This is a genomic window from Loktanella salsilacus, from assembly GCF_024206795.1.
GTDB classification, from domain to species: Bacteria; Pseudomonadota; Alphaproteobacteria; order Rhodobacterales; family Rhodobacteraceae; genus Loktanella; species Loktanella salsilacus.
In genome coordinates this window covers 2922501-2979620 of record NZ_CP072994.1, presented here as the reverse complement: position 1 = coordinate 2979620, position 57120 = coordinate 2922501, and the positions used below count along the sequence as shown (strand labels likewise).

Sequence of the window (57120 nt, the reverse complement as noted above, 5' to 3'; positions counted from 1 at the left end):
CATCCCCGAGACAAACTGGATGTACCCCGCAACCGACGTCAGCTTGCCGGGTGGGTTTGACACGCTGACCGTGCCGTCCAAGGGCCTTTTGCTATCATCGCAAGACGCCGCCGACCTGCGTGATGATCTGGTCGAGACATGGCGCGCCGCGCTGTCGCAATAATCCGCAGCCTGCCAGCGTGGCTGACTGCCACGCTGGTGCTGGCGCTGACCCTTGGTACGCTGCTTGCCGTCGCCCTGCGGGCCGAGGTGGGGCGCGGGTTGTCCGCCGGGGATTGGTCCGCGATCCGGTTTACCGTCTTGCAGGCTGCTGCCTCGGCGATCGCCTCTGTCATTTTGGCGATCCCCGTCGCCCGTGCGCTGGCACGGCGGCAGTTTCGCGGACGTGGTGCGCTTGTGATGCTATTGGGGGCACCCTTTATTCTGCCGGTCATCATCGCGGTCCTCGGGCTGCTCGCGGTCTTTGGCCGTGGCGGCCTGCTGAACGCGGGGCTCTTGGCGCTGGGCGTTGCTCCAATCTCAATCTACGGCGCTGGCGGAGTCGTTCTGGCACACGTTTTCTTCAACCTGCCGCTCGCGGTTCGGCTGATCCTACAGGGCTGGCTGTCTATTCCGGCCGAACGGTTCCGTCTGGCCGCCCAGCTGAATGCGCCAATCTGGCGCGTGCTAGAGCTGCCAATGCTGGCGCGCCATGCGCCCGGCGCGCTGCTTGTTATTTTTCTGATCTGCCTGACCAGCTTTGCTGTGGCCCTCACCCTTGGCGGCGGACCGCGTGCGACAACGGTTGAATTGGCGATTTGGCAGGCAATCCGCTTTGATTTCGATCTGGGCAGGGCCGCCTTGCTGGCCTGTGTGCAGTTTGCGTTATGTGCGATGGCCGCGCTTGTCGCATGGCGTATCACACCGCTGAACGGGTTCGGCAGCGGGCTCGACCGGACCGTGGCCCGCTGGGATCAAAGCCGGTGGGACTGGGTCTGGCTGCTTTTGGTGACACTGTTTCTGGTTTTGCCGCTCGCGATGATCCTGTGGCGCGGCGTGCCGTCATTGCCGGACCTTGGGCCTGATATTTACCGGGCGGCGGGACGGTCAGTTCTGGTGGCGTTGGCCGCGACCACGCTGACGCTCGCCGGTGCACTCGCGTTGTCCTTGCGCGGCGGCGTGTTGATTGCGCTGGTTGGGTCCTTGCCCTTGGCGGCCAGTGCATTGGTGATGGGAACGGGGCTGTTCCTGCTGGTTTTCCCTTTCGTAAACCCTGTGACAGTTGCGTTGCCGGTGACGGTTAGCGTCAACGCCGTCATGGCGATGCCCTTTGCGTTGCGTCTGCTGTCGCCGGCCGTCGCCGACATCCGCAGCGACTATGGCCCGTTGGCCGCGAACCTTGCGCTGGGATCATGGGCGACCTTGCGGCTGGTGATCCTGCCGCGCCTGCGCAAACCGCTCAGCTTTGCCGCAGGCTTGACGATGGCGCTCTCGATCGGAGACCTCGGCGTCGTCGCGCTATTCGCCACACCCGCACAGGAAACGCTACCGCTAGCGATGTATCGGCTGATGGGAGCTTACCGGATGGACGCGGCCGCGGGGGCTGCGGTCCTGTTGTTGTTCATGGCGCTGGGCGCATTCTGGATCTGCGATTCAAGGGGGCAGGGTGATGCTGACGCTGGATGATGTGACCGTGTCCAAGGGCACGTTTCAATTGCGGGCAAACTTGCAGGTGCCGCCCGGCCTGACAGCGGTCATCGGCCCATCTGGCGGGGGGAAGTCTACGCTATTGGCAGCTATCGCGGGGTTCGAGCCTGCCGTGGCTGGTCGCGTTATCTGGGATGGAGACGATCTGTCAGGCAAAGAGCCGGGGCAGCGGCCCGTGACCATGTTGTTTCAGGACCACAATCTGTTCCCGCATCTGACGATTGCCCAAAATGTTGGGCTGGCACTGGCACCCCGCCTCAACTTGAGTGTGAAGCAAAGCGCGCAGGTGGATGCCGTTTTAACCGACGTCGGTTTGCCGGGCCTTGGTGGGCGCAAGCCTGCGGCCTTGTCCGGCGGCCAAATTGGACGGGCCGCGCTGGCGCGGTGCCTGTTGTCGGATCGGCCTGTCGTGTTGCTGGATGAAGCGTTTGCCGCGCTTGGTCCCGCGCTGCGGGCAGAGATGCTGACGCTTGTGCGTGACCGGATGGCGCAGCAGGGGCGCACTGTCATCATGGTGACCCACGATCCAAATGATGCGCGCAGCTTTGCGGATCAGGTGCTTTTTGTGGCCGAAGGTGTCGCGCATCCCCCGCAAAAGGCGGCGGCGTTTTTTGATGATCCATCGCCCGCTGCGCAATCCTACCTCGGGTAGTGCCACGCATAAAAAAGGCCCGCCCCTGATGATAGGGCGGGCCTGATGGCGTCGGACTTTGGCGGATGCCTTAGTCTTTCAGCTTGTTCTTATGCGGTGCCCAGATGCGCTTGTTCGTCAGGTACAGCAGCACCGACAGCAGCGACAAGAAGATCACGCCGGTCAAGCCAGCCTGCTTGCGCGCCGTCATCTTAGGCTCTGCCGCCCACATCAGGAAGGCAGCGACGTCCTGCGACTCGGACTCAAGTGTCGCTTCGTGGCCGTCGTCGAATTCGACATCGTCGCCATAAAGCGGCTGCGGCATGGCGATCCAGCTGCCGGGCACGGTGTGGTGGCCATGCTCGTCCTTGCAGGCATCAGGAAAGCCGCCGTTTGCGAAGGCGACGTTGTATGCACCTTCCATCGGGGTTTCCATTTCAGCCGCACATGCGGGCTCTTCCTCGTAGCCGTCCATCAGGGACGCGATGTATTCCGCGCCGCCCATGCCGTTGACGAACTGGCTGATACCCGTGCCGTAGGGGCCGTGGAAGCCAGCGCGCGACTTGGCCATCAAGGACAGGTCAGGCGCATTCGACAGCGACGATGCGGGATAGTAGTCCGCAGGTGTAGCTGCGCGGTAATCGCCTTCACCGTCTGCCAGCGCCTTGTCGAAGACTTCGAAGTTGGCCGCATAGGCCCGCATCTGGTCTTCTGGCAGGGCAGGGCCGGTTTCGTCGTGCAGGGTGCGGAACGCAACACGCTCCAACCCGTGACAAGCGGCACAGACCTCTGTGTAGATTTTCAGACCGCGCTGCAGCTGCATGGTGTCGTAGCTGCCGAATGGACCTTCGAAGGGGAAGTCGAAATCATGGATTTCGACTTCGGTTTCGGCGGTGGCGGCACCGGCGGAAATCGCCAGTGCTGCCATGGCCGTCAGTGTGAGTTTGCGAAGCATGGTCACTTGGTCCTTTCTCACTCGGCCGGGTTCACGATGGTTTTGGTCCCACCGGTCGGCGCGTAGTGCGCATTAAAGTCGTCTTCGATCGTGGCTGGCGGCGTCAGCGGCTTTTCCATCACGCCAAGCAGCGGCAGGATCACCAAGAAGTAGGCGAACCAGTAGGTCGCAGCGATCAGCGAAATCCAGTCGTAGGGGAATTCCGCAGGCTGTGCGCCAACCCAAGCCAGCACGACAAAGTCGACGACCAGCAGGGCAAAGTACCACTTGAACGTTGGGCGGAAGCGGCCCGAACGCACCGACGAGGTGTCCAGCCAAGGTGCCAGCGCCATGACAGCGATTGCACCGAACATGGCCAGCACACCAAAGAATTTGGCGTCGACGATGCCGAAGGTGACCCAGTTGACCAACTGCACAACCCAAACGTCAGCGGTAAAGGCCCGCAGGATCGCGTAGAATGGCAGGAAGTACCATTCGGGGACGATGTGCGACGGTGTCGCCAGCGGGTTTGCCGGGATGTAGTTGTCCGGGTGGCCCAAGTAGTTCGGCATGAAGCCAACGATTGCCATGAAGACGGCCAGGATGATCGCGAGTGCGAACAGGTCCTTGATCACGAAGTAGGGCCAGAAGGGCAGCGTGTCTTTGGCTGCATCTTCTTTCGACGTGCGGCGAACCTCAACACCCGTTGGGTTGTTGTTGCCAGTGGTGTGGAATGCCCAGATGTGAACGATCGTCAGGCCCAGCAGGATGAAGGGCATCAGATAGTGCAAAGAGAAGAAGCGGTTCAGCGCGGGCTGGCCGACGGCACCTGCACCAAGAAGCCATGTCTGGATCGATTCGCCGATGAACGGGATCGCGCCAAACAGACCGGTGATGACGGCAGTACCGTGGAACGACATTTGGCCCCAAGGCAAAACGTAGCCCATAAAGGCGGTGCCCATCATCAGCAGATACATCAGCATGCCGATGATCCACGTGACTTCACGAGGCGCCTTGTAGGAGCCGTAGTAGAGGCCGCGGAAGATGTGCAGATAAACAGCAACGAAGAACAGCGATGCACCGTTGGAGTGGAAATAACGGATCATGTGACCGCCGTTCACGTCGCGCATGATGTGTTCGACCGATGCAAAGGCCAGATCAACGTGCGGAGTGTAGTGCATAACCAGCACAACACCGGTCGCAATCTGCAGGATCAGCGTGAAGGCCAGGACAATGCCCCAGATCCACATCCAGTTCAGGTTCTTCGGCGTTGGGATGAACAGCGCGTCATGGATCAGGCCGACGATCGGCAGCCGATTGTTGAGCCACTTTTCACCGCCGGACTTCGGTTCGTAGTGGTCGTGGGGAATACCAGCCATGGGTGTCTCTCCTTAACCGAGTTGAATGGTGGTGGCGTCAACGAAAGACGCGATGGGAACGGGCAGGTTGCGTGGCGCAGGTCCTTTGCGGATGCGGCCAGCGGTGTCGTAGTGCGAACCATGGCACGGGCAGAACCAGCCGCCAAAGTCGCCCTGTTCGCCCAGCGGCACGCAGCCAAGGTGCGTACATACGCCCATCTGCACGAGCCATGCGCCAGGTGCCACTTCGGACCCTTCAGGGGTCGGCAAAGCGCGGTTTGCGTCGGTGGCTTCGCTGCCTGCGGGCAGGTTTGCGTTTTCAGCGCCCTGATCAGGCAGGTCTGTCACTGCGACGGCTTGCGACGCCTCAATTTCTGCCGGGGTGCGGTAGCGGATGAACACGGGCTTGCCCTGCCACAGCACGGTCAATTGGGTGCCTTCGGCGATGCCGCTCACGTCGACGCGGATCGAGGCAAGCGCCTGCACGTCGGCCGAGGGGTTCATCTGGTTGACCAGCGGCCATACGGCAGCGCCGCCGATCACGACGGCAGCACCGGCGGTCGCATAGTAAAGGAAATCGCGGCGTGTGCCCTGATGTTCGTCTGCATGTGACAAAGGGATGTCTCCGGTTAAGTTGGGCGCGCCGCGTGGCGGGCCTGCGAATAACAGCAAGGGCGGCTAATCATGCCACCCTCTATCAGGCGTTGTTTAGCCGCCATGCCCGCGCCAGTCCAGCGGACATTCCGGCGCAGGGCAGGCAAATGCGGCATGAAAGACGCATTTTTGGCACGTAATGCGCCCCTGTCTGCGCGTGCAGGTCACGCGATTCTGTTTAATATTACGCAAACGAGGCCTTGAGCGGCAAAGGGCGGAGCCCTAAGTTACAAAGATATTATGACTGTATAACCGAAAGAACGCCCTATGCTGCGTACTGCTGTCCTGACCGGAGCCCTTGCCATCCTATTGCCGGCGGCCGCTAGCGCGGAAGTCGAGCTGAGTTTTTACGGCGGCATTCAAAGTGCGCCGCATTCTGATGTTTTCACATCTGGTGCCGATGGTTACCCATCCAATACGCGGGTCAAGTGGGAGGGTAAATCCTTCGACGCCCCGCCTTACTATGGTATACGCGCGACGTATTGGGCGTCTGAAACCTTTGGTTACGGCCTCGATTTCACGCATACCAAAGTTTATTCCGACGACGAATCACGCGAAGGCACCCCTTACGAGGTGCTGGAATTCACGGATGGTCTGAACACGCTGACAGCCAACGCCTATCGCCGGTTCCAGCCGATGCGTGGCTTTACGCCCTACGTCGGTGCCGGTGTCGGTCTGGCTATTCCGCATGTCGAAGTGTCGAACGGCGCCACCTCGACCGCTGAATATCAGATCACGGGTCCGGCAGCGACGGTGCTGGCCGGTGCAAGCTATGACATCAGCGACCGTATGTCGGTGTTTGGTGAATACAAATTCACCTATTCCCAGAACGAAGCCGATCTGGACGGCGGCGGCACGCTAAGCACCGACATCATCACGAATGCGCTGAATGTCGGTGTTAGCTTTAGCTTTTAAGACCTAGGCGGGAACGACAGTCGCCTGCATCGAATCGCGTTGCATGAATGTTTTATGCCACGCGGCTAGATCGTCGTTCCCGCTGCGCCAACCGCGCGCATCATGGCGCAGGTCCAGATAGGACAGCGCGCAGGCGACCCCAATTTGCCCCAAATCAAGCGGACCATTCAGGTGTGACATCCAGCGATCATCGATGGATGCGACCGCGCGGCTGACCTTTGCCCACTGGGCGTCCATCCACTCTGGCATTTGACGATCTTCGGGACGCATCCGCGCCTCGTAGGTGATGGCAAGGGCGGCTTCCATAATCCCATCAGCGGTCGCCTCGAGCGTTAGAACCTCCCACAGGCGGGCGCTTGGGTAGAAAGCCGTGCCGGCATGATCATCCAAAAAGCGGGTAATGACGCGGCTGTCATAAATCGCGGGGGCATGTTCGCGCAAAAGCGCGGGAATTTTACCCAGCGGATTGGCGGCGGCAACGTCTTGGGCGGTGTCAAAGGGGGATGTGGTGACATTCACCTCGGCCACGGTGTCCATCAGCTGCGCCTCGCGCAGTAAGACACGGCATTTGCGGGCGAAAGGCGAGGCGGGGGACATCAGCAGTTTCATGGCGAGCGCTCCTTTGAGGTTGGAGCGAGCCAATCATAGGCCATGCGATCTGGCAAGCGGCGGAGGGGGCGCTGCCCCCGCTGCCCGTTGAGCAGCCCCCCGGAGTATTTCTTGCCAGGTGAAGCCTGTCAGGCGCGCAGCAGAGCCCCTTCTGCAGCTTTAATCGTCGCCGTGACGATATGGCTTTCGGGTTGGTCTGTGTCGAAATGGACTTCGGCGAATTGGGCGGTGCGGCCCATGCGGGGCGATTCCATCAAGATGTGATGGGTCTGGCCGATCTGCGCGGTCAGGTGGGCCTGAACGGCGGCGTCACCAGCTGCGCGCAGGCGGGCGGCGCGGTCCTTGATCGCAGGGCCACGGACTTGGGGCATACGCGCGGCAGGGGTGCCGGGGCGCGGCGAGTAGGGGAAGACGTGCAGCCACGTCAGGTGGCAGTCTTTTACGAGCGCGAGCGAGTTCGCGAAGCTTTCCTCAGTTTCTGTGGGAAAGCCTGCGATAATGTCGGCACCGAAGGTCATGTCAGGACGCAGTTTGCGCGCCTCTTCGGCGAAAGCGATGGCATCGTCGCGGGAATGGCGGCGCTTCATCCGTTTCAGGATCAGGTTGTCACCGTGCTGCAGTGACAGGTGCAGATGCGGCATCAGGCGCGGCTCTGTCGCAATGGCCTGCATCAGGGCGGGGTCGACTTCGATCGAATCGATCGAGGAGATTCGTAGGCGGGGCAGGTCGGGCACCAGTTTCAAGATGCGCAGGACCAGATCGCCAAGGCGCGGCGTCGCGGGCAGGTCGGCACCCCAGGATGTAAGGTCAACGCCAGTCAGCACGATCTCGGCAAAGCCGCGATCCACGAGGCGTTTGATTTGGTCCACCACCACGCCAGCAGGGACAGAGCGAGAATTGCCGCGGCCGAAGGGGATGATGCAAAACGTGCAACGATGATCGCAACCGTTCTGGACCTGAACATAGGCACGAGAGCGGGTGCCAAAGCCGTCGATCAGGTGGCCTGCGGTTTCGGTGACCGACATGATGTCGTCGACCTGCACAGGTTCCGTTGTGCCGGTGAAGTCGGGTGCCATCGCAGCCCAGGTTTCGGGATTCATCTTTTCGGTGTTGCCGATGACCATGTCGACCTCTTCCATCGCGGAAAAGGTGGCAGGTTCGGTCTGGGCGGCGCAGCCGGTGACGATCAGGCGGGCGTCCGGGTGCGCGCGGCGCAGCTTGCGGATGTCCTGGCGAGCCTTGCGCACGGCCTCTGCTGTGACGGCGCAGGTGTTGACGACGATGGCGTTCTGCACGCCTGCAGCCTCGGCCAATTCGGTCATGGCGGCGGTTTCATAGGCGTTCAGGCGACAGCCGTGGTTGGAAAAGATCGGTGCGTTAGACATGCCAGACACCGTCGAACACATGGGCGGTGGGGCCGGTCATCCAGACGCCATCATCGCGCCAATCGATGTGCAGTGTGCCGCCATCCAGATCAATGCGCACAGCGCGCCCTGTCAGGCCCCGGCGGGCCGCAGCGACAGCGGTTGCGCAAGACGAGGAGCCAGAGGCAAGGGTGACGCCGGCACCGCGTTCCCAAACGCGCATGCGCAGGTGATCGGTGCCAATCACTTGCACGAACTGTACGTTAGTGCGTTCGGGGAAAAGCGGGTGATGTTCCATCGCGCTGCCGCGTGCGGCTAGATCAACGGCGGCGACGTCGTCCACGAAAAAGGTGCAGTGCGGGTTGCCCATGCCGGTGGCCGTTGGCGCGCCGTCGATGGGGAGCGATAGCGTGTCCATCGCAGAGGCGAGGGGGACATCGGCCCAGTCCAGCAGCGGGGCCCCCATGTTGACGGACGTCAGGCCGTTCCCGGCATCGCGCGCCTGCAATGTGCCGCGGTCAGTTGTCATGGTCAGCGTGTCGGTGCCGCGGTTCGCCATTTCCCAAGCCGCAATGCAGCGGGTCGCGTTGCCGCAGGCGGCAGATTTGGAACCGTCGCTGTTCCAGAACGTCAAATGCAGATCGCCTGCCCGGCTATTGGTTATCTCGGCCAGTTGGTCGAACCCGACGCCGCGGTGGCGGTCAGCCATCGCGATCGCAAGGGTGCTGGTCACGCGCGGACCGGTCCGTGCGTCGATGACAACAAAGTCGTTGCCGAGGCCGTGCATTTTCATGAACGGAATGGGGGAAGTTTTGTTCTGCATGACGGGCCTATACGCGCCGCGCGAAACTTTATCCAGAGGAGGTGACATTTCGGGGTTGACCCCATCTGGCCCACAGCCTAATTCCCCCCTCGTGGCATGGGCCGGTAGCTCAGTTGGTAGAGCAACTGACTTTTAATCAGTAGGTCTCGGGTTCGGATCCCGACCGGCTCACCACACACTCTTACCTTCAGATATGATGATACAGAGTGTGCGGTGACATGCCACCGGGCGCGGTTGCGCTATTCTTTGTAAGCATTGTGAATAGTTTAGCTGTTATCCAGCTTTATAAGGCCCGTCTGGCGCGCAAAGCGGCTGTAATGGTGCCGTCGTCCAGATAATCCAACTCTCCACCCACAGGGACGCCCTGCGCGAGCGAGGTCACTGTCACGTCCGTTAGTTGGTCGGCAATGTAGTGGGCGGTGGTGTGGCCGTCGATTGTTGCGCCGAGCGCTAGAATCACTTCGGTTACATTTTCAGATGTGACGCGGTCCAGAAGCCGGGGGATTCGCAAATCTTCGGGGCCAACCGCATCCAGTGCAGAAAGAGTACCGCCCAGAACGTGATAGCGTCCTTTGAATTGCTGGCTGCGTTCCATCGCCCAGAGGTCGGCCACATCTTCGACAACGCAAATTTCGCCATTCGCGCGTCGGTCGTCGTTGCAGATATTGCAGATGTCACCTGCGGCGATGTTGCCGCAGTTCAGGCATTCACGCACATTCGCGCCGACGCGCTGCATAGCGTCAGCAAGCGGCACCAATAGTTGGCCGCGTTTTTTGATCAAATGTAGCACGGCACGGCGGGCAGAGCGCGGGCCGAGGCCCGGCAGCTTTGCCATCAGTGCGATAAGGTCTGTCAGGTCATCCGTGCCATCAGCCATCGCAAAGGATCGCCAAAGGCGCCTCCGGCGGGAGTTTGTTTAGCCAGACGAACAGGGGTCCGTTCCTCAAAAGGGCATCTTCATGCCGGGGGGCAGGCCAAGGCTTTCGGCGATTTTGCCCATCTCATCCTGCGCACGCTCTGATGCTTTGGACTGCGCGTCCTTGATGGCGGCAAGAATCAGGTCTTCGACAACTTCTTTGTCGGCACCGTTAAAGATGCTGGGATCGATATCGAGGCCGGTCAGCTCGCCTTTGGCGGTTGCTGTGGCCTTGACCAAACCTGCGCCGGCTTCACCAGTCACGGTGATCGTTTCTAGATCATCCTGCATCTGCGCCATCTTGGCCTGCATGTCCTGCGCAGATTTCATCATCTTGGCCATGTCGCCAAGTCCGCCCAAACCTTTGAACATTGTGCTGTCTCCGTCGTCGTGAATATTTTTACTCAGGTATGTGCCCTGCGAGGCGGAACAAGGGGCTTAGCCGTCCTCGAATGGATCCCATTCGTCTTCGACCTCTGCCAAGGCGTCGGTTTGCGCCTCTTGGGCGCGGTCGGCTTCGGTACGGATGTCGGTGATGCGGGCCTTGGGAAAGGTCAGCAGCACGGCCTGCACCAGCGGGTGGGCGGTGGCCTGTAGTTGTAGTGCTGTGGCGGCCGCGTCGCGGACTTCGGCAATTGTGGCCTCGCCTTCATCATTGCTGATAATCACGGCCCAGCGGTTGCCTGTCCAAGCTTGCAAGCGCGCGCCAAGACGCTGGGTCAGATCGGACGCGGCATCGCCTGTCGGATGCACTTCGATCCGGCCGGGCTGATAGCTGACAAGGCGCAGGCCGGTTTCGACCTCAACCAGTAATTTCACGTCGCGGTGGGCGCGGATCAGGTTCACCACATCCTCGAACCTAGCGTAGTGCTGCAAGGCCTCTGTCGCCAGTTGTGGCGCGGCAGAAGCAGAGGGACCGGATGGGCCGCTGTGCGTCGGCGTATGGGTCTGAGAGATCGCTTGCGCCGCGCCGCCTGCGGGGGCCATGCGCGCACCGCTGCCACCGCCACCGCCAGAGGGGGGAGGCGGGGTTGCGTCCTTGAGCTTGCGCACAAGTTCGTCCGGGGTGGGCAGGTCGGCGACGTGGGTCAGGCGAATCACGGCCATTTCGGCGGCCATCATCGCGTTGGGGGATGCGGCGACTTCTTCGAGCGATTTGAGCAGCATCTGCCATTGCCGCGACAGCACGCGCATCGGGACGGCCTGCGCCATGGCAAGGCCGCGCGTGCGTTCGTCCGGACCGATCGTGGGATCGTCCGCCGCGTCGGGCGTGATCTTGATCACGCTGACCCAGTGGGTGACTTCGGCCAGATCGCGCAGGATCGCCATGGGGTCGGCACCGTCGGCATATTGCGTCGACAGCTCGTTCAGGGCCTCTGCCGCGTCGCCGCGCAGGATCATGTCGAACAGGTCCAGCACCCGGCCGCGATCGGCAAGGCCCAGCATGGAACGCACTTGATCAGCGGTGGTTTCGCCAGCGCCGTGGCTGATCGCCTGATCCAGAAGAGAAGTCGCGTCGCGGGCAGAGCCTTCTGCAGCGCGGGTGATCAATGCGAGGGCGTCTTCGCTGATCTCGGCTGTTTCTGACTTGGCGATCTTTTGCAGCAGGCCAATCATCACTTCAGGCTCTATCCGGCGTAGATCGAAACGCTGGCAGCGCGACAGGACAGTGACGGGGACTTGGCGAATCTCGGTCGTGGCAAAGATGAACTTTACATGCGCTGGCGGTTCTTCCAGCGTTTTCAGCAGCGCGTTAAAGGCGCTTTTGGACAGCATGTGAACTTCGTCGATGATGAAGATCTTGAACCGCGCGGATACGGCACGATAGCTGACGGTTTCAATGATTGCGTCGCGGATGTTCTGCACGCCTGTGTTCGACGCAGCGTCCATTTCCATGACGTCGACGTGGCGCCCTTCCATGATGGCGACGCAGTGTTCGCATTTGCCGCAAGGGTCCGTCGTGGGGCCGCCGTTGCCGTCCGGCCCAATGCAGTTCATGCCCTTGGCAATAATCCGGGCCGTCGTGGTTTTGCCGGTGCCGCGAATACCCGTCATGATAAAGGCCTGCGCAATCCGGTCGGCGGCAAAGGCATTTTTCAGCGTGCGGACCATCGCGTCCTGACCAACAAGGTCAGCAAATGTCTCTGGCCGGTATTTGCGGGCGAGGACCTGATAGGCGGGTTTGTCGGACATGGGCGCTTTCTGCTTGCGGGTCGCGGGCAATCTATGCGCTGCGCGCCGCCGCGTCCACCGACGGTGTGGATTGCGCCAAGGTTTCGGCGGCAAGCATCAGATCGGCGACAAAGGCATCTTCTGCCGCGGGGCGATCTGCTGGTGGCATCCGCAGCAATGCGCTGGGGTGCAAGGTAATCAAAACAGGGCCGTGCGGCGTTTGTTCAATCGTTCCGCGCCGCGCCGTGACGCCTTTTGCGTTACCTGTCAGCGCACCCATTGCTGTCGCCCCAAGCGCCAGCGTCAGGCGCGGTTTCAGCAGGGTGCGTTCGCTGTCGAGCCAGAATTTGCAGTGGCTGACCTCTGACGTGTTTGGGTTCACATGCAGGCGACGTTTGGCTCCTTCTTTGAATTTAAAGTGCTTCACGGCGTTCGTCACATAGGCTTGCCCGCGATCAAGTCCCGCCCGCGCAGCAAGCTGGTCAAAGAGCTGCCCCGCAGGCCCGACAAACGGCGTGCCTGCCAGATCCTCTTGGTCACCGGGCTGTTCGCCAACGATCATCAACTGCGCGTCGTGGGGGCCATGGCCGGGCACGACCTGCGTCGCCGGCCCGTGCAGCGGGCAGCGGGTGCAGGCGGAAAGCCCCGCGTTCAACAGGTTCCACGATGCGGGCTGCGGCACGGCTTGCAGCTGTTCGCGAATGCGGGCGACACGGGCGGGTTCCAGCGTCGGCGCGGCAGCTGCCATTTCGCGCACGCGCGCCTCTGCGTTGGCGATCAGGCCGGGGATGAATTGCGCCTCTGGCAGGTTTTTCCAATATTTCTTAGGCATCTCTGACGTCATCGCCGATATCTTTAACCGTGCAGGGTTAAAGATATTCTGGAAATAGGTTCCCCAAAGCGCCTCTGCCGCGTCTTCGGGCAGGTCAGGTTTTTCGCGCCCCTCGTGGAATGTCAGGTCGCCGTTGGTGAACTTTGCGGTCACGTCGGGGGTCACGATCATCCAGTCCATGTCGGCAAAGCGGCGGGCAAAGAACGGCGCGCAGGGCTCTACTGAATGATGGGTCGGCTCGAACCACGCAGCAAAGCTGCGCCGTGCGCCGCCGGTGCGCAGATCGCGGAACCGCACAAAGGCGCGCATCTTGTGTTTGCAGCGATGGACGGCCTTTTCCATCTGGCGCAGGCGCGCAAGGTCCGCATCGGCGCGATCCGCCATAATCCCTTTTTCTAGCCGCAACCGCCATAGCAAGGCGTAAAGCCGGGCAAAGCGTTGGGGGTCTTTATGCCAAACCACCCATTGCGCCATTTCCACGAAATCGGCGGGCACTTTAATCGCCTGCCGCGTGGTCGGTGGCGGGATGTCAGTGGCGAAAAGCTCGCTCGCTGTGCCGTCCCAATCCCAGACGATCTGTTCGGGCGGAACGCGGGCCGCCAGCAATGCGCGTGCCGCATCGCGCCACGCCTCCCATGTGCCAATGCGGGTTAGGGGGACAGTAAACATTCAGAACAGCGACAATTGTTCAGGCGGCGGCGCAAAGCGCGCCCGCAGGTTTACACTGTCGGTCAAGCTGCCGGGGGTCCAGTCCAACGCGGTAACAAAGGCCTGCGCCTTTTTCAGCGATGCCCCAAGGCGCAGCAGGTCGTCATAGCGCAGAGTGCGATGGCGGCGTGTGGTCAGAATGCGGTTCACTGTCTTGGAGCCTAATCCCGGCACGCGCAGCAGCATGTCACGGCTGGCTTTGTTCACGTCCAGCGGAAACAGGTGACGATTCTGCAAGGCCCAAGCAAGCTTTGGATCAATCTCCAGGTCCAAGTTCCCTTGATGGGCGACAGAGGTGATTTCATCCACGCCAAATCCATAGAACCGCATCAGCCAATCTGCTTGATAGAGTCTATGTTCGCGCATCATCGGCGGTTTGATCAACGGTAGTTTCGCCGTGCTGTCAGGGATCGGAGAGAAGGCGGAATAGTAGACGCGCCGCAATTTGTAATCGCCGTAAAGCGAAGTCGAACGCGTCAAGATCGTCGCATCGGTGGCCCCGTCTGCGCCGACGATCATCTGCGTCGACTGTCCGGCGGGGGCAAATATCGGGGGGCGCTTGCCCGTATGGCTGCGATCCTTGGATGCAGTACGCAGGCCGCGCACATTGCCCATCGCTGCGCGAATCGTGGCGGGGTTCTTTTCCGGGGCAAAGGCCTGCACGGACCTGTCTGTCGGCAACTCGACGTTGATCGACAGGCGGTCTGCGTACAGACCGGCCTCTGCGATGATTTCGGGCGACGCATCCGGGATCGTCTTAAGGTGGATATAACCGCGAAAATTTTCGACCGTACGCAGGCGTTTCGCGATGCGCACCATGTCCGACATCGTGTCGTCCGGATTGCGGATCACGCCAGAGGACAAAAATAGCCCCTCGATATAATTGCGACGGTAGAATTCCAGTGTCAGGCTGACGACCTCGTCTACGTTAAACCGCGCACGGGGCACGTTGGACGACACCCGATTGACGCAGTAGGCGCAGTCATAGATGCAAAAGTTCGTCATCAGGATCTTAAGCAGGCTAATGCAGCGCCCGTCTGGGGCATAAGCGTGGCAGATGCCGGACCCTTCGGTGCTGCCAAGCCCCTTACCATCGCGGCTGTCACGCCGGGTCGTACCGCTGGACGCACAAGAGGCGTCGTAGCGGGCCGCATCGGACAGAATTGCAAGTTTTTCTTGAAGTGTTTGTGCCATGTTGTTCATGTTATGTTCTTGCTTGCGAAGTTTCAAGTTGAACAAGCGCCTCGGCCGCAACAAGTTCACATTCCGTTAAACTGAGTCATTTCTGGCGGTGACGTTAGGAAGGGCGACGCGTTGATAATTGCTGTCGCAGCTCAGCAGATCATAAGGGAAACAAGCTATTTAACCGGGATATGCGCGCGCGCCTATTTTTCGCTTGTTTCATTGGCGTGCCACACATAAAAGCGGCCTCGGAGACGTGGCCGAGTGGTCGAAGGCACGCCCCTGCTAAGGGCGCATACCGGAAACGGTATCGAGGGTTCGAATCCCTTCGTCTCCGCCAGACCCTTCTGAAATCAGACGAATTGATGCACTGACTGTTCCGGCGGTCTGCAGGCGATCAATTTGAGTCGTCGGTAAACCAGTTATGGCTTTCTTGCTTGAGCTGCGCGATCAGGGTTTCGATCCGCGTCAAATGTGCAGTCATGGCATGTGCTGCGCCATCGGGGTCGCGGGCGGTGATGGCGGCAAGGATAGCGATATGTTCATCCAATGCGCGATTTTGCGATGATGTATCAAGCGACAACATTCGCACGCGGTCCATATGCGCCTTGTGATCGCTGATAATGTCCCATGCAAAACCGACGTCGGCTGATACGCAGATCTGGCGGTGAAACTGGTCGTCCAGAATGTGAAATTTTTGCCGGTCGCCGTTGGTGATAGCCTGGCGTTGCTGGCTGATCAGGCTGGCCAATACGGCCAGACCGTCGTCTGCTATATCACGGCAGGCGGCGCGGCATGTTTGTGTTTCCAGCGCGATCCGAATGAAGCGCGATTTTAGGACAGCTTCCTCGGAAATTAAGGTGACAGTCGTGCCGCTTTGCGGACGAATGTTCAAGAAACCGAGGTTAGCGAGGCGGCGAAAGGCTTCTCTGACGGGTTGCCGGGACGCGCCTAGGCGGGCTGCGACCTCTGCTTCAGAGATACGCGTATTGGGCGGTAGCTCCAGAGATAGGATCTGCTGCTGTAACGTATCAAACACGCGGTCAGCGACACTTTTGGGCAGGGTTGGGGTCATCGGGTTACACGCAGCTCCTAAACTCGGTTCCTTGTAGCACGCAGAACATGGGACGAGGCAACTGGGATATCAATTGACACCCCAAAACTGGCCTACTAGGATATTAGTTGGCCGGTATCGGTTCAGTGTAGGGAAAACGTAATGGCAATTCTGGACGACAACCGACTTTTTCCGATAGAGCCGTCCGTCCGGGCGCAGGCGCGCGCGCTTTATGATGGCGTTTGCGACTTACCGATCATCAGCCCGCATGGTCACACCGACCCACGCTGGTTTGCTGAAAACGCTGGTTTTGCCAATCCGTCGGCTCTGTTCGTCACGCCTGATCACTACGTGTTCCGTATGCTGCATTCGCAGGGTGTACCCCTTAACGCGCTGGGTGTTCCGCGGGCCGATGGCACTGTTTCGGACGTTGACCCGCGCGACGTCTGGCAGCTTTTTGCGAGCCACTATCACTTGCTGCGTGGCACGCCGTCACGTCTGTGGCTCGATCACGCCTTTGCCTCGGTCTTTGATGTGCAAGAGCGCTTGTCGGCAAGCAACGCCGACGCGATTTATGATCAGATCGACGCCGCCTTGCAGACAGAGGCCTTTCGCCCGCGTGCCTTGTTTGAACGGTTTAATATCGAGGCGATTTCGACCACTGAATCCGCCATCGATGATCTGAAATGGCACCGCATGATCCGCGACAGCGGTTGGAGTGGGCGCGTTATCACCGCCTACCGCCCTGATGCTGTTATCGATCCGGAATTCGCGGGCTTCGCTGATAACGTTGCCCTGATGGGGCAAATGGCGGGCGAGGATACGGGCACTTGGACCGGGTATCTGGCCGCACACCGTAATCGCCGCGAATATTTCAAAAGCTTCGGCGCGACCTCGACCGATCACGGCCATCCGACCGCCCGCACAGAGGACCTGCCGCAGGACGTCGCAGCCACCCTGTTCGACAAAGCGCTGCAGGGCACCTGCACCGCAGAGGAAGCGGACGCCTTCCGTGGCCATATGCTGACGGAAATGGCGCGGATGTCGCTGGACGATGGCCTTGTGCTGCAAATCCACCCGGGATCCTTTCGCAATCATTCGGATCATGTCCTTGCCGGATTTGGCCGGGACAAAGGTTACGATATCCCCACGCGCACCGACTATGTCAGCGCATTAAAGCCGCTGCTAGATGCGGTCGGGCACCGGGCAGACCTGACCGTTATCCTGTTTACGCTGGACGAATCCGCATATGCCCGCGAACTTGCGCCATTGGCGGGCGTCTATCCGTGTCTGCGCCTTGGGCCGCCATGGTGGTTCCATGACAGCCCCGAAGGCATGATGCGGTTTCGCCAGATGACGACGGAAACTGCGGGTTTTTACAATACCGTCGGCTTTAACGACGACACCCGCGCCTTTTGCTCGATCCCGGCGCGCCACGACGTTGCCCGACGCGTGGATTGTGCCTTTCTGGCCAATCTGATTGCGACCGGCCGCCTTGACGCGGACGAGGCGCCAGAACTGGCGCATGATCTTGCCTACGGCCTCGCTAAACGCGCCTACCGGCTGTGACCCCCTTCATTCCTGACCTGAAAGACCCGACATGCTGAATACCCAGACCCGTTATGCCATTGATCCTGCCACCGCTAAAACGCTGGATACCGATCAACTGCGCGATCATTTCCACGTCGATGGCCTGTTCGCCGACGGTGAAATCAAACTGATCTACAGCCACTATGATCGTCTGATCCTTGGCTCTGCTGTGCCGGGTGCTGGCACCCTGACATTGGACAAGGTTGCAGAGACTGGCACCGCCACCTTTCTTGAACGGCGCGAGATGGCGGTCCTGAACGTCGGCGGCACAGGCACCGTTACTGCGGGCAGAAAGGTCTACACACTGGAAAAAGGCGAGGTCGTCTATATCGGCATGGGCGCGGGCCCGGTCGCATTCGCGGGTGCTGGACGTTTCTACATCCTGTCCGCTCCGGCGCACCGGACTTGCCCGACGCGGCTGATTAAGCTGTCCGACGCCCGCCGGGTCGAGATGGGATCGTCAGAGGCCGCGAATGAGCGGGTTATTTTGCAATTTCTGCACCCAGAGGTGGCTGAGTCCTGCCAATTGCTGATGGGCTACACCCAATTTGCCGAAGGGTCGGTTTGGAACACGATGCCAGCCCATACCCATGACCGCCGGATGGAGGCGTATCTTTACTTTGACATGCCATCCGACCGCCGCGTGTTTCACATCATGGGTGAACCCACGCAAACCCGTCACATCGTTATGGCGAACGAAGAGGCTGTGATCAGCCCGCCATGGTCGGTGCACGCGGGGGCCGGCACCGGCTCTTATACCTTCTGCTGGGCAATGGCCGGCGACAACGTCGATTTTACCGACATGGACATGGTCCCGATGGAGGCGCTGCGGTGAGCATGTTTTCACTGACGGGCAAGCGCGCGCTGGTCACGGGGGCCAACACCGGCATCGGACAGGCAATCGCCGTTGGTCTGGCGCAGGCGGGGGCAGAGGTGATCTGCGCTGGCAGGCGCGCTTGCGCTGAAACCGTGGCGATGATCACGGCCCAGGGTGGCACTGCGTCCAGCGTGCTGGTGGACTTTGCCGATCCTATGGCGGGGCAGGGGCTGTTCGGCGATCAGCCTGTCGATATTTTGGTCAACAACGCAGGCATCATCCGCCGTAACGACGCTGTGGATTTTACCGAAAGCGACTGGGACGCCGTCATGGACGTGAACCTGAAGGCTTTGTTTTTCACCACGCAGGCCTTTGCCAAGGCGGTGTTCGCCCGCGACGGGCAAGGCCGCGTCGTCAACATCGCTTCGCTTTTGTCGTTTCAGGGTGGCATCCGCGTTCCCAGCTATACCGCGTCAAAACATGGCGTCGCGGGGCTGACCAAGCTGCTGGCCAACGAATGGGCCGCGAAGGGGATCAATGTGAACGCCGTCGCGCCGGGGTATATTGAGACAAATAATACCGAAGCCTTGCGCGCGGACGAGGCCCGCAACGCCGCGATCCTAGATCGTATTCCCGCTGGCCGGTGGGGCGCAGCGTCTGACATCGCCGGCGCGGCGGTTTATCTGTGCACACCCGCCGCAAACTACGTCCACGGCGCAATTCTGAACGTTGATGGAGGCTGGCTTGCCCGCTAATCGCTTGATGCGCCCGCGTACACCGCGCCCCGCAACCGGTATCGTTCACCTTGGTCTTGGCGCATTCTTTCGCGCTTTCGGCTGCGTCTATGTCGCTGACGCGATGCAGGCAGCGGGCGGGGATTGGGGCATTGTCGGCGTCAGCCTGCGCAGCCCTGACACGCGCGACGCGCTAAAGCCGCAGGACTGGGCCTATACCTCTGTCACGCTAACGCCGGACGGGCCGCAGACGCGTGTGATTGACGTTTTAAATGACGTACTGGTCGCGCCAGAGGATCCGCAGGCTGTGCTGGACGCGATGTGCGATCCGGGCGTCCGGATCGTGTCCTTGACCGTGACCGAGAAGGGCTATTGCCACAATCCGGCTACGGGTGCGCTGAACATGGGGCATCCCGACATTCTGTATGATCTGACCCACAATCTACCGCGCTCTGCCCCGGGATATCTGGTGCGCGCATTGCAGCAGCGCCACGCGGCGGGCATCGCGCCCTTTACCGTACTGACCTGCGATAACCTGCCGCATAACGGCGCGCTGGTGCGCGGTGTGGTGCTGGACATGGCACGGCGCATTGATCCGGCCTTGGCGGATTGGATTGCTGAAAACGGACGCTTTCCGGCAACGATGGTGGACCGGATCACGCCCGCCACAACGGACGAGGATATCAAGACGGTCGAACAGCTGACTGGCTTTCACGATGCGGCCCCAGTTATGCACGAACCCTTTCGCCAGTGGGCGGTGCAGGATGACTTCGTGAACGGCGACCGCCCCGATCTGGCCGCCGCCGGTGCGCAACTGGTCGATGACGTCGCAGCCTTCGAGGATATGAAGCTGCGGATGTTGAACGGCACCCATTCCGCACTTGCCTACCTTGGCTATCTGGCGGGGCACGAGACGATTTCTGACACCGTCGCCGACCCTGCCTTTGCCGCCTACGTCCGGCACTGCTGGGAAGAGATCATGCCCGCCGTCGCCGCCCCGCCGGGTGTTGACCTGACAGACTACGCCGACGCGCTGTTCGATCGCTACGCCAATCCTGCCATCCGGCACCGGACGTGGCAGATCGCGATGGATGGCAGTCAAAAGCTGCCGCAGCGGCTGCTGGGTACGCTGCGGGCGAACTTGGATGCGGGCCGGGACAGTCCGGCTCTTTGCCTCGCTGTGGCGGGGTGGATGCGTTATGTCGCTGGCAAGGATGAGGCGGGTCAGCCCATCGATGTGCGTGATCCTCTGGCGGATCTGTTGCGCGATACCGCGACGGACAGCGCAACCGGCACAGTCGCGGCGCTGCTGTCGTTGGACCAAATCTTTCCCGCCGATCTGGCTGCGCAATTGGCTGCCCCAGTCTCTTTGGCTGCGGCAACGCTATGGGCAAAAGGCGCAAGCAGCGCTGTGCAAGAGGTGACGCAATGATCGAAAGCTGGCGTTGGTACGGTGATCTGGATGCGATCACCTTGGATGAGGTCGCGCAGACCGGCGCCTCTGGCATCGTGACATCCTTGCACGATATTCCATATGGCGAGGTTTGGGGGGCGCAGGCGATTGCCACCCGCAAGGCGCAGGTCACGCAGGCCGGGTTTGACTGGGTCGTCGTCGAAAGCCTGCCGATCCACGAAAACATCAAGCGCGGCACGGGTGATCTGCCAGCGCTGTTTGCCAATTACCGCCAGTCGATGGCCAATCTGGCAGCGCAGGGTGTCACCACGATCTGCTATAACTTCATGCCTTTGCTGGACTGGACCCGCACCGACTTGCACGCCCCTGTCAAAGGTGGTGGCACCTGCTTGCGGTTCGAAGCTGTCCGCATGGCGGCCTTCGAGGTGCATATGCTGGGCCGCACTGACGCCGAGGGCGATTACCCGCCCCAGGTTCTAGCCAAGGCCGCCGTATGGTTCCAACAAGCGAGCGAGGCAGAGCGCGGTGCACTTCTGGCGTCGATTATGGCCGGAATGCCCGGCGCTTTTGATCGCTATGACATCCCGGGCCTGCGTAATGCGCTGCAGGCCTACGCCGGGATCGACCGCGCGGCGTTGCGGGCGAATTACAAAAGGTTCTTGGACGAAATCATCCCTGCTGCAGCCGACCTTGGGATGCGCTTTTGCGTGCATCCCGATGATCCGCCGCGCGATATCCTAGGCCTGCCGCGCATTGTGTCGGATGAAGACGACATCGCTTGGATCATGGATGCGGTTGATGCGCCCGCTAATGGGCTGACGCTGTGCTCTGGCTCGCTTGGGGCCAATCCGGTGAATGATGTGCCTGCCATTGCTGCGCGATTTGCTGATCGCATCCACTTTGCCCATCTGCGCAACGTGGCCAAAGACCCCGACGGATCGTTCGAAGAAGCCGCGCATCTAGACGGCGATACAGACATGATCGCCTTGATCAAAGTGTTGCTGGACGAGGAAAAGCGCCGCCGCGCCGCGGGCCGCGCTGATCACGCGATCCCGTTTCGCCCCGATCATGGCCACCACATCCTGTCAGATCAAACGCGCAAGCTGATCCCCGGCTATCCATTAATCGGGCGGCTGCGCGGGCTGGCTGAATTGCGCGGCGCGATCCGCGCACTGGAACACGGAGCTGCCTAAAACCCAAACAGCGGGCCCCATCATAGGGCCCGCCATTCGGGGAGACATTGACCGACGGGCGCGGTTTGCGCCTAGTCGATTTGTGGATCATTCGCGACATAGGCCGTCAGTGTCGCGGTGGTGCCGACTTCGTTGATCAGCGACAACCAACGGCTGAAGGCGGTCACAAAGACGGCGTCGCGGGCAAGGTCGCCATAAATGCGGGTCTGATCCAGCCAGCTTTCCGGGCGTGTTTTTGCAGCTTTCGCTGCAGCCTGAAGCGCATCCCATGACGGATCGTTTGGCGCAATTTCGCTGCCGTCTTCGCGGGTGCCTTCGCACATGCGGGCCCACAGCGCCTCGACCAGGGCCAAGCCACAGACCGAGGTGCCAGCGGCCAGCGCATCACGGATGACAGGCAGGATAAATCCGGGGTGGCGCGATGATCCGTCAAAGGCGACGCGGCGGGTCGTGTCGCGGATTTGCGGATTGGCAAAGCGGCGGGCAACCAGGTCGACATAGGCCTCTGGCGTCATGCCGGGGACAGCGTGCACGTGGGGCACGATTTCCGTCAGCTCTACCTTGTGAAAGAAGGCGTTGATCGCCGCGTTTTCCATGCAGCCGTTGATGGTTTCCACGCCCAGAATTTCGCCTGCGTTGGCGATGATCTGGTGGCCTGCGTTCAAGCAGCGTAGCTTCATCGCCTCATAGGCGTGCACGTCATTGGTCAGTGTCGCGCCGACCTTTTCCCACGCCGGACGACCCGCGCAGAAGGCATCCTCGATCACCCATTGGCGAAAGTTTTCGTGGGTGACGGGGACGTTGTCGGCGACGCCAAGATCGCGAGCGAGGGCGAGCTCGGACGGACCTGTCGCCGGGACGATGCAATCGACCATAGCGTTGGGGAAGGTGCAGTGCGCGTCAATCCAGTCGGCCAGTGCCGCGTCCGACAAACGTGCAAGGCCAACGATGGTCTGGCGCAAGATGTCGCCGTTGCCCTGCAAGTTATCGCAGGATTGGCATGTAAAGGGGCCAGCATCCGCATCACGCCGCGCGCGCAAGGCGGCGATCATGGCACCAAAGGCGCTGCGCGGCGTGTCGGGGTTTGCTGCGTCATGCATCATGTCAGCATGAGCCGCGTCAAAGTCGCCGGTTCCGGTCTGGTAATACCCGCCTTCGGTCACGGTCAGGGCCACGATGCGAATGGCGGGCTGGGTCATCGCGGCGATCAGGGGGGCGTTGCCCTCTTGCACCGGGACGAAGTCGATCATGGACCCCGTGACTTCAGCCGATTTACCGGCCGGATCAAGTTCGATCAGCGTGGTCAGACAGTCCTGCGCCAGCATCTTGTCCCGCGCGGCCGCATCTGCCGGGCGCACGCCAGCGCCGATGATGGCCCAGTCATGCGCAAGACCTTGATCCATGAGCCGGTGCAGATACCACGCCTGATGGGCGCGGTGAAAATTGCCAAGGCCGATGTGTACGATACCGGGGGTCAGATCACTGCGCGCATAGGACGGCACGCGCACATCTGCTGGCAGGTCGGACAATGTGGAAAGGGACAAAGAGGTGGCCATGATAGCGCTTTCAAAGGGGGTCTTGGGGCGATGCGGTGGCGGTCAGCTCATCCACTGGCCGCCGTCGACATTGTAGGTCTGCGACACGATATAATCCGCGTCAGATGAGGCGAGGAACACAGCCATGCCGGTCAAATCAGCAGGCACAGCGAAGCGGCCAGCGGGGACAGATGCGGCGACTTCGGCTTTTTTCTGGCCCAATGGCTTGCCTTCTAGCTTGGCAAACATGGAATCGACGTGTTCCCAATGATCGCCGTCCACGACGCCGGGGGCGATGGCATTCACGTTGATGCCGTGTTCAATCAAGTTCAGTCCGGCGGACTGGGTCATCGAAATGACGGCAGCCTTGGTCGAGCAATAGACAAGCACCAAAGATTCGCCGCGGCGGCCAGCTTGGGACGCCATGTTGATAATCTTGCCGCCGTGACCCTGCGCGATCATTTGCTTTGCGGCCGCCTGCATCGTGAACAGGGTGCCTGCGACGTTCACGGCATAAAGCTTGTCAAAAGACGCGCGGGTGATGTCGACGGTCTGCGCTGCATCAAACAAGGCCGCGTTGTTGATCAGGATATCGAGCTTGCCCGACTTCGCCACCACCGCCGCAATGGCGGCGTCGATGCTGGCCTGATTGCTGACGTCCAGTTGGACGGCATAGGCCCCGTCGCCAAGCTCTGCAGCCGTCGCCTGCGCCGCTTCCATGTTGATGTCGGCGATCGCGACGGTCGCGCCTTCGGCCAGATAGGCTTCGGCGAACCCGCGGCCAATGCCGCGGGCTGATCCGGTGATCAATGCTGATTTCCCAGCTAAGCGCATCATGCGATCCGCAAGCCCTGCGCGTCAAAGCGGTGGATATGCTCTGCGCGCGGTTCCAGATGGATCGTATCGCCATGCCTTAAGCCGACTTCGCCGCCAGCGCGGACGGTCATCGGCTCTGACATCTCGGGGATGTGGACGTGGAAAAAGGTGTCCGAACCAAGGTGCTCTGCCACGCCAACACGGCCAGTAAAGGTGCCGCCGGATTCGACCACGTCAAGGTGTTCGGGGCGGATGCCGATGGTCGTGGCGTTATGCTTGTCAGCGATAGCGCCGGTCAGCAGGTTCATCTTGGGGCTGCCGATAAAGCCTGCAACGAAGGTGTTGCGCGGCGCTTTGTACAGTTCCAGCGGGCTGCCGACCTGTTCGATATTACCAGCGCGCAGCACGACAATTTTGTCGGCCATGGTCATGGCTTCAACTTGGTCGTGCGTCACATAAACCATCGTGGTTTTCAGGGTGCTGTGCAGCTCTGAAATCTCCATCCGCATGCCGACGCGCAGGGCCGCATCAAGGTTCGACAGCGGTTCGTCGAACAGGAATGCAGCAGGTTCACGTACGATGGCACGGCCGATGGCAACACGCTGGCGTTGACCGCCAGACAGCTGGCCGGGGCGACGATCAAGGTAGTCGGTCAGGTTCAGCGCCTCGGCTGCTTTCGCAATGCGGCGATCCTGTTCGGCCTGATCCATGCCCGCCATCTTCATCGGGAATGCAATGTTCTTGCGCACCGACATATGGGGATACAAAGCGTAGCTTTGGAACACCATCGCCAGACCGCGCTTGGCGGGGGGCAGGTCAGTGGCAGGCTTGCCGTCGATGCGGATTTCGCCGCCCGACACGTCCTCTAGCCCGGCAATCAAACGCAGCAGCGTGGATTTACCGCAGCCCGAGGGGCCGACGAAGACAACAAATTCGCCGTCTTCGATGGTCAGGTCCAGCGGCGGAATGACTTCAACTTCGCCGAACTTCTTTTGCACTTTATCAAGTGTAATGCGTCCCATGGGTCTTCTCCCTTATTTCACAGCGCCGAAGGTCAGGCCCCGGACAAGTTGTTTCTGGCTGAACCAGCCCATGATGAGGATCGGCGCGATGGCCATGATCGAAGCGGCAGAGAGTTTTGCGTAGAACAGACCCTCTGGTGCCGAGAAGCTAGAGATGAACTTGGTCAGCGGGGCTGCGTTCACCGTCGTTAGAATGATCGTCCAGAATGCCTCGTTCCAGGCAAGGATGATGTTCAGCAGGATGGTCGATGCGATCCCCGGCACGGCCATTGGCGTCAGCACATAGATGATCTCGTTCTTCAGGCCTGCACCGTCCATACGCGCGGCTTCCAAGATCTCGCCCGGAATTTCGCGGAAGTAAGTGTAAAGCATCCAGACGATGATCGGCAGGTTGATCAGCATCAGCACCACGATCAGCAGGATGCGGCTGTCCATCACACCAAAGTACTTGGCGATCAGCACCAGCGGGTAAAGCACACCCACGGCTGGCAGCATCTTGGTCGAGAGCATCCAGAGCAGGACATCCTTGGTTTTCTTGCCTGGCACAAAGGCCATAGCCCAAGCCGCAGGCACCGCGATGATGATACCCAGCAAGGTCGATCCGACGGCGATAATGATCGAGTTCATTAGGGCCAGCGGGTAGTTCGACCGCTCTAATACGTCAGAGTAGTTTTGCGTCGTCCAGTCAAAGAAGAACCAGACGGGCGGGTCGGAAATTGCCGTGGCCTCTGACTTGAAGCTGGTCAGAAACGTCCAGAGGATTGGAAAGAAGATTAGCAAGCCGATGCCCCAAGACAGGGCGGTCCACATGATCTTTTTGCGATTTGAAATAGCGCGTGCCATGGTCCGGTTCCCTTCAAGTATCGAGGTTCTTGCCGACGATGCGCATCAGGAAGATGGCAACAACGTTGGCAAGGATGACGGCGACGATTCCCCCGGCAGAGCCGAGACCGATGTTCTGGCTTTCGAGCACACGCTGATACACGAGGTAGGTCAGTGTGCGGGTGCCAAAGGCGCCGTTGGTGGTCACAAAGATTTCCGCAAAAATCGACAGCAGAAAGATCGTTTGGATCAGAATGACGACGGTGATCGCCCGGCTCAGGTGCGGCAGGATGATGTACCAAAAGCGGCTATACCCCGGTGCGCCGTCCATCTCTGCGGCTTCCAGCTGTTCGCTGGATAGCGACTGAACGGCGGTCAGCAGGATCAAGGTGGCAAAGGGCAGCCACTGCCACGCCACGATCACGACGATCGATAGCAGGGGTGATTGCGACAGAAAGTCGTAAGGCTGTGCACCAAAGAATTTCCACAGGTAGCTGAACAAACCGTTGTCGACGTTGAAGAACATGTTCTTCCACACCAGCGCAGACACGGTCGGCATGACAAAGAAGGGGGCGATCACAAGGATGCGTACGATCCCTTGGCCAAACATCGGCTGGTCTAGCAACAATGCCAGCGCAACGCCGCCGCCGATGGTAATCAGTAGGATGCCGGCCACCATTTGCAGTGTCACCATGACCGACGACAAGAACGACGACGAGGTCAGGAACGATGCGTAGTTGCCAAAGCCGATCCAAGCATCAAACGTGCCGCGCATCGGACGGTAGTCCGCAAACGAAAAGTATAGGGTCATACAAAGCGGGACTAACATCCACACCAGCAGCACAAAGACTGCAGGTGCGATCATAAGCCGCGCCGATGATTTTGAGTGTTCTGTCGCCATGACTGGCTCCTCCCGACAGTGAGCAGGGTCTTGCGCAGACCGCGCAAATGCGCCCTGCGGAAAAGCCTACAATGATAAGTTGAATTTTCAAAAGAAATCGGGGGCGAGCGAACCCGCCCCCGATCTAGGTAAAGCTGGGCTTAGTAGCCTGCAGCTTCCATTTCTTCGGTCACGATCGACTGTGCGTTGGCCAGCGCTTCGTCAGCGGTCTGGTTTCCAGCAAGCGCGTCAGAGAACTGCTGACCAGTCTGGGTTGCGATGCCCGAGAATTCTGGGATCGCGACGAACTGCACGCCAGTGTAAGGCACTTCTTGCACGGATGGGTTCGAAGGATCGGCAGAGTTGATGCTGTCCAGTGTCATCTGCGCGAAGGGCGCAGCGGCCAGATAGTCAGCATTTTCGTACAGCGATGTACGTGTGCCTGGGGGAACGTTGGCCCAACCTTCTTCACCAGCGACGAGCGCGGTGTAGGACTGACCGGTTGCCCAGCTGATGAAGTCCTTAGCAATGTCTTGCTTTTCAGAAGAAGCGGGGATCGCCAGCGACCAAGCCCACAGCCAGTTGCCGCGCTTGCCCAGACCGTTGTCGGGTGCCAGCGCGAAGCCAACCTTGTCAGCGACGGTGCTGTCAGCGCCGGTCACAAAGGATGCTGCCACGGTGGCGTCGATCCACATGCCGCACTTGCCCTGTTGGAACAGCGTCAAGTTTTCGTTGAAACCGTTGTTTGCTGCACCGGCGGGGCCGGATTCGTTCATCATGCCAAGGTAGAAGTCGATCGTCTCTTTCCACTCGGGGCTGTCGAACTGTGCTTTCCAGTCCATGTCGAACCAGCGTGCACCAAAGGAGTTGGACATGGCGGTCAAGAAGGCCATGTTCTCGCCCCAGCCAGCCTTGCCGCGTGCGCAGATGCCGTTGATGTCGGCGTCGCGGTCGGTCATTGCGGCAGCAGCTTCACGGATTTGGGTCCATGTTGGTGCGTCTGGCATTTCCAGACCGGCAGCTTCCATCAGGTCAGTGCGATACATGACCATCGAGGATTCGCCATAGAACGGTGCGGCGTACAATGTGCCGTCAACGGTCAGGCCGCCGCGGATTGCGGGCAGCAGGTCATCGGCGTTCCAGTCTTCTGCCATGCCTTCGTTCAGGGACACGAGCCAGTCGTTGTTGCCCCAGATCGGTGCTTCATAGGTGCCGATCGTCATCACGTCGTACTGGCCACCGCCGGTCGAGATGTCGGTCGTGACGTTCTGGCGCAGAACGTTTTCTTCCAGAACAACCCAGTTGATCGTGTTGCCAGTCGCTTCTTCCCACTGAGGGGACAGTTTTTGCATCCGCACCATGTCGCCGTTGTTCACGGTCGCGATGGTGATTTCTTCTGCCATTGCGGCAGATGCCAAGCCAGCGGCTAGGCCGAAGCCGACTGCGGTGGACATCAGGTTGCGCTTCAAAGTCATGAAAAGTTCCTCCCACGGATTTTTACATGCGTTAAATTTAACGAGCGATGCGACCTTGCGTCAATATAAAATTTCAAAATTAAACGCTGCAACGCAGCAATGTGTATCCGACTTAGGCGGATTCACGGATTTTAAGGATGCCATCCATAAGGCGAATGACCTGATTCTCCGAAATATTTTCGGCGCGTAACTTTTCCAGCAGGCGGTCCACGGCAGTCTGTCCAATGGCTGTAACATTCTGCGCCACAGTCGTCAGGGACGGTGTGGTGAAGGGGCAAAGCGGGTAATCGTCGTGTCCAGCGATTCGCAATCCGCCTTTGCGTTGGGCTCCTGGCTCTAATCCGTGCTGGGACGCGGCACGTAAGGCACCGATGGCGACGCGGTCATTGGCGCACAGGATTGACGACTCGATCAACTGGCCGCGTGCAAACATGTCGTCCAGAACCGCCAGGCCATGCGCCTCGAAATGGTCGTGTTCGTGGTAAAGGCGCGCGCCAACGATTTGCGGCTCGTGGCCCAATTCATGCATCTTTTCGATATAGGCGGCCTCGCGCTCTAGCGCGTTAAAGTTGACGCGCGGCATTGCCAAAAACACTGGGGGCGGGCCGACGCGGCACAGATATTCTGTAATAGCACCCGTGCTTTGCCGATGATCAGAGCCGATAAAATCCACGTCCCGTAGGGCTTTTGGGCGGGAGTCCATGAGGACGAAAGGCAGGCGCGCGTTCAGGCGGGCATAGATATCCATATCGCTGTTGTCGCCGAGCGGCGCAACGATTGCACCGTCGACATTCATGGATAGAAACGTCTCTGCCGCCCGCTTTTCAATCGCAGGATCAGCATGAGAGCATTGCGTGATGACCGTATACCCAGCGCGCAACGCTGCCGTCTCGATCGCCTCTAGTAATAGTGTAAAAAATAGGTCGTTTAGGTAGGGGATGATCACGCCGATCAAACCCGTCGTTTTGCGGTTCATGCGTGTGGCAAAGAAATTCGGTGTGTATTCAACCCTTTCCAGACCATCGACGATGCGCGCGACAGAGGATTTGCTAACCTTAGTCGGGTCCTGAAAGTAGCGTGACAGCGTTGGGCGAGAGACGCCAATTGCTTCGGCCAGCTCTTCCATGGTGTGAATTTTCGGCTTCGCCATTTTAAGCGGCTCCCTCAAGGTGCGTGGGAAGGTTAGACACTACGTCAAAAAATCAGGCAAGGTGTAGCTCCGTAATTTACACGCGTAAATAATTGTGCAATCGCGGGGTGATGTACTCTTACGCGATCGTGCAGTTTTGGTTGAAATGCCGGATATCGCAGCCTGCTGGCGTCGTTTTGGTAATCAAGCAGTGACCACTGCAGGCTGTGACGCGGCGGAATTGATGAAATTACACTTCGCCCTCGCTAGGTGGGCGGCAGTCAAACCTTGGAGTCCTGTGCAATGCCCCGCGTCCCTTTTAGCGTCACCCATAGCCTACCAATCGATGTCGCCGCACAGCGACTGCTTGCTGGCGTGCCAAAGCTTGAAAAGGCGATCCCTGGTGGCGGCAAGGTCGAGGCGACTCAGATTGGTGAGGACGGCATGCTGCTGCGCATCGGTGTGATGGGGCAGTCAATCACAGTTGATTCCATCCTGACGGCGGACGCCGTCGGCGGCACGGTCGAAATTCCGTTGGTGCTTGCCATGATGAAGGGCCAGATTTCCCAGATGGTCGAAGGTGCGATCACACGCATGCTGGCCGAAGACCCGCAAAAGCAGGCCGTCGATCAGCCCGCTTAGGGCTGATCGTACAGGTTTTAGGTGTCGGAGCGGGTCGCCCAGATCTTGTCTGCGGGCGGTTGCGGCAGGTCTTCGACATCGCGGCAGCGATGCAAGTGCACCTTGGCGATGAAGTTGGCCGTGATCGGCGCTGTCACAAACAGAAATGCCATGACAAGCATCTCGTGCAGGGACGGCATGCCGGTCGCAAAGCTGTAGACCATTGAGGCCAGTAACAGCGATCCGACGCCCAACGTGGCCGAAAGCGTCGGCGCATGCAGCCGGGACATCGCATCGGACAATTTAAGAAGCCCCAAAGAGCCTGCCAGCGTGAAAGATGCGCCAATCAATAGCAGGACGGACACCGCGATTTCTGCGTAAAGTGGCAAAGTCATTCGGTAATATCCCCCCGAAGCACAAAGCGGCACAGCGCCACGGTCGACACAAAGCCAAGCATGGCGATAATCATCGCGCTTTCAAAATACATTTGTGTGCCAAGGCTCATCCCCGCAAGGATGATCAGCGCAATCGCGTTAATGACCATCGTATCAAGCGCAAGGATGCGATCCCCGACATGCGGGCCGCGCAAAAGGCGCACCATGGCCAAGACTTGTGCAAGGCCCACAGTCCCGACAGCGATATAGAGCGCAGTTGCGATCATGGGAAAATCTCCTTCAGGCGCCGCTCGTAACGGGACTTGATGTCGTCGCGCACACCGTCCGGGTCTGGTGCATGCAGCGCGTGGACAAGCAAAGCCGTGCCATCGGCGCTTAGATCCGCGGACAAGGTGCCGGGCGTCAGTGTAATTGATCCGGCCAGCAGCGTGATCGCTTCTGGTTTTTTCAGGTCGAGCGGAATCACGATCCACGCCGGCTGCAAAGAGCTGTCAGGCTTAAACAGGATCTGCCACGCGACCTGCGCGTTGGATTTGATGATGTCATAGATCACGATCAGGCAATAAATGACCAGACGAAAGGGGCGCGCGACCGGGGGGCGGTCGGGCCAATAGGCGGCGGTGACGATGGGAATCAAGACGCCCAATATCGTTCCAAAAACGACCGTGCCAAGGGTGGCGCTGTTGTTGAGCAGACACCACACAGCAACAAGTATCACGGTCAGCAGAGGATGCGGAGCGAGGCGACGGGTCAGGCGTAGCGGCATATCAATGCCCCCCTTCGTCAGTTTGTTCGGTTGCATCATCAGCGTGATCGTCGCTGTAGGAATCGGATTTGATCACCTTCCCCGGCATCGACAGTACGGCCGAGATATAGGGCTCTGGCGCAAAGAGCTGCGCCGCAGTGGCGGACAGATTGCGCGTCACGGGCCCGGCAAAGATCGTCAGGGCGACAAGCAGCGCAATCAGACTACCAATGGCGACCATCGGCAAGGCGGGCTGCGGCGGGGATAGATCGGCGATGTTGGCCTCTTCATCCTCGCATTCGGCCGTATCGGCCTGCACCAAGGCAACCTGGTGCGAGCGCCAGAAAATCTGGCTGCCTGCGCGGCTAAACCCGACAACGGCAATCAGCGATCCAATCAGCACCGTGCCCCAGACCCACCACACCAGCGCAGAGTCCCGCGCCGCGTCGAGGATCAAAAGCTTGCCCACAAAGCCGGACAGCGGTGGCAGGCCCGTCATGCCAATCGCGGCGACAAAGAACATGCCAGCAACCAACGGGCCGCCCGCGACGGGCACCGCATCGTTCAGCCAAGCGCCGGCTTTGCCGCGACGATCACGCAGCACGTCAACCAGCAAAAACAGCGCCGCCGTCGCAAAGGTCGAGTGGATGGCATAGTACAGCGCGGCGACAATCCCGTCCGGCGTAAAGACGGCGACAGCGCTCAGTAGCATACCCATTGAGCCAATGACCGAAAACGCGACCAGCTTATCGATCCGGCGCGCGCCGAGCACACCGATCATCCCCAGCGCAAGCGTTAGCAACGCGGCGGGCATCAACCACGTGTCGAACAGCCCCTGCGTCAGCGCTAAATCAGGCGGAAAGACCAGCGTATAGATCCGGATAATGCCATAGGCACCGACCTTGGTCATGATGGCGAACAAGGCGGCGACGGGGGCAGGGGCCTCTGCATAGCTGGCGGGCAGCCAGAAGTGCAGCGGCAGAATGGCTGCCTTGACCGCAAAGACCAGCAGCAGCAGCACGGCGGCTACGCGAATGCCCGCATTGTCGGCCAAATCGAGCGTCGCCACACGCTCTGCCAGATCGGCCATGTTCAGTGTGCCAGTCTGGGCGTAGATCGTGCCAAGCGCGAACAGAAACAGGGTCGACCCCAGCAGGTTATACAGCACATATTGCGTGCCTGCGCGCAGCCTCTCCGTGCCGCCTGCGTGGACCATCAAGCCGTAGGATGCGATCAGCAGCACCTCGAAGAAGACAAACAGGTTGAACACGTCCCCGGTCAGGAACGCCCCCATGATCCCCATCAGCTGAAACTGATAGAGCGGGTGAAAATGCCGCCCCCGCGTGTCCCAGCCGCTGCCGATGGCATAAAGCAGGACCAGCGGTGCAAGGACAGCAGTGACCAGCACCATCAGCGTAGACAGGCGGTCCGCGACCAGCACGATGCCGAATGGTGCCTGCCAATGGCCCAGCTGATAAACGCTGATCGTCCCGTCAGAGGCCTGCCAGAACAGCCCGGCAGCGATACCCAGCAAAACGACAGTGCCTGCGACCGACAAGGTGCGCTGCAAAGAGATATGAAAGCGCGCGACCAGCACCAATATGGCGGCCAGCATGGCGGGCAGGACGACGGGGGCGATAATCCAATGGGTCATTCCACAGCCTCCCCGCGCAGAGTCTGCGGTGCTTGGGGGATATCCGCGTGCGGATCGGGCACATCGACCAGATCATCACCCGCGCTAAGGTACGACCCAAGCGCCATGATGACGACCACGGCAGTCATGCCGAATGAAATCACGATGGCAGTCAGCACCAGCGCTTGCGGCAGCGGGTCGGCGTAGACGTCCACGCCGTCACGCAGCACAGGCGGCGCGTTCACGGTCAGGCGGCCAGAGGCGAACAGAAACACGTTCACGGCATAGCTTAGCAGTGATGTGCCGATGATGACGGAAAACGTGCGCTGGCGTAGCACCATGTAAATTCCGGCGGCGGTTAGCACGCCGATGGCAGAGGCGATAAGCAGTTCCATAATCAGCCCTCCTCGGCCGTAGAGGTGCGGGACGGGTCGATGTCGATGGCGTATTCGCTGTCTTCTGTCCCGGCGCGGCGGCCAAGGCGGAAGAAGCTTTCCAGCAGCAGCATGACGGCACCGACGACGGACAGGAACACGCCAAGGTCAAAGCCCATGGCTGTGGCCAGTTCGAATTCTTGCATCGGCGGGATGCGGAAATAGCCGAAGGCAGATGTCAGGAACGGCTCACCTGCGAACCACGATCCGATGCCGGTCAGACCCGCGCAAAGCACGCCTGCGCCGATAATGCCGTGATAAGGATAGCGTTGCCGCTTTTCGGCCCAAGCAAAGCCAGAGGCCATGTACTGCATGACCACAGCGATCGCGACGACCAGACCCGCAACGAATCCGCCGCCGGGTTCATTATGGCCGCGCAGGAAGATATAGACGCCAACCATCAGCACGACGGGCATCATGACGCGGGTCAGCACGACCATCATCAGCGGGTGTGCGTCGCCAGCGCGGGCCTCTTCAAAGTCGCGGTTCAGCAGCTTGGCGCGGACGGGTCCGTTCAGCAGCGCCTCTGTCAGCGCGTAGATCACCAGCGCTGCAATACCGAGGACGATGATCTCGCCGAACGTATCATAGCCACGGAAATCCACGAGGATGACGTTCACTACGTTGTCGCCGCCGCCGCCCTTGTATGAATTCGCAAGGTGGTATTCGGAAATCGACGCCAGCGGGAAGCCGGACATTAGAATTGTCCAAACCAGCCCGGCCACCGCCGCGCCGCCGATCAGGGCGATCACCGCATCGCGTGTGCGGCGGATGGGGGTCGATTCCTTGGGGCTGCGGTTGGGCAAGAAGTTCAGTGCCAGCAGCAGTAGGATAATCGTCACCACCTCGACCGAGATTTGCGTCAGGGCAAGGTCAGGGGCAGAGAAGTAGTTGAAGCTGACCGAAACGATCAGGCCGATGATCCCCATCAGGATCAACACGGCCAAACGGTTGCGGTGATAGAAGACCAGGAAACAGGTCGCAGCAATCAGCATGCCCCACAGCATTGCTGCAATCGGCGTGACCTTCAGCATGTCGCGGGTGGCTCCGCCAGCGGTACCGGTGAACCACGCGTGGGTGCCGACGGCCACGACAGCCAGCGTGAAAATCGCAGCGTAGCGGGTAAAGCTACCGTCATGCAGCGTGCGGCTGAAGCGGCCAGCGCCGTTCGCCAGTGCCTTGATCAGGGCGTCAAAGATATCCTTCGCCTCTGGCCGGGGGGCAGATTCCCACATGCGCGATAGCGGGCTAAACAGCGCCAGCCAGATCAGGCCGCCAACGACGGCGATCATGGACATAAACAGCGCGGGTTTGAAGCCATGCCAAAGCGCGAGATGCTCCTCTGGCAGTTCGGCTACGCCGCCGACAACAGCCTCTGTCACTAAGCGGACAAAGGGCTCGGCAAGGAACGGTGCGACGCCAAGGGCGATCACGGGGATCATCAGCAGGGCAGGGGAAAACCACAGGCCCGCCTTTGGGTCGTGGGGATGGGCAGGATAGTCATCCCGCTCTGCGCCCAGGAACGTGTGAGAGATGAAGCGGAATGAGTAAGCCGCCGAAAACAGCGCGCCAATCGTAGCCACGATAGCGACGAGCAGAGGGCTGCCGAACAAGGTGGTGTGCACCGCCTCTTCCAGCATCATTTCCTTGGAAATAAAGCCGTTCAGCAGCGGAATGCCAGCCATCGACAAACCTGCCAGCGTTGCCAGCACAAAGGTCAGTGGCATGACGTGCCGTAGCCCGCCCAGTTTGCGCATGTCGCGGGTATGCACGCCGTGATCAACGATGCCCGCCACCATGAACAACGCGGCCTTAAAGCTGGCGTGGTTCAGGATATGAAAGACCGCCGCCATAGCGCCAAAGGTGGTCCCGGTGCCAAGCAGGAAGCAAATCAGGCCAAGATGAGAGACGGTCGAGAACGCGAGCAAAGCCTTGAGGTCATTTTTGAAAAAGGCGATGAATGCGCCAAGCACCATGGTGATCAGACCGACAGAGCAGACCAGCGTGACCCAGACATCGGTGCCCGACAGGACTGGCCACATGCGGGCCATCAGGAACAAGCCGGCTTTGACCATCGTGGCAGAGTGCAGATAAGCGGACACCGGGGTTGGCGCGCTCATCGCGTGGGGAAGCCAGAAGTGGAACGGGAACTGCGCGGATTTCGTGAAACAGCCGGTCAGGATCAGCAGCAAGGCCGGCAAATACAGCGGCGAGGCTTGGATCAACTCGCGGTTTTCTAAGATGACGGTCAGGTCATAGCTGCCGACAATCTGGCCAAGGATCAGCATGCCGCCGATCATCGCAAGCCCGCCCATGCCGGTGACGGTCAGGGCCATCCGTGCGCCTTGGCGCCCTGCAGGTAGATGTTTCCAAAAGCCGATCAGCAGGAAGGACGATAGCGACGTCAGTTCCCAGAATACCAGCAACATCAGGATGTTGTCGGATAGAACGATGCCGACCATCGCGCCTTGGAACAACAGCAAGTAGCTGAAAAACTCGCCCATATTGTCGTCGCGGGACAGATACCAGCGTGCGTAAATGATGATCAGCAAGCCGATCCCAAGGATCAGCGCCGCGAACATAAAGCCCAGCGGATCAAGGAACAGATTCAGGTTCAAACCCAGATCCGGCAGCCAGTCCAGACGGGCGGTTGCGACCTGTCCCCCTAGCACAGCGGGCAGGTGGGTCATCAAGCCAATGAAGGCCAGCGCACTTACCGTGAAGGTTGCGACAAAGCACGCCTGACGTCCGGCCCTGATAAACAGACCGGGTAGCAGTGCACCAAGGAAGGGCAGGGCGACGATGATAAACAATGACATGGCAATGTTATTGCCGAGGGTGCCGCGAACAGCCAGCCCTTTTCATGCAAAACCCACCGGTTTTCGTCAGTTTTCGCCCCCTCTGACGCGATTTTTATCTGCCGGCGGCACCGGCCAGATGCACAGCAACAGACTGCAAGATTTCAATAGCTTGCGGTGTGGCATCTGGCCACAGGTGCCACATATGGAAAAGGTCTGGCAGGATCATTGAAGTGACGGTCGCGCCTTGCTGTGCCGCATTGCGGGCAAGCAGCAGGGAATCGTCTAGCAGAACCTCGCGCGTTGTGGCGGTGACCAACAGGGGCGGCAGGCCGCTTAGGTCTGCATAAAGGGGGGATGCCGCTGGATCATCGTCCGGCAGGTGGCCAAGCGCCATGTCGCTAAGTCTGCGATCCTGCGCGTCGTCGTTCATCAGATCACGGGGCGTATTGCGGACCCGCGTAGTGCTTTGCCCGCTGCGGTCCGTATTGGGGGAAAGGACGGCAAGCTTGCCGATTAGCCCCCCGCGTTCCAAGGCGATGTTCAGTGCCAAGTGCCCGCCAGCACTATCGCCCACCAGATCGCAGGACCCGATCGCATCCACGACCGCCTTAGCTGCTGTCAATTGCGCGGGCCAAGGGTGTTCGGGGGCAAGCGGATAATCCGGCACGAACACGGCGCGGTCGGTCAGGCCCGCTAAAGCCTGCGCCGGCGCGGCTTGGCTGTCCGATCCACCAAAGACATAGCCGCCGCCGTGCAGCCAGACGATCGGCTTACCGCCCTGTCCGAACCAGCGTCCGGGGCAGCCGCCGACGTCTTGCTGCGGCGGCAGGTCGGGCACGGTCCCCGCCTGCGCAAGCGCCAGAAATGCCGCCCGCATATTCGCGGGCGACCCTTCCACCGGGGTATCCCGGATATGCTGTTCCAGCGCAACGCGGTCCATCAGACGTTGATCGACCCGACGGCCCCGCCGTCGATGCGCCAGTTCGAACCGGTGACAAAGGACGACAGCTCGCTGCACAAGAACACGATCACGGGGGCGACTTCCTCGACTTTGCCGCGGCGCTTCATCACCAGATAGGGGCGCTCTTCCTCAAGGAAGCTTTCGACGGCTTCGTCAAAGCTGCAGCCTTTTTCCTCTTTGCGCTTTTCCATCATGCCATCGGTCATTGGCGTTTCAATAAAGGCGGGCGCGATGCAGTTCACCAGCAGGCCTTTGTCCGAATGCGCCATCGCGATGCTTTTGGCATGGCTGAGCAGGGCAGATTTCGCGGAGTTGTAAACGGTTTCTTCGGGATAAGGCTGGGCCACGTTTTCCGACGTGACAAAGACGACGCGGCCCCAGCCGCGGTCGATCATGGGCGGGCACAGATGACGCGCCATGCGCACGCCCGACATAAAGTCGATGTTCAGCGCGTCTTCCCACGCTTCCTCGCTCATCGTCAGCGGATCGCCTTTGTCGCCGGTGACGCCAGCGGCATGAACCCAGATGTCGAAATCTGTGCCAGCCTTGGCGATAAAGTCATCAACGCCTGATTTGCTGGACAGATCGCCCGCGATGCATTCGATGCCGAACTCCTTGCGGAGAGGCTCTAGATCCTCGTCTTTCAGGTCGGTTGCGGTGACGGTGACGCCGGCTTCGATAAAGCGCTTAATCGTCTCGATGCCCATGCCGCCCGACCCGCCGGTAATCAATGCGCGTTTTCCTTTTATGCCAAGATCCATGACTTGCTCCAAATCAGTAAAGTTGCTGCCCAACGATCCGTGCCGCGCCCGGGTTCCATCATCACCATTGTGTCATGACCGGGGAACCGCTGTTCGGCCAAGGCGGTTGGTGCGGGAACCAACTGGCAGATATGACAGGATATTTATCATGACCGATGCACCGAAGATTCCGGGCCAACATCAGGATTCCATGCCCGCACATGAATACAAAATGGACCCAGCCCCCGATTTCATGCCGCGCCATCCGGGTGTGGGCAAACTCAAGGGTAAGGTGGCGCTGATCACCGGCGGTGACAGCGGCATCGGGCGCGCTGTGTCAGTCCTTTTCGCCCGTGAAGGTGCGAAGGTAGCGATCGCTTACTTCAACGAAGATCGCGACGCCGAAGAGACAAAGCGTCTGGTCGAAGCAGAGGGATCGCAGGCCCTGCTGATCCCCGGGGATCTGGCGATCAAGGATCACGCCACCGCTGCTGTAGAAAAGACAGTGGCAGAGTTTGGTCAGCTTGATATCTTGATCAATAACGCGGCGATGCAGTGGATCGACGAAGACCTGACAGAGCTGTCAGAGGAACGTCTGCGCCGCACGATGGACAGCAATGTCATGTCCTACTTCTTTTGTACGCAAGCCGCCCTGCCGCATCTGAAAAAAGGTGACTGCATCATCAACACGACCTCGGTCAACGCGTACAAAGGGAATGCGAGCTTGATTTCCTATTCCACCACACGCGGCGCATCGCTGGCGTTCAGCCGGTCGATGTCGGCCAATTTGGTTGAAAAAGGCATTCGGGTGAACGCCGTGGCCCCCGGGCCGATTTGGACGCCTTTCATCCCCGGCTCTATGCCCGCTGATATGGTCGAAGACTTCGGATCGGACGTGCCGATGGGCCGCGCCGGGCAGCCTTGGGAAGTGGCCACCGCGTTTCTGTTCCTTGCATCCAGCGATGGCAGCTATTTCACAGGTCAGACCCTGCATCCGAATGGAGGCATGATCGTTGGAGCATAATAAAACCCCGGCAATCTATCAGATTTACCCGCGTTCGTTTCAGGATTCCAACGGCAGCGGGACCGGCGATTTGCCGGGAATTACGCGGCGGTTGGATCAGATTGCAGACCTTGGTGTGGATGCGATTTGGCTGTCGCCAATCTATGTGTCGCCCATGATCGACGGTGGCTATGACATCGTCGATCATCGTCACATAGACCCTATGTTTGGCACTTTGGACGATTTTGACGCTATGGTCGCCAAAGCGCATCACCTTGGGTTGCAGGTTTATCTGGACCAAGTGCTGAACCACACCAGCGACCAAAGCCCTTGGTTCCAAGATGCGATTGCGGGGGACGAGGGCAAGGCCGACCATTACCTGTGGCGCGATCCCAAGCCCGATGGCAGCCCGCCCAACAATTGGCTGTCGCAGTTCGGGCTGCCCGCATGGCACTGGAACCATCAGCGGCGACAATATTACTACAGCCAGTTTTTGCCACAGCAGCCTTGCCTGAACCTGCGCTGCCCCGGCGTGCAAGATGCAATTGCGACCCAGATGCGCAGCTGGCGGGATCGCGGCGTTGACGGGTTCCGTTTTGACGTGGTCACGGCGTTCCTGTGGGACGAAGTGATGAAGGATAACCCCCCCGCCCGGCCAGAGGTGCAGGACAAAGTAGCAGGCGAGAATTTCAACCCCTACACCTATCAGGACCATGTCTATGACATGCTGCCCGGTGATGGTGCCGCCTATGCGGAAAACCTGCGCAAATGGGCGGGCGATGACGCCTATCTGTTTGGGGAAAACACGTCAGGCAATCAGTCGATTGAGCTGGCGATGGCCTTTACCCAGCCGGGGCGGCTGGATGCGGTTTATACCACCGATTTGCCTGAAGGACGCGGTAGCCCTGCAACCATTGTAGATATGGTGAACCGAAGTGACACCCTGCACCGCATTGCGGGTTGGCTGTCGAGCCATGATCAACCGCGCCACTCGCGCGGGGACGCCTCTGATCTGGTGCTGGCGTTGCAGATGGCGTTCCTGCCCGGCCCTTGGATCATCTATCAAGGCGAGGATTTGTCATTGCCGCAGCCCAAGCTGGCCAAAGGCGATGTGACCGATCCGCTTGACTTGCTGTACTGGCCCGATGGACCGGGGCGTGAAGACGCGCGGGTGCCTGTGCCATGGACGGCGGATCGCACCGATCACCACGGGTTTACGTCTGGAATGCCATGGCTGCCGATGGCGTGGAATTGCGACATCGTCCAGCGCGGATTGGACGTGGTTCGGCCATTCTATCGCGAGGTGATCGGCCTGCGCCGCAACCACGATTGGGCTGGCGCGCAAGTGATCGCATGCGAGGCGGATGGTGATGTGCTGGACATGACGATCCAAACTCAAACAGATCAGCGCTTTCGCGGTCTGTTCAGTCACGGCGCTGGGCAGCCAGGCAATTGCCCTGATACAGAGCCGCTTTTCCGCGCCGATCCTGCCGATGCGCAGGGCTGGTTTGGCGCGATTTGGCAGGTTTAGGGACGTGCCCCGCCGTTAGGCGGGGCCGCCTTGGGTCAAGACAAGGACGCTTTGCCATGGGGCCTCAATGGTCCCCGACACCGTCAACTGCGCCGCTGGATCGCTGGCGGATGTGTCCAGTTGTTGCGCCCAGTCGCCTTCTGGCAAAGCGAACTCTGCCGCATCGCCCGCGTTCAGGATCAACAACACGTCCGCGCCGCCTGACATCACGACCCGTTTGGCAAAAATGCGCAGGCCGCCGTCGTGCCAGTCGTCCTCGCTCATCTCGCGTCCCTCGGCGTGCAGCCAGCGGATCGCTTTGCCGTCCGATAGCTCTGCGTTGCCAAAGCTGGTGTCGATGAACCCGTCAAGTTTCTGGCGCAGCGCAAGGGCGGCCGTGGCGGAGGCAATCAGCGTCTGGTCCGCGTTATCCCAATCGAGCCAGGTCAGATCGGTGTCTTGGCAATAGGCGTTGTTATTGCCCTGCTGCGTCTGGCCGAACTCATCCCCCGCAAGGATCATCGGCACGCCTTGGCTTAGCGCGACAGTGGCCAGCATGGCCTTCACCCGCCGCTTGCGTGCCTCAAGGATCGCGGGATCGTCGGTCGGCCCCTCCGTCCCAAGGTTGTCGCTGATGTTATTGTCATGCCCGTCGCGACCATCTTCGCCATTCGCGTCGTTGTGCTTATCGTCATAGGCGGTCGTGTCCCACAGGGTGAAACCGTCATGGGCCGCGACAAAGTTGACCGACGACGTTGCGGGCCGGTTATCGTGGTTGAACTGGACAGGCGATCCTGACAAACGCTCGCTCATCGGGGCGATCATGCTGTCATCGCGTCGCCAGAAGGCGCGGATATCGTCGCGCGACTTGTCATTCCATTCGCGGAACGGCCAGACAAAACCCCCGACCTGATAGCCGCCGTGGCCGATGTCCCAAGGCTCTGCGATTAGTTTGACAGCAGACAGCACCGGGTCCTGCCGGATCGTCGCAAAGAAGTTGCCGCTGCGGTCGAACCCGTCCGCCTCCCGCGCGAGGGTCGAGGCAAGGTCGAAGCGGAAGCCGTCGACATGCATCACCTCGACCCAATAGCGCAGCGAATCCATGACCATGCGCAGCACCATGGGATGCTGCACGTTCAATGTGTTGCCCGTGCCCGTGGTGTCATAGACGTGGCGTTTATCATCGCCGGTCATGTAATAGGTCGCGTTGTCGATGCCGCGAAACGACAGGGTCGGCCCCATCTCGTTGCCTTCGCAGGTGTGGTTATAGACGACGTCTAGGATCACCTCGATCCCGGCGGCGTGGAAGCGGTCGATCGCCTCTTTCACCTCGCGGATATCCCAGCTTTTCAGATAGCCTTGGTGCGGGGCAAAGAAGGACAGGGTATTGTAGCCCCAATAGTTCGAGAGGCCTTTTTCGATCAGATAGTTGTCGTTCGCAAAGGCATGGATCGGCAGCAGCTCAATCGCGGTCACGCCAAGCTTTGTCAGATGCTCGATCACCGGATCGGACGACAGCGCGGCAAAAGTGCCGCGATCCGCCTGCACGACGCCGGGGTGCTTCATCGTCAGGCCTTTGACATGCGCCTCGTAGATGACGGTTTTGTCCCAGCGGGTGCGCAGGGCATCGTTGCGGTCCCACTGGTAATCGTCACCGGTGACAACGCCTTTTGGCATAAACTGCGCAGAGTCGCGGTCGTCAAAGGTCAGATCGTCTTCGCCGACTTGATAGCCAAACAAGGAATCATCCCAGACCAGCTTGCCCATCAACGCGCGGGCGTAGGGGTCAAGCAGCAGCTTGTTTGGATTAAACCGGTCGCCATTTTCTGGATCGTAGGGGCCATGCACACGGTAGCCATAACGCTGGCCGATTTTCAGGCCGGGCACAAAGCCGTGCCAAACGCCGCCTTCCATATCGGGCAGGGCGACGCGGGCCGTCTCGTTCTGGCCGGATTCGTCGTATAAACACAGCTCAACCTTTTCGGCGGCGTTGGAAAAGAGGGCGAAGTTGACGCCATCGTCGCGCGCCTCGGTGCCCATTTTATCGGGCCGGGCCAAAGAAGTATCGAAGGTCACGTTGGCCGACGGATTGGTCGTCATTCTGTGTCATCCTATATGCGCCGCGCGGTCTGCAGTTGTCGCGGCAGGTGGCATCGGGCGATTGTCGCGCGCGCCTTAATCGTGGATCAACGCCGATCTGCAAAACCTGTTCCGCTGCAGTGCAGAAACAGGATGCAGCGTCCCTAAATCAGGCGGTTTCGCTGTTTATTAGGGCAGTCATGCCATCCAAGACGACCTTAACCGGCTGGGGTGCCTGCAGATCGCAATGCAGGGCCAGTCGTTGATCTGCCGTGGTGCGTTGCAGTGTGATGATCCCAGCTTGATCGCGCGAAATCCGGCAGGTCGCGGTTTCAAAGAACGCCGGGTCCGCCTGTCGCAGTTGCAAAAGCTGGCGCGACAAACGGGCCTTGTCCCCAGCAAAGCCCGGCGCATCGGTCAGTTTCATCAACTGGTCCAGATCGACAGCACGGCGGTTGTCCGGGTCGGTCAGTGCGAAATGCGCGCCAAGGCAGCTACGATAAATGTCGGGCACCCCGGTCATCGTCAGCTTTAGGGCCGTCTGGATCAGCGATAGCCGCTCGCCCAGCATGATCAATCGGTCCAAGGCGGCAGGAAGTACCGTCTGCCACTGCGCCGTTAGGTGCGGAATTAGGTTCAGCACGCGGGCTTCGGCGTCGGTGTCGGGATAGGTCCAGTTGGTCATGCGTTTGGCTTCTCGCATGGCTTTGGTCATGTGGTCGTGCAGGCGTTCATTGATATCGTCCGACGCATCCCAGATCGCCAGCGCGCTTTGCACCAAATACCAGCGTGTATTCGGCCGCACGAGGTCGGCACCGGGTAGCAACGTTGTCTGTGCGATCAAGTCCAGCAGATCGCCGGGCAGGTGACTGCAGGCGACAAGGCGCATGCGCGAATCCTCTGACCGCTTGGTGTCGTGGGATGACGTAAGTGTCAGTGCGGTAGGCAAGCGGTGCGCTAGCCAGTCGTTCAGCGCATCGTCCGTGATTGTGACGGCGTCGGGGTCGGCCCCGACCTCGTTCGCGGCGATATAGGCGTTCCAGCGGAAACCGGCGGTATCCTCGTGTGATTTCGCCAGCAAGGCACCGGTGACTTGTTGAAACCGGACCTGCAGACGCTGGGCCTGCGGCGTTTGCGGGTTTACGATGCAATCGGTCAATAGGCGCACGACGTTGTCGGTACGCAGATCGCGCGCAGCTTCGTCCGCCACCTGCTGCATAAGCGCCAGATCCACTGGACGGCTTTTGCTGCTGGCCAAATAAGTGCGATAACGCGGAAAAGCGACGAGCAGGGCAATGACCGCCTCGCGCAGCGCCTCTTGCCCCTGTTCATCACCGGCCGCCTGCGCGGCGGCGTCCGCCAGTGCGATCATTTGCTGCAGCTCTGCCGCCAGATCCTGACGCAGGACTTCGTGTTTGGCGGACGTCAGGGCGTCGTGAAAACGGCCTTTGCGCCCGGTCTGGTCCTGCCATGCTGCCAGCAATGTTGCATGACCATCGCCATCGGTCAGCAGGCGGGCAATCTGGCGCGCGGCCTCGTATCCGGTCGTGCCGGCAAGGCCCCAATCGGGCAAGTCCTCGTCGCCCGTCAGGATCTTTTCGACCCAGATTGGCGTGTCCGGCACGCGGGCTTTCAGCTTTTCAAGATAGGCACAAGGATCGGCGAGCCCGTCGATGTGATCCAGCCGCAGCCCCTGAACTTGACCCGTTCCGATCAGATCAAAGGTTTTACGATGCATGTCGCCGAAAACGGCGTCATCCTCGACCCGCATCCCGATCAGGCCCGTGACGTTGAAAAAACGCCGGTGCGTGATGCTGTCCCGCTCGCGCTGCCAAGGCGTCAGCCGCCATGCCTGCGCATCGTGAAGTTTTGACAGATCTACGCGACCCGACACGCTGGCAGGGTTCAGCGGGATCGCCAGATCGCCAACGCGTAGCACGGGGCCGTCGGCCTCTTGGTCCAGACTGACTTTGCCGTCCTCAAGCAACGCCTCGAAGTTGTCGGTCAGAAACGGCAGCAGCAGGCGTTCGGACCAGTCGATATCAAAGTGCGGGGCAAAGCGGCTGTCGCTGCCATGGCGCAGCACATCGCGTAGCCATGGGTTTTCCAGCGAAAAGGCGGTGTGGTTCGGGACGATGTCGATAATGATCCCGATTCCAGCAGCCTGCGCCGCAGCGGCAAGCCTAGCGAACCCGTCATCGCCGCCCAAAGAGGGTTCGATCACATTGGGGTCGATCACATCATAGCCGTGGGTCGATCCGGTTTGCGCTGCAAAGATTGGAGACAGATAAAGGTGGCTGATCCCGTTGGACTTCAGGTGCGGCAGATAGCGTTCAGCCGCCGCGAAATCGACGCCTTCGCGCAGTTGCAGACGATAGGTGGCCGTGAATGGGATCATGTCTGCTCAATCCATGTATGAAATGCGAAATCGTCCTGTGGCGACCCAAGACTTAGTTGGGTTTGCGCCGCTGGCCAGTTGCCCGTCGGGACGGGTTGGCCCAGTTGGATGGTGCTATTCAGCAGGCCCGTGTTGAACTGCCATGTGACGCGCAGCGCCTTTGGCCCGATGATCTGGGCCCGCGCTAAGGTCAGTCCGCTGTGCAACAACGGCAGCACGACAGCGCGCCGCCATGTCAGCAGACGCGCCGTCAGATCGCGCCAATCTGCTGCATCCGGGGGCGGCGCGTCATAGGGGCGGGCACCGTGAAATGTGCGCGGGTCCAGTGGATCCGGCAGGGCACCGTCAAACCCGCTGAAGGCGGAAAACTCTGACAGGCGGCCTTTGCGGACAGCATCGGCCAGATCGCCGGTAAAGTCGCAAAAGAAGGGAAAAGGGGTGCGTGCGCCGATCTCTTCGCCTTGAAATAGCATTGGCACGAAGGGCGACGTCAGTAGCATAGCGTGCGCCACTTGCATCGCTTCGGGTGACGACAGGGCGATCAGGCGTTCGCCAAGGGCGCGGTTGCCGATTTGGTCGTGGGTCTGATTGGCGTTCACAAAGGCCTGCGGCGGCAGATGCCCGCTTGGGGCACCGCGCGGCTTTGCTCCGGCGTCCTGTCCGGGGCGGGCCTGCCCTTGGTCAACGTGGCCTTCGGTCAGGGCGGTGGCCAGATCGCTAATCGGATCGGCGGCGAAGGGGGCGTAGTATCCTTCGTTTTCGCCTGTCAGCAGACAGTGCAGGCTGTGATGGTAATCGTCGTTCCATTGGGTGTCAGTGACGCCAGCGTCGCGGTGATGGGGCAGGTTACGCTCATCCTCTGCGATCAAGTGCAGGGGGCGGGGCAGGTTCAGGGCGCGCAACTGGGTAGAGAGTTCGGCAAGAAACTCTGGCGTGGATGGGTCTTGGATCTGGTGCACAGCGTCCAACCGCAGCCCGTCGACGCCAAAGTCACGCACCCACATGATCGCGTTTTGAATAAAGAACGCGCGCACCGGCTTTTGCGTAAAATCAATTGCCGGCCCCCAAGGGGTCGTGCGGCTCGCGTCAAAGAAGTCGGGGCTGATGCTGTGCAGGTAAGCCCCATCTGGCCCGAAATGGTTATAGACGACATCAACGATCACCGACATGCCAAGCCCGTGCGCGGCTGCGACGAAGGCGGCGAAATCGTCGGGTGTGCCATAGGCGGGATGCACGGCGTAGGGCAGAACGCCGTCATAGCCCCAGCCGCGATTGCCGGCGAACTGGGCGATCGGCATCACCTCTACCGTGTTGATACCCAGATCAGCGAGGTCCGGCAGCTTTTCAGCGGCGGCGGCGAATGTGCCTGCCTTGGTAAAGGTGCCGATGTGGATTTCGCTGATCACGCTGTCACGCCAGTCGCGGCCGGTCCAAGTGTTGGTGGATTGCGGCGGAATGGTCAGCAGAGATGGCGCATGAACATCCCCGCTTTGCTGCCGCGCGGCGGGGTCGGGGATGCGGGTGTCATCGACATCAAAGACATATGCGGCTGCGGCAGGTGCCGAAACTATGCCGCGAAATGTGCCGTCCGTGCCGCGCGTCAGGGGGGTGGGTGTGCCATCGACGACGACGCTGACCGCCCTCGCTTGCGGCGACCAAAGCGCGGCGGTCCACATATCCGGCCCGCTGGGCAGCAGGCCCCAATGCTGCGACGTTACTTCGTCCATAACCCTTAACCTTTGCCGCTTTTGTCCCCTTTCAGAACCCCGATCGCACCTCCGCGGTTCCGCGTGTGTTTGATACTGCACGCCTCGCGCCCTAGCTTGCAAGAAGCCGATTATCGGCGCTGATCAAAGGACGATCCCCAATGTCGCCAAAGATACGCAGTAGCCTTGCCACTTGGGCCGGATTTGCGGCGATGTGTCTGGGCATGTTCATGGCCATTCTGGACGTGCAGATTGTGGCGACCTCTTTGCCGGATATTCAAGGCGCATTGGACATCCCGCCAGAGCAGATGAGCTGGGTGCAAACCGCCTATTTGATTGCCGAAGTCATTGCGATCCCGTTGACGGGGCTATTGATGCGGGCGCTGTCAATGCGCTGGCTGTTCGTGATTGCGACAAGCGTGTTCATCATAGCCTCGATCGGGTGCGCTGCGTCGCAGGGATTTAACAGCCTGATCGCATGGCGCGTGCTGCAAGGATTCGCGGGGGGCACCCTGATCCCGGCGGTCTTTGCGGCCGTGTTCTTGCTGTTTCCTGTGCACCGGCAGGGGCTTGCCACGACCTTGGCGGGCGTTGTTGCGGTTCTGGCACCGACGGTTGGGCCGATCATCGGGGGGTGGATTACGTCAACTTATTCATGGCATTGGCTGTTTTTGGTCAATGTCGTGCCAGGCATCCTTGCCGTGGTGGTTGCGGCTTGGCTTGTCCCTGCCGCGCAGGCCCAGTTGGGCCAAATCCGGCGGGTTGACTGGCTGTCGCTGCTTGGCATGGCGCTGGCCCTTGCGACGCTGGAAATCGCGCTGAAAGAGGCACCATCACGCGGATGGCTGTCACCGCTGGTGTTGGGGCTGCTGGCCGTAAGTGTCGCGAGTGGCGTGGGATTCGTGCGGCGCAGTTTGCGGCATACCAGCCCGGTTGTTGCACTGCGCAGCTTTAATGATCGCCGGTTTACGATTGCTTGCATCCTGTCGTTTGTGCTGGGAATTGGGCTGTTCGGCTCTGTCTATCTGATGCCGGTGTTTCTTGCCTTTGTGCGTGATCATACCGCGCTGGAAATCGGAACGATCATGTTGGTGACAGGCGTCGCACAGCTGGTTACTGCGCCCATTGCCGTCGCTTTGGAAAAGCGCGTGTCGGCGCGGGTGCTGACCGCGTTTGGCTTTGCTTTTTTCGCTATCGGGCTGGGGATGAGCATGTTTCAGACCCCCCGTACTGACTATGATCAAATGTTCTGGCCGCAGGTCGTGCGCGGTCTGGCGATCATGTTTTGCCTGCTTCCGCCAACTCGCATGGCGCTGGGCCATTTGACGGATGCGCAGGTGCCGGACGCCAGCGGCGTGTTCAACTTGATGCGCAATTTGGGCGGAGCCATCGGCCTCGCGCTGATCGACACGGTGATTTATGCGCGCAGCCCGGTGCATGCGGCGGACCTGACGGCGCGGCTGGCGTCGGGGGACGCGGGGGCGGCCAGCTTTATCGGTATTCCGGCGTCCTTGCTGACAGGCGGCGCGCCGTCGCCAGCGCAACAGGCGATGCTGGCGCCGCTGCTGGAAAAGGCATCGCTGACCATGGCGATCAACGATGCGTGGATGATGATGGCGGCGGTGACGGCCCTCGCACTGATCTGCATCCCTTTTGCCCAGCAACGCGCCGTGCCGCAAAACGCCATGGAATAGAGCCTGATCTCGTTCAGATTTTTACATGGCGTTTGCTGAATGTGACCCGTAAACATGGTCTGAAATTGGACTGGGGATAACCATGTCAGAAAACTGGATCGACCGCTTTCCGGGCCTTGCGGCCTTGGCCCCCGATATTCGTGATACGCTGGTGAACGAAAGCGCCATTGTGTCCGTGCCAAAGGGAACGCGTATCTTTGGTCCGGGGCAGTCGCCGGAAAACCTGCTGCTGTTGCTTGATGGCGCGGTGCGGGTACATCAGACGTCAGAGCAGGGGCGCGAGATCGTGCTTTACCGCGTGGCTGCTGGCGAAAGCTGCGTTCTGACAACGGCCTGTATGCTGGCGCACGAGGATTATTCTGCCGAAGGCCATGCTGATACTGATGTGCGGGCCGTTGCGATCCCGCGCCGGGTCTTTGACGATCTGGTGTCGCGGTCTATCCCGTTCCGCAACTTTGTCTTTGCCGCCTATTCGCAGCGGATCACGGACCTGTTTCACGTGATCGAGGAGATCGCCTTTCAGCGCCTCGATATCCGCTTGGCGCAGCGTCTGCGGGTGCTGGCGGGCGGCAAGGACGAGGTACGCACAACGCATCAGGACCTTGCCGTTGAGCTGGGCTCCGCGCGCGAAGTGATCTCTCGGCAGTTGCAGGAATTCCAGCGGCGCGGGTGGATTTCCCAGTCGCGCGGGCGGATCGAACTGCTTGATTCGGCCGCAATCGCCGGATTGGCCGAGGCCGCTTAGCACATTTTTACGAATTCGTCGTGGGTTGGTGACAACGTCACCGACGGGGCGCTGCTGGTACCTTAAGTGTGAGTCGCAACACATAGAAGGATCAGACCGATGACAAACAATGTTGGCACCACCGATCGTACGTTACGCCTGATTGCAGGGGTGATCCTGCTGGCCGTGACGTGGATCGCACCGATCGCCGTCTTTCACGGCACAGCAGCTGTTGCGATTGCCACGATCGTTGGCTTGATCTTGGTCGGCACCGCGTTGTTCCGGTTCTGCCCACTGTACCGCCTGCTGGGCAAAAACACTTGCGCGGTGAAGTGATGGAAACTGCGTTCACTCCTTGGCAGTCGCTGGGCGGCGGTGCGTTGATTGGTCTGGCTGCTGTCCTGCTTATGGGACTGCATGGCCGCATCTTTGGCGCGACTGGTATCCTGACAGGACTGATTGCCCCGGCGTCCAAGTCCGACTTTTCGTGGCGGGCGGTTCTGTTGCTGGGCATGGTCAGTGGGCCACTGTTTGTCTTGGCGATCAGCGGCAGTTTTCCAGCGGTTGATGTGCCGGTGTCAAACCTGATGCTGGTGCTGGGCGGTTTGCTGGTCGGCGTCGGCGTGACCTTTTCCGCAGGCTGCACATCGGGCCACGGCGTTTGCGGCCTTGCCCGCCTTTCGCCACGCTCGCTTGCGTCAGTTCTGACGTTCATGGCGGCGACTGCGGTCACCGTTTACATCATTCGCCACGTGATCGGAGGTTAAGATCATGCGTTACATCTCTCTTTACCTCATTGGCCTGATTTTCGGCACCGGCATTTCCGTGTCGGGCATGGCGAACCCAGCCAAAGTGCTGAACTTCTTTGACGTCGCAGGCACTTGGGACCCCAGCCTTGCCTTTGTGATGGGCGGGGCAGTGATCGTCACGTTCCTTGGCTATCGCTTCGTGCTCAAACGGCCCATGCCGATGATGGAAGAACGTTTTCATCTGCCCACCAGCCGCGTGATCGATACGCGTTTGCTTGGCGGCTCTGCCGTGTTTGGCATCGGTTGGGGCATCGCGGGCTTTTGCCCCGGCGGGGCGCTGCCCGCGCTGGGCACCGGATCGCTTGCCGTCTTTATCTTCGTTGGCGCTGCAATAGCGGGTATTTTGTTGGCGCGTACCATTACCGCCGCCCGCACACCGCGCGCTTTGACAGCCTAAAAGGACACCTGAAATGACTGATTTTCCCGTCGATATGACCGTCAAACCCGAAGTGACCGCATTCTTTGACGATGCGACCAACACGATCAGCTATGTGGTCAAGGACCCAAACTCGACGTCCTGCGCGATCATCGACAGCGTGATGGACATCGATTATTTCGCTGGACGTATCACCTATGATCACGCTGATAAGATGATCGCCTTTGTACGTGACAACGGCCTGACACTGGAGTGGCAGATCGAAACCCACGTCCACGCCGACCACCTGTCCGCTGCGCCCTATATTCAGGACGCGCTGGGCGGAAAAATCGGCATCGGCGACAAGATCATGGTCGTGCAGGAAACCTTCGGCAAAATCTTTAACGAAGGCACGGAGTTCCAGCGCGACGGCTCGCAGTTTGATGCGCTGTTTAAGGATGGCGACACCTACAACATCGGCGGCATGAAGGCGTTTGCGATCTACACGCCGGGTCATACGCCAGCCTGCATGGTGCATGTCATCGGCGACGCCGCCTTTGTTGGTGACACGCTGTTCATGCCTGACGGCGGATCGGCCCGCGCCGATTTCCCCGGCGGTGATGCCGCCACGCTTTACGACAGCATTCAGCGTGTGCTGACCCTGCCGGACGATATGCGTCTGTTCATGTGCCACGATTACGGCCCGAATGGCCGCGACATTCAGTGGGAAACCACTGTTGGCGACGAACGCGAGCACAATATCCACGTCGGCAAAGGGGCCACGAAAGAAGAGTTCGTGAAATTCCGCACCGAACGCGATGCGACGCTGGCCGTCCCAAAGCTGATTATTCCATCCCTGCAGGTAAACATGCGGGCCGGTGAAATGCCCCGGGATAAAGACGGCAACATGGTACTGAAAGTGCCGGTTAACAGCCTTTAATGGCCAATTGGGAAGGTTGTCAGCAATGGATATCAGGGAACTGACAGAAGGCGTCTCGGTCGCGCCGCAGATCGCGGTGGACGACATGGCCGCGATCAAGGCCGCTGGTTTTGCCAGCGTCATCAGCAACCGCCCCGACGGCGAAGAGGCTGGTCAGCCATCCTTTGCCGACATCAAGGCGGCGGCAGAAGCGGCGGGCCTGCAGGCCCTGCATATGCCTGTCGTGTCTGGTCAGATCGTGCAGGCTGATGTTGCTGCCTTTGGCGCGGCGCTGACGTCCTTGCCGGGCCCGGTGCTGGCCTTTTGCAAATCCGGCACGCGGGCGGCGACGCTTTGGACCCGCTCGCAAGCCGGACAGCGGCCCGTGGCAGAGCTTTTGGCGCGTACAAATGCGGCTGGCTACGACATGGGTGCGACGGTCGCTGCGATGGCTGAAACTGCACCCCCTGCGCTGGCAGAGCCTAATGTCCGCTCTGACATCGTCATCGTGGGGGCAGGGTCCGCCGGAATTGCGGTAGCGGCTAGTTTGCTTGCCCGCGACGGCGGTCTTGATATCACCATCATCGACCCTGCCGACGTTCATTATTACCAGCCCGGCTGGACGATGGTTGGCGGCGGTGTCTTTGATGCCGCGCAAACCAAACGTATGATGGGACCACTGATCCCTGACGCTGTCACTTGGATCAAGGCCGGGGTGGCGGAATTTCTGCCCGATGCCGATGCTGTCGTCTTGGGTGACGGGCGCGTTGTCGGCTACAAGCGTTTGATTGTGTGTCCGGGACTGGAACTGCATTGGGACGGTATCGCGGGGCTCAAGGACACGCTGGGCCGCAATGGCGTCACCTCGAACTATCGCTACGATCTGGCACCCTATACTTGGGAGCTGGTCCAAGGGCTGAATAAGGGCAAGGCGATCTTTACCCAGCCCGCGATGCCAATCAAATGTGCCGGTGCGCCGCAAAAGGCGATGTATCTGTCCGGCGATGCGTGGTTTCGGCGCGGCGTGCTGAAAGACATCGACATTCAGTTCATGAACGCGGGCGGCGTGTTGTTCGGGGTCAAGGACTATGTCCCGGCACTGATGGACTATGTCGCCAAGTATGACGTGTCGCTGAACTTTTTCCATACGCTGACAGCCGTGGATGGGGCGGCAAAGACGGCGACCTTTAAGGTCGGCACCCCCGGCTCTGACCCGAAAGAGGTCACCGTTGATTTCGACATGATCCACGTTTGCCCCCCGCAACGCGCGCCAGCCTTTATCCGCGAGTCCGCGTTGGCGGATGCGGCGGGCTGGATCGATGTCGATCAAGCCACCCTGCGCCATAAGACATACTGCAATATCTGGAGCCTTGGCGACGTGATGAACGCCCCCAATGCCAAGACAATGGCCGCAGCGCGCAAGCAGGCCCCGGTCGTCGCGGTCAATGTTCTGGCCGATATCGCAGGCAAATCTGCTGTTGGGATCTATGACGGTTATGGCTCGTGCCCGCTGACGGTCGAGAGGGGCAAGATCGTGCTTGCAGAATTTGGTTATGGCGGCGCGTTGCTGCCTAGTTTTCCAGAATGGCTCATCGATGGCACCAAACCCAGCCGTCTGGCCTGGGCGCTGAAAGCGCAGGCTCTGCCGCAGGTTTATTGGCATGCCATGCTCAAGGGGCGCGAATGGATGGCCGGGCCGGAAAAAGCGCCGCTCTGAACCGATTATCGCGCCGGGGCCCATCCCGGCGCGTCATACATTGAAAGCACTGCCATGACGACGAATGCCTTAGCCCGCTATCTGCCGATCCTGACCTGGGGTCGGACCTATAATCGCGAAAATCTGTCCAACGATCTGGTCGCCGCTGTGATTGTGACGATCATGCTGATCCCGCAATCGCTGGCTTATGCGATGCTGGCAGGCCTGCCGCCAGAGGCGGGGCTTTACGCGTCAATCGCGCCGATTATCCTATACGCGATCTTTGGCACCAGCCGCGCGCTGGCGGTCGGACCGGTGGCTGTCGTGTCGCTGATGACGGCGGCGGCGATTGGGAATATCGCGGACCAAGGCACCATGGGCTATGCCGTTGCCGCGCTGACGCTGGCGGGGCTATCGGGCGTGATGATGCTGCTGATGGGGATCCTGCGGCTTGGGTTTTTGGCAAATTTTCTGTCGCATCCCGTCGTGGCGGGTTTCATCACCGCCTCTGGCATCCTGATCGCGCTGAGCCAGCTTAAGCATATTCTTGGCATCAGCGCCTCTGGCGATACGCTGCCCGAACTGGTGGAGACGCTTTTTGCCCACTTGGGCGATGTGAATCTGATCACGCTGATCATCGGAGTAGGGGCGACCGCCTTTTTGTTCTGGGTGCGTAAAGGCCTGAACCCACTGCTGCGCAGCTATGGGATTAAGCCGGCCTTGGCTGGTGCGCTGACCAAGGCTGGTCCGGTGTTGGCTGTGGTCGTGACAACTGTTGCCGTATGGGTGTTCGGCTTGTCGGATCACGGCGTCAAAATTGTGGGCAGCGTCCCGCAAAGCTTGCCGCCGTTGACGATGCCGTCGATCTCTCCAACACTGGTGGGGCAGTTGTTGCTGCCTGCGCTGCTGATTTCAGTCATCGGGTTTGTGGAATCGATCTCGGTTGCGCAAACCTTGGCGGCGAAGAAACGTCAGCGGATTGACCCCGATCAAGAACTGATCGGCCTTGGCGCGGCCAACGTCGCCGCAGCCTTTACAGGTGGTTTCCCGGTAACGGGCGGGTTTAGCCGGTCGGTGGTGAACTATGACGCCGGGGCCGAAACGCCGGCTGCCGGTGCCTATACCGCTGTTGGCCTTGCGATTGCCGCCTTTGCGCTGACGCCGCTGATCTATTTTCTGCCGACTGCGACACTGGCCGCGACGATCATTGTGGCAGTGCTGTCGTTGGTCGATTTTTCGATCCTGCGCACAAGCTGGTCCTATTCGCGCGCTGATTTCGCTGCTGTGCTTGTGACGATCCTCGCGACTCTATGGTTCGGCGTGGAAACGGGCGTGTCGGCCGGTGTGATCCTGTCGATCCTGCTGCACCTGTACAAAACGTCGAAGCCGCATATCGCAGAGGTCGGCTGCGTGCCCGGCACCCAGCACTTCCGCAATATCAACCGCCATGATGTCCAGACCAACCCGGCCATCCTGACCCTGCGCATCGACGAAAGCCTGTATTTCGTGAATGCCCGCTACCTAGAGGATTATGTGCTGGACCGCGTCGTGCGCGACAAAGCCATCAAGGACGTCATCCTGATGTGCTCTGCCGTGAACGACATCGATTTCAGTGCGCTTGAAAGCCTTGAATCGCTCAGCGCGCGGCTGTCGGATATGGGCATCCGCCTGAGCATGTCCGAGGTGAAAGGCCCCGTGATGGACCGCCTGCAGCGCAGTGATTTCCTGACGCATATGACGGGAAAAGTGTACCTGTCGCAGTATGAAGCGATTGAAAGTCTGCGCGATCCGCAGCCGGTGGTCAGCTGACGGCTTTGACACCGGCGGCGGGGCGTGCGCATCATCCTTGCATGCGCATATTTATCCTGATCCTTGTTTTGCTGTGGCCGTCCTTTGGGTCGGCCCAGTCCCGTGCGGCGGTCGACGCACAGTTTCGCGGATGGCTGGAACAGGTGGTCTGGCCGCGCGCGCAGCAAAAGGGTGTAGCGCGGGGCACATTTGACGCGGCTTTTTCTGGTGTCGCGCTGAATTGGGATCTGCCCGATCTGGTCCCGCCCGGGATGGCACCGCCTGTGCAGCAGGTGCAGCGGCAAAGTGAGTTCGGTGCGCCGGGCAAGTATTTCAGCCGCGGCGGTGTTGATGGGGCGACCAGCGTTGGCCGCCAGATGGCGCGGCAGCATGCGGCGACTTTGGCGGCGGTAGAGCGGGCGACGGGTGTGCCGGGCCGGATCATCCTTGCGATCTGGGGCCGTGAAAGCGGCTATGGTCGCGCTGATATCCCCCATGATGCCTTTCAGGTGCTGGGCACCAAGGCATTCATGTCCACCCGCGCGCCCTATTTTCTGGACGAGCTGGTTGCCGCTTTGCAGATCGCGCAGCGCGGGGCATCGCCCCGGGGCATGAAAAGCAGTTGGGCGGGCGCGATGGGCCAGCCGCAGTTCATGCCAAGCAACTATTTGTCGTATGCTGCCGATGGTGACGGCGACGGGCGGGCGGATATTTGGAATTCTGCCCCCGATACGATTGCGTCGATCGGCACCTATCTTGCTCGCCACGGCTGGCAGCCCGGCCGCGATTGGGGATTCGAGGTGTCATTGCCGTCGCAGGTGTCTTGCGCGCTAGAGGGGCCTGACCAAGGGCGACGCATTGCGGATTGGGCTGCTATGGGCGTGACGCGCGTGGGCGGAAAGTCGTTTCCGGCGCATGAGCTGGCAGGCGAAGGGTATCTGATGCTGCCAGCCGGGCGCAGCGGCCCGGCCTTTATCGTGACGCCCAATTTCTATGTCCTGAAGGATTACAACACGAGCGATCTGTATGCCTTGTTCGTCGGCCATGTTGGCGACCGCATTCAATATGGCGTTGGCGATTTCGCAGGGCAGTGGGGGAATGTTGGCGGGCTGCTGCGGTCTGATGTGGCCGCGATGCAGCGGGCCTTGATCCGGCAAGGGCTGGATACAGGGGGCGACGACGGACTCGCTGGATTTCGCACGCGCCGCGCCATCGGACAGTGGCAGGCCGCCACGGGCCGGGCGCAGACTTGCTTTCCTGACGCTGGCATCGTGGCGGCGCTGACGCGCTAAGCGCGATATAGCCGCACTGCCGCGACGCTCACATCTGCCGCAAAGGCGTGACCGATGGCGACAATGCCAAGGCGGCGCAGGTTTGCTGGATTGAACGGTGCGTCCGTGCGGTGCGCCTCGAATGCGGCGAAGGGCAGTCTATAGCTGCCCCAGTCCGGTCCGGGCGTAAAGGCCGTGCGATATGATTGCCAAGGCCGGGTCAGGTCTGTGGTGCGCAGGCGTATGTCATAGGCTTCGCCGTTCCCGGTGGCATCGACCTCTAGCCCTGTGAAACCCAGCGCCTGCACCTCGGGCGGCAGATCGGCGGCCATCTGGATAAAGCCGCCGTCGTTTTCCAGCGACACCTGTCCCGTAAGCTGCACAGCGTCGCGGCCTTTGACGACAGCTGCCGTGATCTTGCCGCGCGACACGCCGCCCATCACGGTGTCGGCCACGTATTCCCAGTTCAGGTTCAGTATCATCGCGCTCTCCTTATGTTCAGCATGATCTAGCGCAGTTGCGCCCGGATCAACGCCGCCCTTGGCGGCCAGCGATCCGGGGGATATCACACAGGTCCAATCGCAAAGGAGCCTGCCCCTTGGACCCCGTTACAGATCGCATCAATCGCACCATCGCCACCGAAATCGGGGCGCGCCCCGATCAGGTCAGCGCCGCCGTGGGGCTGCTGGATGGCGGGGCGACCGTCCCCTTTGTCGCGCGCTACCGCAAAGAGGTGACAGGCGGCCTGGATGACACGCAGCTGCGCAATCTGAATGACCGGCTGACCTATCTGCGAGAGCTGGAAAAACGCCGCGCCGCGATTGCATCGTCCATCACAGAGCAGGGCAAGATGACCGATGCGCTGACGCGCGCGATTGCTGGTGCGGATACCAAGGCCACGCTAGAGGACCTGTATCTGCCGTTTAAACCCAAGCGGCGTACGAAGGCGATGATCGCGCGCGAAAACGGGCTAGAGCCGCTATTGCGTGCGATTGTCGCTGATCGAAGCCTTGATCCGACGGCGACTGCGCAAGGATATGTCAGCGAAGAGGTCCTGACCGCCAAGGATGCGCTTTCGGGCGCGCGGGACATCTTGATCGAGGAGCTGGCCGAAGACGCCGCCCTGCTCGGCCGTTTGCGTCAAATCATGCAAGAAGAGGCAGAGATCACCGCCAAGGTCATTGCTGGTAAAGAAGACGCGGGTGCAAAGTTCAGCGACTACTTTGATCACCGCGAAAGCTGGGCACGCATTCCGTCGCACCGGGCGCTGGCGATTCTGCGCGCCTCGAAGGAAGAGATCGTGACTGTCGATATCTCTCCTGATCCGGAAGTCGTGCTGCCGCGTATTCTGGATGTCATCGCTTCGCGGATCGGGATCAAAGGGCAGGCCCCCGGCGATATCTGGCTGCGCGATGCGGTCACTTGGGCGTGGAAGGTCAAGTTAAGCCTGACAATGTTCATGGATCTGATGGGGGATCTGCGCAAACGCGCCCATGACGCCGCCATCGATGTCTTTGCCCGCAACCTGCGCGATCTGCTGCTGGCGGCCCCCGCCGGGGCCAAGCGGACGCTC

At 60.3% G+C, this 57120-nt stretch carries 53 protein-coding genes and 2 tRNA genes (2 of these 55 running past the window's edge); 24 read left to right on the top strand and 31 right to left on the bottom strand.

The genetic code is table 11. The features are described 5' to 3' along the window. The 3 genes in view from thiB to KBW81_RS14345 are tightly spaced (each overlapping or abutting the next) and all read left to right on the top strand, a layout consistent with a single transcriptional unit that may run on beyond the window. On the top strand, window positions 1-163 hold the final stretch of the coding sequence (gene thiB, locus KBW81_RS14355) for a thiamine ABC transporter substrate binding subunit (RefSeq protein WP_254247636.1). It extends 812 nt beyond the left edge of the window; 163 of the gene's 975 nt are visible here — the last part of the coding sequence; its start codon lies off the left edge, out of view; its stop codon occupies window positions 161-163. Continuing rightward, window positions 139-1665: an ABC transporter permease family protein gene (locus tag KBW81_RS14350; RefSeq protein WP_254247635.1), complete on the top strand. Its 1527-nt coding sequence runs from the start codon at window positions 139-141 to the stop codon at window positions 1663-1665. The genes thiB and KBW81_RS14350 overlap by 25 nt, the downstream gene beginning before the upstream one ends. Continuing rightward, entirely contained in the window at window positions 1649-2338 is a 690-nt protein-coding gene (locus tag KBW81_RS14345; protein ID WP_254247634.1) for a thiamine ABC transporter ATP-binding protein, read from the top strand. Before KBW81_RS14350 ends, KBW81_RS14345 begins: the two co-directional genes overlap by 17 nt. Window positions 2339-2408: 70 nt before the next feature. On the opposite strand, the gene KBW81_RS14340 is transcribed toward KBW81_RS14345, so the two are convergent. The 3 genes from KBW81_RS14340 to petA are packed head-to-tail and all read right to left on the bottom strand — an operon-like array spanning window position 2409 to window position 5224. Further along, the gene (locus KBW81_RS14340; protein ID WP_175499183.1) at window positions 2409-3272 is read right to left on the bottom strand and encodes a cytochrome c1; all 864 of its coding nucleotides are present in this window, start codon (window positions 3270-3272) and stop codon (window positions 2409-2411) included. A gap of 17 nt (window positions 3273-3289) precedes the next feature. Next, on the bottom strand, window positions 3290-4630 hold the full coding sequence (locus tag KBW81_RS14335; RefSeq protein WP_090186470.1) for a cytochrome b: 1341 nt from the start codon (window positions 4628-4630) through the stop codon (window positions 3290-3292). A gap of 12 nt (window positions 4631-4642) precedes the next feature. Then, entirely contained in the window at window positions 4643-5224 is a 582-nt protein-coding gene (petA, locus tag KBW81_RS14330) for a ubiquinol-cytochrome c reductase iron-sulfur subunit (RefSeq protein WP_254247633.1), read from the bottom strand. Window positions 5225-5530: 306 nt separating this feature from the next. On the opposite strand from petA, the gene KBW81_RS14325 reads away from it, so the two are divergent. After that, window positions 5531-6178, top strand: a complete 648-nt coding sequence (locus KBW81_RS14325; RefSeq protein ID WP_254247632.1) for an outer membrane protein — start codon at window positions 5531-5533, stop codon at window positions 6176-6178. Between the two features lie 3 nt (window positions 6179-6181). Here the strand turns inward: KBW81_RS14325 and KBW81_RS14320 are convergent, their stop codons facing one another. The 3 genes from KBW81_RS14320 to dapF form a co-directional block, all read right to left on the bottom strand. Next, on the bottom strand, window positions 6182-6787 hold the full coding sequence (locus KBW81_RS14320; protein WP_254247631.1) for a glutathione S-transferase: 606 nt from the start codon (window positions 6785-6787) through the stop codon (window positions 6182-6184). Between the two features lie 128 nt (window positions 6788-6915). Beyond that, entirely contained in the window at window positions 6916-8172 is a 1257-nt protein-coding gene (mtaB, locus tag KBW81_RS14315) for a tRNA (N(6)-L-threonylcarbamoyladenosine(37)-C(2))-methylthiotransferase MtaB (RefSeq protein ID WP_254247630.1), read from the bottom strand. Continuing rightward, a complete protein-coding gene (gene dapF, locus KBW81_RS14310) occupies window positions 8165-8974 on the bottom strand; it encodes a diaminopimelate epimerase (protein WP_254247629.1) in 810 nt (269 codons plus the stop codon). The genes mtaB and dapF overlap by 8 nt, the downstream gene beginning before the upstream one ends. 98 nt (window positions 8975-9072) lie before the next feature. Here dapF and KBW81_RS14305 point away from each other — a divergent pair. Next, window positions 9073-9148 (top strand) — tRNA-Lys (locus KBW81_RS14305). A gap of 109 nt (window positions 9149-9257) precedes the next feature. On the opposite strand, the gene recR is transcribed toward KBW81_RS14305, so the two are convergent. The 5 genes from recR to KBW81_RS14280 all read right to left on the bottom strand — a co-directional run bounded on the left by recR (window position 9258) and on the right by KBW81_RS14280 (window position 14805). Beyond that, window positions 9258-9851 carry a recombination mediator RecR gene (gene recR, locus KBW81_RS14300; RefSeq protein ID WP_254247628.1) on the bottom strand — a complete coding sequence of 198 codons (594 nt, stop codon included), beginning with the start codon at window positions 9849-9851 and terminating at the stop codon, window positions 9258-9260. A 66-nt stretch (window positions 9852-9917) separates the two neighbouring features. Next, the gene (locus KBW81_RS14295) at window positions 9918-10262 is read right to left on the bottom strand and encodes a YbaB/EbfC family nucleoid-associated protein (protein WP_254247627.1); all 345 of its coding nucleotides are present in this window, start codon (window positions 10260-10262) and stop codon (window positions 9918-9920) included. 66 nt (window positions 10263-10328) lie between these two features. Next, complete coding sequence (locus KBW81_RS14290) at window positions 10329-12083, bottom strand: DNA polymerase III subunit gamma/tau (protein ID WP_254247626.1); 1755 nt, start codon at window positions 12081-12083, stop codon at window positions 10329-10331. 31 nt (window positions 12084-12114) lie between these two features. Continuing rightward, window positions 12115-13563, bottom strand: a complete 1449-nt coding sequence (locus KBW81_RS14285; protein WP_254247625.1) for a UdgX family uracil-DNA binding protein — start codon at window positions 13561-13563, stop codon at window positions 12115-12117. After that, window positions 13564-14805, bottom strand: coding sequence for a putative DNA modification/repair radical SAM protein (locus KBW81_RS14280; RefSeq protein WP_411914370.1), 1242 nt, complete (start codon window positions 14803-14805; stop codon window positions 13564-13566). A gap of 229 nt (window positions 14806-15034) precedes the next feature. Here KBW81_RS14280 and KBW81_RS14275 point away from each other — a divergent pair. Beyond that, window positions 15035-15124: transfer RNA gene (locus KBW81_RS14275), tRNA-Ser, on the top strand. A 57-nt stretch (window positions 15125-15181) separates the two neighbouring features. On the opposite strand, the gene KBW81_RS14270 is transcribed toward KBW81_RS14275, so the two are convergent. Further along, a complete protein-coding gene (locus KBW81_RS14270; RefSeq protein WP_254247623.1) occupies window positions 15182-15859 on the bottom strand; it encodes a GntR family transcriptional regulator in 678 nt (225 codons plus the stop codon). A gap of 141 nt (window positions 15860-16000) precedes the next feature. On the opposite strand from KBW81_RS14270, the gene uxaC reads away from it, so the two are divergent. From uxaC to uxuA, 5 genes are read left to right on the top strand one after another with little or no spacing between them, the layout of a single operon-like run. Beyond that, a complete protein-coding gene (gene uxaC, locus KBW81_RS14265; RefSeq protein WP_254247622.1) occupies window positions 16001-17407 on the top strand; it encodes a glucuronate isomerase in 1407 nt (468 codons plus the stop codon). Window positions 17408-17438: 31 nt separating this feature from the next. Further along, window positions 17439-18263, top strand: coding sequence for a 5-dehydro-4-deoxy-D-glucuronate isomerase (gene kduI / locus KBW81_RS14260; RefSeq protein WP_254247621.1), 825 nt, complete (start codon window positions 17439-17441; stop codon window positions 18261-18263). After that, complete coding sequence (gene kduD / locus KBW81_RS14255) at window positions 18260-19000, top strand: 2-dehydro-3-deoxy-D-gluconate 5-dehydrogenase KduD (RefSeq protein WP_302059239.1); 741 nt, start codon at window positions 18260-18262, stop codon at window positions 18998-19000. The genes kduI and kduD overlap by 4 nt, the downstream gene beginning before the upstream one ends. Then, window positions 18978-20411, top strand: coding sequence for a mannitol dehydrogenase family protein (locus KBW81_RS14250; protein WP_254247620.1), 1434 nt, complete (start codon window positions 18978-18980; stop codon window positions 20409-20411). The genes kduD and KBW81_RS14250 overlap by 23 nt, the downstream gene beginning before the upstream one ends. Then, complete coding sequence (gene uxuA, locus KBW81_RS14245; RefSeq protein WP_090186499.1) at window positions 20408-21586, top strand: mannonate dehydratase; 1179 nt, start codon at window positions 20408-20410, stop codon at window positions 21584-21586. The genes KBW81_RS14250 and uxuA overlap by 4 nt, the downstream gene beginning before the upstream one ends. A 71-nt stretch (window positions 21587-21657) precedes the next feature. Here uxuA and KBW81_RS14240 read toward each other — a convergent pair whose 3' ends face one another. The 7 genes from KBW81_RS14240 to KBW81_RS14210 all read right to left on the bottom strand — a co-directional run bounded on the left by KBW81_RS14240 (window position 21658) and on the right by KBW81_RS14210 (window position 29286). Next, complete coding sequence (locus tag KBW81_RS14240; protein WP_254247619.1) at window positions 21658-23142, bottom strand: mannitol dehydrogenase family protein; 1485 nt, start codon at window positions 23140-23142, stop codon at window positions 21658-21660. Between the two features lie 42 nt (window positions 23143-23184). Next, entirely contained in the window at window positions 23185-23955 is a 771-nt protein-coding gene (locus tag KBW81_RS14235) for an L-iditol 2-dehydrogenase (protein WP_254249073.1), read from the bottom strand. Beyond that, window positions 23955-24959 carry an ABC transporter ATP-binding protein gene (locus KBW81_RS14230; protein WP_090186509.1) on the bottom strand — a complete coding sequence of 335 codons (1005 nt, stop codon included), beginning with the start codon at window positions 24957-24959 and terminating at the stop codon, window positions 23955-23957. The genes KBW81_RS14235 and KBW81_RS14230 overlap by 1 nt, the downstream gene beginning before the upstream one ends. Window positions 24960-24971: 12 nt before the next feature. Continuing rightward, window positions 24972-25802, bottom strand: a complete 831-nt coding sequence (locus KBW81_RS14225) for a carbohydrate ABC transporter permease (protein WP_090186512.1) — start codon at window positions 25800-25802, stop codon at window positions 24972-24974. 13 nt (window positions 25803-25815) lie between these two features. Beyond that, window positions 25816-26682 (bottom strand): carbohydrate ABC transporter permease, encoded by an 867-nt coding sequence (locus tag KBW81_RS14220; RefSeq protein WP_090186515.1) that lies wholly within the window; start codon window positions 26680-26682, stop codon window positions 25816-25818. Window positions 26683-26822: 140 nt separating this feature from the next. After that, window positions 26823-28136 carry an ABC transporter substrate-binding protein gene (locus tag KBW81_RS14215; protein WP_090186517.1) on the bottom strand — a complete coding sequence of 438 codons (1314 nt, stop codon included), beginning with the start codon at window positions 28134-28136 and terminating at the stop codon, window positions 26823-26825. Window positions 28137-28248: 112 nt separating this feature from the next. Beyond that, window positions 28249-29286: a LacI family DNA-binding transcriptional regulator gene (locus KBW81_RS14210; protein WP_254247618.1), complete on the bottom strand. Its 1038-nt coding sequence runs from the start codon at window positions 29284-29286 to the stop codon at window positions 28249-28251. Window positions 29287-29568: 282 nt separating this feature from the next. Between KBW81_RS14210 and KBW81_RS14205 the strand changes: the two genes are divergently transcribed. Then, window positions 29569-29907, top strand: coding sequence for a polyhydroxyalkanoic acid system family protein (locus KBW81_RS14205; RefSeq protein ID WP_254247617.1), 339 nt, complete (start codon window positions 29569-29571; stop codon window positions 29905-29907). A 17-nt stretch (window positions 29908-29924) separates the two neighbouring features. On the opposite strand, the gene KBW81_RS14200 is transcribed toward KBW81_RS14205, so the two are convergent. The 8 genes from KBW81_RS14200 to KBW81_RS14165 form a co-directional block, all read right to left on the bottom strand. Then, complete coding sequence (locus tag KBW81_RS14200; RefSeq protein ID WP_090186521.1) at window positions 29925-30281, bottom strand: Na+/H+ antiporter subunit G; 357 nt, start codon at window positions 30279-30281, stop codon at window positions 29925-29927. Next, entirely contained in the window at window positions 30278-30547 is a 270-nt protein-coding gene (locus KBW81_RS14195) for a K+/H+ antiporter subunit F (protein ID WP_090186524.1), read from the bottom strand. Before KBW81_RS14195 ends, KBW81_RS14200 begins: the two co-directional genes overlap by 4 nt. Beyond that, window positions 30544-31086, bottom strand: a complete 543-nt coding sequence (locus tag KBW81_RS14190) for a Na+/H+ antiporter subunit E (protein ID WP_411914369.1) — start codon at window positions 31084-31086, stop codon at window positions 30544-30546. Before KBW81_RS14190 ends, KBW81_RS14195 begins: the two co-directional genes overlap by 4 nt. Next, window positions 31049-32680, bottom strand: a complete 1632-nt coding sequence (locus tag KBW81_RS14185) for a monovalent cation/H+ antiporter subunit D (RefSeq protein ID WP_254247616.1) — start codon at window positions 32678-32680, stop codon at window positions 31049-31051. The genes KBW81_RS14190 and KBW81_RS14185 overlap by 38 nt, the downstream gene beginning before the upstream one ends. Then, window positions 32677-33054 carry a Na+/H+ antiporter subunit C gene (locus tag KBW81_RS14180; protein WP_090186533.1) on the bottom strand — a complete coding sequence of 126 codons (378 nt, stop codon included), beginning with the start codon at window positions 33052-33054 and terminating at the stop codon, window positions 32677-32679. The genes KBW81_RS14185 and KBW81_RS14180 overlap by 4 nt, the downstream gene beginning before the upstream one ends. Before the next feature lie 2 nt (window positions 33055-33056). Next, complete coding sequence (locus tag KBW81_RS14175) at window positions 33057-35912, bottom strand: monovalent cation/H+ antiporter subunit A (protein WP_254247615.1); 2856 nt, start codon at window positions 35910-35912, stop codon at window positions 33057-33059. 94 nt (window positions 35913-36006) lie between these two features. Then, entirely contained in the window at window positions 36007-36834 is an 828-nt protein-coding gene (locus KBW81_RS14170; protein WP_254247614.1) for an alpha/beta hydrolase fold domain-containing protein, read from the bottom strand. Next, window positions 36834-37586: an SDR family NAD(P)-dependent oxidoreductase gene (locus KBW81_RS14165; protein WP_254247613.1), complete on the bottom strand. Its 753-nt coding sequence runs from the start codon at window positions 37584-37586 to the stop codon at window positions 36834-36836. The genes KBW81_RS14170 and KBW81_RS14165 overlap by 1 nt, the downstream gene beginning before the upstream one ends. Before the next feature lie 178 nt (window positions 37587-37764). Between KBW81_RS14165 and KBW81_RS14160 the strand changes: the two genes are divergently transcribed. Both KBW81_RS14160 and KBW81_RS14155 read left to right on the top strand, forming a co-directional pair. Next, window positions 37765-38619: an SDR family oxidoreductase gene (locus tag KBW81_RS14160; RefSeq protein ID WP_254247612.1), complete on the top strand. Its 855-nt coding sequence runs from the start codon at window positions 37765-37767 to the stop codon at window positions 38617-38619. Beyond that, window positions 38609-40129, top strand: coding sequence for an alpha-amylase family glycosyl hydrolase (locus tag KBW81_RS14155; RefSeq protein ID WP_254247611.1), 1521 nt, complete (start codon window positions 38609-38611; stop codon window positions 40127-40129). Before KBW81_RS14160 ends, KBW81_RS14155 begins: the two co-directional genes overlap by 11 nt. Before the next feature lie 15 nt (window positions 40130-40144). On the opposite strand, the gene glgX is transcribed toward KBW81_RS14155, so the two are convergent. From glgX to treZ, 3 genes are all read right to left on the bottom strand, one after another. Continuing rightward, window positions 40145-42208: a glycogen debranching protein GlgX gene (glgX, locus tag KBW81_RS14150; RefSeq protein ID WP_254247610.1), complete on the bottom strand. Its 2064-nt coding sequence runs from the start codon at window positions 42206-42208 to the stop codon at window positions 40145-40147. A 148-nt stretch (window positions 42209-42356) separates the two neighbouring features. Continuing rightward, window positions 42357-44585: a malto-oligosyltrehalose synthase gene (gene treY / locus KBW81_RS14145; protein WP_254247609.1), complete on the bottom strand. Its 2229-nt coding sequence runs from the start codon at window positions 44583-44585 to the stop codon at window positions 42357-42359. Beyond that, the gene (gene treZ / locus KBW81_RS14140; RefSeq protein WP_254247608.1) at window positions 44582-46312 is read right to left on the bottom strand and encodes a malto-oligosyltrehalose trehalohydrolase; all 1731 of its coding nucleotides are present in this window, start codon (window positions 46310-46312) and stop codon (window positions 44582-44584) included. The genes treY and treZ overlap by 4 nt, the downstream gene beginning before the upstream one ends. A 140-nt stretch (window positions 46313-46452) precedes the next feature. Between treZ and KBW81_RS14135 the strand changes: the two genes are divergently transcribed. From KBW81_RS14135 to KBW81_RS14095, 9 genes are all read left to right on the top strand, one after another. Continuing rightward, complete coding sequence (locus tag KBW81_RS14135) at window positions 46453-47985, top strand: DHA2 family efflux MFS transporter permease subunit (protein WP_254247607.1); 1533 nt, start codon at window positions 46453-46455, stop codon at window positions 47983-47985. An 82-nt stretch (window positions 47986-48067) separates the two neighbouring features. Further along, entirely contained in the window at window positions 48068-48730 is a 663-nt protein-coding gene (locus KBW81_RS14130) for a Crp/Fnr family transcriptional regulator (RefSeq protein ID WP_254247606.1), read from the top strand. A gap of 99 nt (window positions 48731-48829) precedes the next feature. Further along, window positions 48830-49045, top strand: coding sequence for a YgaP family membrane protein (locus tag KBW81_RS14125; RefSeq protein ID WP_090186562.1), 216 nt, complete (start codon window positions 48830-48832; stop codon window positions 49043-49045). After that, entirely contained in the window at window positions 49045-49476 is a 432-nt protein-coding gene (locus KBW81_RS14120; RefSeq protein ID WP_254247605.1) for a YeeE/YedE family protein, read from the top strand. The genes KBW81_RS14125 and KBW81_RS14120 overlap by 1 nt, the downstream gene beginning before the upstream one ends. Before the next feature lie 4 nt (window positions 49477-49480). Continuing rightward, window positions 49481-49915: a DUF6691 family protein gene (locus tag KBW81_RS14115; protein ID WP_090186567.1), complete on the top strand. Its 435-nt coding sequence runs from the start codon at window positions 49481-49483 to the stop codon at window positions 49913-49915. 13 nt (window positions 49916-49928) lie between these two features. Then, window positions 49929-50813 (top strand): MBL fold metallo-hydrolase, encoded by an 885-nt coding sequence (locus KBW81_RS14110; protein WP_254247604.1) that lies wholly within the window; start codon window positions 49929-49931, stop codon window positions 50811-50813. A gap of 25 nt (window positions 50814-50838) precedes the next feature. Beyond that, window positions 50839-52509, top strand: coding sequence for a bifunctional protein tyrosine phosphatase family protein/NAD(P)/FAD-dependent oxidoreductase (locus tag KBW81_RS14105; protein WP_254247603.1), 1671 nt, complete (start codon window positions 50839-50841; stop codon window positions 52507-52509). A gap of 54 nt (window positions 52510-52563) precedes the next feature. After that, window positions 52564-54297: a SulP family inorganic anion transporter gene (locus KBW81_RS14100; RefSeq protein WP_090186574.1), complete on the top strand. Its 1734-nt coding sequence runs from the start codon at window positions 52564-52566 to the stop codon at window positions 54295-54297. 41 nt (window positions 54298-54338) lie between these two features. Further along, window positions 54339-55568 carry a lytic murein transglycosylase gene (locus KBW81_RS14095; RefSeq protein ID WP_254247602.1) on the top strand — a complete coding sequence of 410 codons (1230 nt, stop codon included), beginning with the start codon at window positions 54339-54341 and terminating at the stop codon, window positions 55566-55568. Here KBW81_RS14095 and KBW81_RS14090 read toward each other — a convergent pair. After that, window positions 55565-56116 carry a CIA30 family protein gene (locus tag KBW81_RS14090; RefSeq protein ID WP_367305300.1) on the bottom strand — a complete coding sequence of 184 codons (552 nt, stop codon included), beginning with the start codon at window positions 56114-56116 and terminating at the stop codon, window positions 55565-55567. The two genes, KBW81_RS14095 and KBW81_RS14090, sit on opposite strands and share 4 nt — an antisense overlap. Before the next feature lie 29 nt (window positions 56117-56145). Here KBW81_RS14090 and KBW81_RS14085 point away from each other — a divergent pair, with 29 nt between their 5' ends. Next, window positions 56146-57120, top strand: partial view of a Tex family protein gene (locus tag KBW81_RS14085; RefSeq protein WP_254247601.1) — the start only. 1338 nt of this gene lie beyond the right edge of the window; 975 of the gene's 2313 nt are visible here — the first part of the coding sequence; its start codon is at window positions 56146-56148; the stop codon falls past the right edge of the window.

Bases quoted from the DNA above. Each gene is read 5' to 3' on its own strand.
- KBW81_RS14320 (WP_254247631.1), bottom strand. From the start codon at position 6,787: ATGAAACTGCTGATGTCCCCCGCCTCGCCTTTCGCCCGCAAATGCCGT.
- KBW81_RS14250 (WP_254247620.1), top strand. From the start codon at position 18,978: ATGGAGGCTGGCTTGCCCGCTAATCGCTTGATGCGCCCGCGTACACCG.
- KBW81_RS14295 (WP_254247627.1), bottom strand. From the start codon at position 10,262: ATGTTCAAAGGTTTGGGCGGACTTGGCGACATGGCCAAGATGATGAAA.
- KBW81_RS14220 (WP_090186515.1), bottom strand. From the start codon at position 26,682: ATGGCGACAGAACACTCAAAATCATCGGCGCGGCTTATGATCGCACCT.
- mtaB (WP_254247630.1), bottom strand. From the start codon at position 8,172: ATGTCTAACGCACCGATCTTTTCCAACCACGGCTGTCGCCTGAACGCC.
- KBW81_RS14325 (WP_254247632.1), top strand. From the start codon at position 5,531: ATGCTGCGTACTGCTGTCCTGACCGGAGCCCTTGCCATCCTATTGCCG.
- recR (WP_254247628.1), bottom strand. From the start codon at position 9,851: ATGGCTGATGGCACGGATGACCTGACAGACCTTATCGCACTGATGGCA.
- KBW81_RS14215 (WP_090186517.1), bottom strand. From the start codon at position 28,136: ATGACTTTGAAGCGCAACCTGATGTCCACCGCAGTCGGCTTCGGCCTA.
- KBW81_RS14230 (WP_090186509.1), bottom strand. From the start codon at position 24,959: ATGGGACGCATTACACTTGATAAAGTGCAAAAGAAGTTCGGCGAAGTT.
- KBW81_RS14210 (WP_254247618.1), bottom strand. From the start codon at position 29,286: ATGGCGAAGCCGAAAATTCACACCATGGAAGAGCTGGCCGAAGCAATT.
- KBW81_RS14195 (WP_090186524.1), bottom strand. From the start codon at position 30,547: ATGATCGCAACTGCGCTCTATATCGCTGTCGGGACTGTGGGCCTTGCA.
- dapF (WP_254247629.1), bottom strand. From the start codon at position 8,974: ATGCAGAACAAAACTTCCCCCATTCCGTTCATGAAAATGCACGGCCTC.
- KBW81_RS14125 (WP_090186562.1), top strand. From the start codon at position 48,830: ATGACAAACAATGTTGGCACCACCGATCGTACGTTACGCCTGATTGCA.
- uxaC (WP_254247622.1), top strand. From the start codon at position 16,001: ATGGCAATTCTGGACGACAACCGACTTTTTCCGATAGAGCCGTCCGTC.
- KBW81_RS14115 (WP_090186567.1), top strand. From the start codon at position 49,481: ATGCGTTACATCTCTCTTTACCTCATTGGCCTGATTTTCGGCACCGGC.
- KBW81_RS14285 (WP_254247625.1), bottom strand. From the start codon at position 13,563: ATGTTTACTGTCCCCCTAACCCGCATTGGCACATGGGAGGCGTGGCGC.
- KBW81_RS14180 (WP_090186533.1), bottom strand. From the start codon at position 33,054: ATGGAACTGCTTATCGCCTCTGCCATCGGCGTGCTAACCGCCGCCGGA.
- KBW81_RS14290 (WP_254247626.1), bottom strand. From the start codon at position 12,083: ATGTCCGACAAACCCGCCTATCAGGTCCTCGCCCGCAAATACCGGCCA.
- kduI (WP_254247621.1), top strand. From the start codon at position 17,439: ATGCTGAATACCCAGACCCGTTATGCCATTGATCCTGCCACCGCTAAA.
- KBW81_RS14105 (WP_254247603.1), top strand. From the start codon at position 50,839: ATGGATATCAGGGAACTGACAGAAGGCGTCTCGGTCGCGCCGCAGATC.
- KBW81_RS14170 (WP_254247614.1), bottom strand. From the start codon at position 36,834: ATGGACCGCGTTGCGCTGGAACAGCATATCCGGGATACCCCGGTGGAA.
- KBW81_RS14185 (WP_254247616.1), bottom strand. From the start codon at position 32,680: ATGACCCATTGGATTATCGCCCCCGTCGTCCTGCCCGCCATGCTGGCC.
- treY (WP_254247609.1), bottom strand. From the start codon at position 44,585: ATGATCCCATTCACGGCCACCTATCGTCTGCAACTGCGCGAAGGCGTC.
- KBW81_RS14225 (WP_090186512.1), bottom strand. From the start codon at position 25,802: ATGGCACGCGCTATTTCAAATCGCAAAAAGATCATGTGGACCGCCCTG.
- KBW81_RS14175 (WP_254247615.1), bottom strand. From the start codon at position 35,912: ATGTCATTGTTTATCATCGTCGCCCTGCCCTTCCTTGGTGCACTGCTA.
- uxuA (WP_090186499.1), top strand. From the start codon at position 20,408: ATGATCGAAAGCTGGCGTTGGTACGGTGATCTGGATGCGATCACCTTG.
- KBW81_RS14240 (WP_254247619.1), bottom strand. From the start codon at position 23,142: ATGGCCACCTCTTTGTCCCTTTCCACATTGTCCGACCTGCCAGCAGAT.
- KBW81_RS14235 (WP_254249073.1), bottom strand. From the start codon at position 23,955: ATGCGCTTAGCTGGGAAATCAGCATTGATCACCGGATCAGCCCGCGGC.
- KBW81_RS14095 (WP_254247602.1), top strand. From the start codon at position 54,339: ATGCGCATATTTATCCTGATCCTTGTTTTGCTGTGGCCGTCCTTTGGG.
- KBW81_RS14335 (WP_090186470.1), bottom strand. From the start codon at position 4,630: ATGGCTGGTATTCCCCACGACCACTACGAACCGAAGTCCGGCGGTGAA.
- KBW81_RS14110 (WP_254247604.1), top strand. From the start codon at position 49,929: ATGACTGATTTTCCCGTCGATATGACCGTCAAACCCGAAGTGACCGCA.
- KBW81_RS14160 (WP_254247612.1), top strand. From the start codon at position 37,765: ATGACCGATGCACCGAAGATTCCGGGCCAACATCAGGATTCCATGCCC.
- treZ (WP_254247608.1), bottom strand. From the start codon at position 46,312: ATGGACGAAGTAACGTCGCAGCATTGGGGCCTGCTGCCCAGCGGGCCG.
- KBW81_RS14350 (WP_254247635.1), top strand. From the start codon at position 139: ATGGCGCGCCGCGCTGTCGCAATAATCCGCAGCCTGCCAGCGTGGCTG.
- KBW81_RS14130 (WP_254247606.1), top strand. From the start codon at position 48,068: ATGTCAGAAAACTGGATCGACCGCTTTCCGGGCCTTGCGGCCTTGGCC.
- KBW81_RS14100 (WP_090186574.1), top strand. From the start codon at position 52,564: ATGACGACGAATGCCTTAGCCCGCTATCTGCCGATCCTGACCTGGGGT.
- KBW81_RS14345 (WP_254247634.1), top strand. From the start codon at position 1,649: ATGCTGACGCTGGATGATGTGACCGTGTCCAAGGGCACGTTTCAATTG.
- KBW81_RS14205 (WP_254247617.1), top strand. From the start codon at position 29,569: ATGCCCCGCGTCCCTTTTAGCGTCACCCATAGCCTACCAATCGATGTC.
- KBW81_RS14280 (WP_411914370.1), bottom strand. From the start codon at position 14,805: ATGAACAACATGGCACAAACACTTCAAGAAAAACTTGCAATTCTGTCC.
- KBW81_RS14270 (WP_254247623.1), bottom strand. From the start codon at position 15,859: ATGACCCCAACCCTGCCCAAAAGTGTCGCTGACCGCGTGTTTGATACG.
- KBW81_RS14190 (WP_411914369.1), bottom strand. From the start codon at position 31,086: ATGATGCAACCGAACAAACTGACGAAGGGGGGCATTGATATGCCGCTA.
- glgX (WP_254247610.1), bottom strand. From the start codon at position 42,208: ATGACGACCAATCCGTCGGCCAACGTGACCTTCGATACTTCTTTGGCC.
- KBW81_RS14120 (WP_254247605.1), top strand. From the start codon at position 49,045: ATGGAAACTGCGTTCACTCCTTGGCAGTCGCTGGGCGGCGGTGCGTTG.
- KBW81_RS14340 (WP_175499183.1), bottom strand. From the start codon at position 3,272: ATGCTTCGCAAACTCACACTGACGGCCATGGCAGCACTGGCGATTTCC.
- KBW81_RS14200 (WP_090186521.1), bottom strand. From the start codon at position 30,281: ATGACTTTGCCACTTTACGCAGAAATCGCGGTGTCCGTCCTGCTATTG.
- KBW81_RS14135 (WP_254247607.1), top strand. From the start codon at position 46,453: ATGTCGCCAAAGATACGCAGTAGCCTTGCCACTTGGGCCGGATTTGCG.